Here is a 57,671-nt window from a genome sequence, read left to right on the forward strand (position 1 = left end):
GGGAGGGTGGTCGCATTCAAAACTGGGCCATGGTTATGAACCAGCTTCTTCTTCATGATGAACTGAAAGATAGGGTGTTAAAGTACCTTGAATAAATGGGAACTTACACACTTTATTTGACAAGCCCCCGAATGGAGTATAGAATCATTCCTTCATGTCTTTATAGAGTTTCTAAGAGCCTGAATGGAGTGTGGAATCATTCCTTCGTGTCTTTATAGAGTTTCTAAGAGCCCGAATGGAGTAGAGAATCATACCTTCATGTCTTTATAGAGTTTCTAAGAGCCCGAATGGAGTAGAGAATCATACCTTCATGTCTTTATAGAGTTTCTAAGAGCCCGAATGGAGTGTGGAATCATTCCTTCGTGTCTTTAAAGAGTTTCTAAGAGCCCGAATGAAGTGCAGAATCGTTCTTTCGAGTCTTTGTAGAGGTTATAAGAGCATGATCCGGATAGAAATATCTCCTTCGTGCCGTTTAAAGATCCTAGGAGCGTGAGGGAGATAAAGTTTATCTGGTTTATGTTGTTATAGAGCTTCTAATAACGTGAACGATTTGATTTCCCCATTTTTCATTTTAGAAGTTATCCATAATGGACTGTCAACGAATGATAAATTTAATATTTGGATTTTCTTCCGTTGCATCATGAAACAACTGAACAATGGCTTGGGCGTATTCACCTAAGTTTTCAAGCAGGTCATCATGATGAAGCAGCTCAATCTGCAACACTTTGTTATATGTACTTAGTACATCCCATAATGCATCCAGGTTATTTCCATAGTATTCTTTTATAGACAATTTATCTTTTAAATATGGATGTACATCTTCTTTTGTCAGCATTTCTTTTCCATTCAATGTAATATATTTCATTTTATTCATCTCCATATAATAGAGTAAAAGTTTCATAATGGTCATCCGTATAGTAAATCAGCCCATCATTCGAATATACAATCCGTTCGGGACCACGATAGCCGCCTTCATAGTTGATATCGGCTTCGTAGTATTGCCTGCCTTCTTTTTTCGGAAGTTTTCCTTCGCGATTATAAAATTTATCACCGCCGATACTTTTCTTGTCGGTAACTTCCCAAAGGTTGCCTTCACTTGCCTCCCAGCCTAATTCGCTTGCTTCACGTTTTGTTATATAGTTTGGTGGGAGTTTGTTGTATGTATGGATGTATAGTGCAACTTCTTCTTTACTTGTATAATGTCCATCTTCTGTTATAACGGTCAGATCTTCGTCCTGCAGCACATCCAACAATTCCGTTGGTGAACAACCGGCTAATAGTATGCTGAGCAGTGTTAGAAAAAATAAATAAATGATTTTCTTCGGCATTGTTTACCTCCCATGATATAGGGTATGTGAAATTTAATAGTCATTTGTATTATATCACGCTAATAGAAGAGTAGGTAAAACTTTTTTCTGTTTTTAGATAAAAAACAGCAAGAAGTTTAGGGTTTATGGTTAATGAATATAACTTATAATCATTATACAATTATATTGTGAAATAAATCACAAACTTAAAGAGGAGTGTTAAAACATGAATGATCTTAAAGGTAAAGTAGCAATCATTACAGGTGGAGCTTCTGGTATTGGTTTAGCAACGGTTGAAGCATTTCTTGATAAAGGTTCTAAAGTCGTATTAAGTGATTATAATGAGGAATTAGGTAAACAACAAGCTGAACGTCTGGCTGAAAAAGGAGAAGTAATCTTTGTGAAAGCTGATGTTTCAAAAGAGGAAGAAGTTAAGGCGCTTGTTGATAAAACGGTAGAAACTTTTGGTACAGTAGACGTTATTTTCAACAATGCTGGGATCGGCTCCCAAGGCGAAACACATGCCCTTTCTTATGAAGACTACGAAAAAGTAATAAAAATCAATCAGGATGGTGTGTTCTTTGGTGCAAAGCATGCCCTTAATGTGATGCGGGAAAATGGTGGCGGGGTCATCATCAACTGTGCCTCTATTCTAGGTCTTGTTGGTGAGCCGACTGCTTTTGCATACAACGCTGCGAAGGGTGCAGTCGTATTAATGACTAAATCGTTGGCACTTCAGTATGCGAAAGATAATGTCCGTTGTGTGGGAATTGCTCCGGGTTATGTAGAATCTGGTATGGTAAATAAAGAAGCATTAGGAGAATACTATGATGGACTAGTTGCAAAACATCCAATCGGACGTCTTGGTGTGGCAGATGAAATTGCCCACGCAGTCATCTTCGCTGCAGAGAACACATTCTTAACAGGACTCACCATTCCAGTTGATGGTGGGTATACAGCTCAATAATGGAATATTGATCAAAACTCAAAACAGATATTGTTTTGAGTTTTTTATTTTGAATGCCCCTCATTGATATAGTTAATTTTCAAAAAGCGATATATAATCAAATTGGACTTATTTTTTTATGACAGGGGATAGGATTTTGAAAGAGAAAGAGATGCATTGTTATCATTTTGCAGCAGAGATTTCTGCACCGATACATGTTGTATTTCAATGCTTAAACAAAGACGAACATGTATTGAAGTGGAATACTCAAATCATTAGAAATATATATGAAGGCAGTGAAGAGGATCTAGAGGCAGGCTCAACTTTTACAACGGTCCAAAAAATAGGTGGAAAGGTATATGAATTGAAAGGAAAGTATGTAGAGTACGATCCACCATATTTCGCTGTTGTAGAGACGGAAACAAAAGAAGGTATAAGCAAGACGGAATATAGACTAGAGGAACTAGACGGAGAAACGAGTTTTACCGTTGATGTATATTTAATCCCATCGAGCTGGATTTACAAAACGACAATGAAAATGATGAAATGGGCTGTTAAGCGGATGTATGATGAGCAGTTTGAAAGATTTGTAGATTATATCCATACGGAAATGTAATGTTCTTCCATTCCGTATAGTCGGTTTGACGATAAGCAAAACTTATTCGGAAAAATAGAGGGAGAATGTATAGTTTGAAGAACCCGGTGGTACATAATAACACAGGGTTCTTTTATTTATATACAAATCAAAGATGTGGAACGGAGGCAATCAATGAAACAAATAGCTTATCATTTACGGGGAAGCTTAAAATTGCTGCGGATGATAGCGGTTTTGTCATCCAGCATGGTTACGATTTTATCAAGTTTGCTCCCTCTATATCTCTATTCAAACCTTGATACGATTACTCTAACATTCATGTTTCTCTTTTTAACTTCTGCAGCGATCCTCTTTCATGGGGTATTGACACATGTATTTAATGATTATACCGATCATCTTTCTGGAACAGATACAAAAAGTCCTGCTATCTTGTCAGGTGGGAGCAGAGTGATTCAGGATGGTATTTTCCCACCAGAATTGCTTTGGAAGATCGGTAAAATACTTTCGGGTACTTTTCTGTTGCTTGCTGTTCTTTTCTTCTTAACGAGTCAAATTAAATTGAGTCTACTTATATTAATTGGGATATGGGCAGCGGTTTCGTATTCTCTTCCGCCTTTCCGTTTTAGTTATCGTCCATTTCTTGGTGAGTGGCTAAGTTTATTTCCTGCTTTCATATTTTTAGGGATTGCTGGTCCATGGTTGCTTCTTGATCAGATACCGGATTGGGCATACCAGAATGCAGTAGTGAATGCACTCGTCTGTATGGCTTGGGTCATGGTCCATCATATTCCAGATATGGAAGCGGACAGAGAGGCAGTGCCACCTAAAAGAACATCGGTCGTATGGTTCGCTGAGTTATTTGGCCAATCTGCCGCAAAACTGCCAGCTATAATCTACTTCTTGTTAACTGGGTTTATTGCAATTTGGATTGCATATTATCGTCCATTGGCTGCTATGATGTTGGCTGTTCTTGTCCTACTTGCAGTTTGGTTATTGATAAGGGTGAATACCCAAGATGCTTATGACGTTACGAAAGTGGAGAAATACTTATTGGCTATCGCTATGCTGATAGCTCTGGGATTAGGAGTTATTCAGTAGTCTTTCATAAAGAAACTCATGACATGTTAATGTTTTGAGTTTCTTTTTTGTTTTATAATGTTTTGAGTTTCTTTTTTGTTTTATAAAGATAGTATACGGGATGGCTCATATAGGCATAAATCCCCTTAATTCGTTCTATACATAGTAGTAACATCATTATTATTCTTCTCCTGCATCAATTTTGGCCTTGTTTTATAATACCCTCCTTGTTTGTTCATTTTTGATGAATCAAATCGATAAAATTCCTAAGTATTATGGTGATTTATTATTATATTTTAATTTCATGCTTGTTAAAAACTGCTGGGAAAGTTTGTAGGTTTTTATTGTCCTAAAACAGAGCTGTTGATATGGCAACACTTGGAGTTGCTTAAAAATATGGGAGGGAGATATGCGATGTGAGATTTTGTAAAGAGTGCTACGAGCTACTAGAAGATGATCAAAGCTTTTGTCCAGAATGCGGTAGCGAGCATCCTGATTATCAATCTAGCCAAGATGAGGAAGAGTTACGTTATAACACCAGACATCTGCTATCGAAACGGACAAAGTGGGTAGTTTGGATAGCAGGTGTGTTTGGTGTTCTTTTTATAGGATTGCACTTATTTTTAACATTTTATTTTGACCCTATGAAAGATTTCAGAGGGATGGAGCGGGCCATTATAGAAGATGATGTCACTGCTTTTATGGAGTATATTGAACAGAATGATGCAGCTCTGATGGATGAGAAGAGTTATTTTGAGTTCATAAAATATGAGGAGTGGGAGGGGATAAAAGAACAATTTCTTCATCTTACTAAGGAAAACGAAAATGCTATGAATGAGATTATATATAGTAACAATGGAGGAAGGCTGTTCCATCTGAAAAAGGAATCCATTTTATGGTTTTATCATACCTATTCTTTCCAGGCGGTCCCTACGCGGTTCATAATTTCTGCGAACATGGAGAGGACAGAAGTTTCGATTGACGGCATCACCCATACACTGGAGACGATGGAACCAACGGAACTGATGTGGGTCTATCCTGGAAAATATACGGTTCAGGCTTATGCTAATAATAATTTTGGTGAATTCACTTATGAAGAAGAAGTAAATATTTATCCGAGTGAGGAGTATGAGTATTCTATTGGTTTCCTTGGAAAAACGTATCATTTCAGCACGAATAAAAATGATGCTTATTTATATATCAATGGAGAAAATACTGGAGTGAAATTTGCGGAATTGGATGAGTTAGGACCGTTTCCAGATGGTGCAAATCCGGAATTGCATGGAGTGTGGGAAAATGCAGCGGGAGAGATGATAGAGACGGCAGTTATGACACTCGCTGATAATGAGTTGTCTGGCTTGGATTTTTACTTTGTGGAGAACAACGACTTGAATGCAGTTGAACTGACGAATGAAGAAGCTGTACATGAAAATAGTGGACAGCTAGGAGAACTGGGACAATATCTTGCAAGTATCGTTGTGAACTTCCGGAATGACTATGAGACAGCCCTGAATAATAAGGATTTCAGTCTGATTGCGGACTATTTATTAATGGACAGTATTGTTTTCCGTGAACTCCGGGATTATATCGCGGCTCTAAAGGACAGCACGTATCAATTTGATTTTAAAGAAAATAATGTATGGAGCGTTGTATCAATGGAAGATGGGAGCTATATTGTTACGACCAATGAGAAATTTACTTTTACGAATCATCTAGACCAAGAAATTGATTATGAACGGATGAAGGAATATATCCTCATCGAGTCAGGGGAAACGTATCGGATTATGGAGATTAATTATGTGGAGACGAAACGGGAGTATTGAGGTGTCTGTAATTTCAAACAATAAAAGGACAGCCAGAAAATTGTTTTCTTTCATAGGCTGTCCCTTTTCGATTACAATCTAAATTGATGAATTAATTCATTCAATTCTTCCGCTAGTATAGCAAGCTCATCGGAACTCGCAACTACTTCTTCCATGGAGCTGGTAATCTGTTGGGAAGAGGCAGAGGTTTGTTCGACACCTGCTGCAGATTCCTCGGAGATTGCGGCAATCTCTTGAATATTGACGTTCATCTTATCACTTTTTACAGAGATGGAGGAAAGATTATCCGAAATGGTTCGAATCCCCTCTACCATCTGGGTAACGGAGGCACTGATTTCTTCAAATGTATTTCTCGTAACCGTTAATTGCTCTGCTCCTTGTTCTACTTCTTTATATCCATCACGTAAAGACTCCGTAACTTGTGCAGATTCATATTGAATCGTCTCGACGATGTCTGTGATGCCTGTAATGGATGAAGCTACTTGGTCTGCTAGTTTTCCGACTTCATTTGCAACCACTGCAAAGCCCTTACCACTTTCTCCAGCCCTAGCTGCTTCAATCGAGGCATTCAATGCAAGTAAGTTTGTTTGATCAGCAATTCCCTTAATCACAGAAACGAGTTCAGATATTTTTTTGCTTTCTGTATCCAGGCTTTCGACTTTTTCTACCGATTCATAAATGATATGGTCGATCCGTTTCATTTGTTCTGTCGAGCGTTCCATTAAGTTACTGCCCTCTGCGGTATGCTCAAGAACAGCATTGGAAGACTCGTAAACTTGTGTACTATTGTTATGCGCTTCAATAGCTTCTTCCGAGAATGAAGCCATGATTGCGGATAATTCTGTTGTCGAATTTGCTTGGGATTCTGATCCGTCGGCTAAATCCTGCATCGTCGTGGCAACCTGTTCGGAACCAGCTTTCACATCGTTGGCTGATTGAGTCAGCTCTTCACTCTTGCTATTGACCGTTTCCGATACGGTGCTGATTTTACTAATCAATTCACGCATTCTTTGCTGCATCAAATTTGTGGAATTAACGAGCTGTCCTATTTCATCCTGAGATTTTGTTTCGATGTTGACAACGTTTAAGTTTCCTTGGCCAAGCTCGTTCATCACTTCAGTGACCCGTGGGATATTTCTAAGCATACGTGTCAGAACGATGGTGACGACCACCAGCAAAATCAGACAGGCTGCGATAAAGAATGAAACCATGAATAGTGTGAACGTCTTGAGCACGGATAGTGCTTCTTCTTCCGGTAAGCTTGTACCGATTGCCCATCCTGTTGTTGGTACAGGTGAATATCCAACATATTCTCTGTTGTTATTTACTACAAGAGATTGCAAACCGTTTTCCCCGGCAAGCATTTTAGTTCCAATATCACTGATTTCCCCGTCGAAAGAGAGGATATTCTTCTCATCGTTCAGTATAAACGAGTCATCTGGATGGTAAATAAATGTTCCATCATTTGTGACTAAGAAGGAATAACCATTCTCTCCAAGTTTGAAAGACTCCATCAGATTAGGTAACTCATCTAAGAATATATCAATTGCGACAATCCCGATGACATTGCCATTCTCACTAATTGGTGTCATCGCACTTAGGATGATTTCTCCAAACACCTCATCCATATACGGTTCGGTAAAATAAACGTCCTCCTCTGCAATTGCTTGTTCATACCATGGTCTAGATGCGATATCGAAGGAAGGATCGGATAATACTTCATTACTTCCGACTAAAAAGTTCGAACGATTACTTGCCACCCATGCCATAGCAATCGACTCATCGGTCTCTACAATTTCATCCAGCGCTTTAGAAACCCCTGCATAATAATCATTATCAAGAGCATCGTCTCTGGAGTCCGTAGTGTTTAAGTATTTGATTACTTCCTGGTTTGTAACGATTTGACGGACGATAGTAGCTTTTTCTTTAAACATGCTATTAACTTGATCAGCTATGGCATCACTTTGATTAGCCAGGTTCTCTTCCACACGCTCTAAAAGAATCGATTTCGTATAGGAGTGAATGAAGAAACCAGTGGCAGAGAATACCAAAAATATAGCTATGAAAAGTGCAAATGTGACTTTTCTTGAGATTTTCCTTTGAATCCAGTTGAATCTTGGTGATTTTTTGCTTTTGCTTGATGACATATTTCTACCCGCTTCCTAATAATTTTATTGGTGCTTTGAAATCTAGTATGGATTTTGTCTGCCCTTTAGTTTATCGGTTACATTAAAATATAATTAATAGATTGTTAAATTTTCGTAAAAAATAGTGGAGTCTTAAAGAGGATTTTTATCGATGGTAGATAAAGTTATGATCCAATTCATTTTTGTTAAAAAATAACCTTCTAGTTCCACTTAGAGGAACAGCAACCTTTCCTCCATCGGAAATTCAATGTAGACTGAAGAGAGATAGTCTGACTATTTAGTAATTATACGTTTGATAACGACCCTCTAAGTTTTTGCACAGACAACAAAAATCCATAAGAAAAGAGGAATGAGATTGAAAAATATAGCCGTAATTGGAGCAGGGATAATGGGGCATGGCGCCGCACAGTTATTTGCCTTAGCTGGTAAACATGTAAAAATCCAAGCACGACGGGAATCCTCTCTGGAAAAAGCACGACAACTTATTAGTAACAGCCTAGAAATAATGGTAGAGAAGAGAATGCTGGAAGAAAAAGCAGTGGAACAAACGTTAGCTCGAATCACTTTCACAACAGATTTACTGGAAGCGATACAAGGAGCAGATTTTATTCTTGAATCGATTCCGGAAGTTCTCGATCAAAAAATAGCTACTTATAGAATCATTGAGGACGCGGTTTCGAGTAGTGTAATTATTTCATCTAACACATCTACATTTCCATTGGAAGATTTGACCCAAGGGGCAAGTCATCCAGAAAGATTCATCATTACTCATTTCTTTAACCCGCCACAACTGGTGCCTATTGTAGAAATCGTTCAATTTGAAAAGACAGAAGAACATATCGTAAACAAAACGTATGACCTCATGAAAGAAATTGGTAAGTCTCCAGTAGTTCTAAAAAAAGAAATTACAGGTTTTATCGTCAATCGCATTCAAGTAGCGATGCTCCGTGAGGCGTTTCATTTGATGGAAGCTGGTGTTGCAACTGCGGAAGATATTGATATTGCGATGAAGGGGAGTCTCGGTTTTAAGTGGGCATTCTGTGGTCCAATGGAAAGTCAGGATCTGGCAGGTCTTGAAACAACAAAGGCAATGGTAGGCAACATTATGAAAGATCTATCAAACTCAAGAGAAGTTTCAACTCTTCTAACCGACATGGTAGAAAATAAACAACATGGTATTCGAACAAATCAAGGCTTTTATAAATATGATGATTTCGGTGAAAAAGCTATCGAAACAAGAGATGATCACTTCCTGGATCTATTGAAGTTGCAGCTTAGTAAAAGTAAAACTTTTTCATCCCAAAAATAAAGCTAGGCAGGGGTTTCCCTGCCTATTCTTCGCTATACTTATGTTGGATAACCGCATAAATGATCTTCTTTGCAAGCTTTTCCATTTGTGAGTTCCTTCGGTAATGGACATATACTTTATTTTGTATTTGGTCCAGCTCATCGATTCTCTTCGTTATAATCTTCGAATGATATTTAGAATCAATTCCGAGCTCTGGAATGATTCCAATCCCTAAATCATTTGCTACGGCGTTCAGCAGCATTTCATTATTCTCAACATCCACACGTGTGATGTCCCGAGCCCGGATAAGCTTTTGATCAATCGACTTCCATAGTGAAGAGTTCCTTTTATAACTGAAAATGGTCTCATGATGTAAATCTTCTATAAACAGGGGGTGTTTTTGACTAAGATGGTGATTGATAGGGAGAACGACAACAAGCTGATTGTCGAAAAGATATTCTGAAATGATATTCTGGCTGTCTGTAAGGATATCTCTCGTAAAAATTAAATCTAGTACTCCTGATCGCAACATTTCATTTAAATTGGTGGAATCATAGTGATCAACAATTTGTGCATTCGTATTTTCTGTGGATTTTACAGCTTTCAAGATTTCAATAATGAAAGAATAGGAATACCCGGGTGAGAACCCGACTTTTATCACAGGTTTTTTAACCATCTGTTTAATCTCTTTTGCGTGATTCATATAAATTAAGATATTTTTAGCATACTCCGTAAATAAGACCCCTTCTTCGGTCAAGGAAATTTCATGGCCAAGCCTCGAAAATAACGAACACTGCAAGATTTCTTCTAATGATTTGATTCTTGATGTAACTGTAGGCTGGGTGACATTAAGGACTTCCGCAGCCTTCGAATAGCTTTTGTATTCGGAAATAGTAAGGAAAGTCTCCAATTGGCACTCGTTCATATAATCCCCCCAAGAACTTACTTTTAAAAAACGATACATTTCACTATTATTTCAGACAATTCTTAAGCTTTGTTATAAATATTAGTTTATTTAACCATAAAATGTCAATGAAAACGTTATCAAAAATAAACAAAATCATAACGACTATAAAATATATTTTTGAAATTAATTGAAAAGCAAAATAAATTCAATTGGTATCTAAATAATCTGTCTATTATACTTGATTTGAGTAAAAATTTTCCAATGCAATGTAAGTGGTTACATTGTGTTGGCAATTAATCATATTGGAGGGGTTCATATGGAAATCATCCAAGATAATTTTGAAAAGAGCGAGTTTCTTGTTAACAGACGTGTGTTTTCTGACAAAGAAATTTTGGCAAGAGAGCGAGCGGAAATTTTCAGCAAATGTTGGTTATTTATTGGACATGAGACGGAAATCCCGGAAATCGGAGATTACAAGCGTAAAAAGGTAGGTGGCCGTAACTTATTATTTGTCCGCAGTCACGACGGTGAGGTTCGGGCGTTATTCAATACATGTCCGCATCGTGGAGCACTTGTTTGCAGGGAAGATTCAGGGAATTCAAGGGTCTTTCGTTGCTTCTATCACGCGTGGAGTTTTAAAAATGATGGAGAACTAGTAGGGATGCCAGGTAAGGATGGGTTCCCTGAAGATTTTAATGATGAAGGTACCAAGAATATGAAAGCGGTTAACCGACTTGAAAGCTACCGTGGTTTCATGTTCGTTAACTTTGATGACAATGCTATTTCCCTAGAAGAATACTTAGGAAATGCGAAAGAATACATTGATTTGGTTGTTGATCAATCAGAGCACGGGATGGAAGCTTTAGGCGGTGTTCAACAGTATAGTGTGAGAGCGAACTGGAAGCTGTTGGCGGAGAATAGTGTGGATCTATATCATGGCATGCCGACGCACAAAACGTACTTTGATATAAAGCAGGCCCAAGATCCTAACTTAAAGCGCGTGCGTTTAGAAGGTAGAGGAATCAGCTTAGGCAATGGTCATAGTGTCATTGAATACGAGGCACCGTGGGGAAGACCGGTTGCGCAATGGACACCGATTTGGGATGACGATTTCAAGAAAGTCATGGAAAAAATGAAGCAAAGATTAACGGAGCGTTTTGGAGAAGAACGTGCCAATCGTATAGCCAACTTCAACAGAAATATTGTTATTTTCCCGAATCTCGTCATCAATGACATTATGGCAGTAACCGCAAGAACCTTCTATCCTACATCCCCAGGATATATGGAAGTACAGGGTTATGCATTGGCTCCTAAAGGTGAAAGTGAAAAACATCGTTTAGCGAGAAATAATAACTTCCTAGAATTCTTAGGCCCAGGCGGCTTTGCAACTCCAGATGACAACGAAGCATTGGAACTATGTCAGGAAGCTTATAACAACAACGCCGAAGTCCAGTGGAACGACATTTCCAAAGGAATGGTCAGAGGAGAAGAAAACGCACTCGCGACTGATGAACTGCAAATGCGGAGTTTTTGGAGACATTATAACACGATTATTCAACAATCCCTGGAAAAGGAGGTTGCACACCAATGACAGTGAAAACAGTAGAGCGTCAGGATGTTGTCGATTTTCTATACACCGAAGCGAAGATATTGGATGAATGGAGATTGAAAGAGTGGGCGGCATTATTCACAGATGATGGGACGTATATCGTTCCGCCGATTGGCAATCCGGAGGCCGAACCAACGACATCCCTTTACTACATCCATGATAACCGGACGCGACTCCAGGACCGGGCGGAAAGGCTACTGAAGAAAGAAGCCCATGTGGAGTACCCGCATTCTACGACGACTAGAAATTATCATAATATCCTTGTTGGTGATTTGGATGCTGATGTCATTACGGTGGAATGCAATTTTACAACCCATCGTACGAAGCGGGAAGTAGTCGATACGTTTATCGGCAAATTGAAATATGAACTCGTGATCGAAAATGATAGATTAGCAATCAAACATAAAAAAGTAGTTTTAAATCTTGATAGTTTAAGACCCCAAGGCAAAATCAGTTTAATCCTTTAGCTTCATGAGAGGTGGTACATGAATGAGAGATGAAATTGAAGTAGTCGATATCGCCATAATTGGCGGAGGGCCTGTAGGTATGTTTACTGCCTTTTATGCAGGCATGCGACAAGCAAGTGTAAAAATAATCGAGAGTTTACCGCAGCTAGGTGGTCAGCTAGCTGCGTTATATCCAGATAAATATGTTTATGATGTAGCAGGTTTCCCTGAAATTAAGGCAAAAGATTTGGTGGATCGCCTGATGAAGCAGATGAGCCAATTTGAACAGGAAATCTGCCTAAATGAAGAGGTTCTCGAGGTAACGAGGGAAGAGGATGTATTTAAAATAACGACAAGCTCGGACGTTCATTATTCCAGAACGATCATTATTACGGCAGGTAATGGTGCGTTTAAACCACGAATGTTGAATTTGGATAACGAAGCAAAGTTTGAACATGCGAATCTGCATTACAGTGTACATGATATCCAGGATTTTGCAGGAAAAGACGTCTGTATTTTTGGTGGAGGAGATTCAGCTGTCGACTGGGCATTAATGCTTGAAAATATCGCATCAAGCGTTTCCATTGTCCACAGAAGAGATCGATTCCGTGCCCATGAACATAGTGTCCAACAATTGAAGGACGGTTCGGTACAAGTGGTTACCCCTTATGTTCCGAAAGAATTAATAGGGGAATCGAAAGTTGAATCCATTATTTTAAGAGAAGCAAAAACAAAAGAGGAAATCGAAATAATAGCAGATGATTATATCGTAAATTATGGTTTCATCTCCAATTTAGGTCCTATCAACAATTGGGGATTGGAAATCGACAAACAATCGATTGTCACGAACTCGCGGGCAGAGACGAACATACCTGGGATTTATGCAGTTGGAGATATTTCAACCTATCCCGGAAAAGTAGAGTTGATGGCAACTGGATTTGGAGAAGCACCAATTGCAGTTAGTAATGCAAAAATATTCATTAACCCGAATGAATCGTTACACGTTGCACATAGCACGTCGATCATGAGCAGAAAAAATAATGAACGGAAAAAAGAAAAAGTTAAAAATTAGGGAGTGGATGAGATGGCTAAGGTTCCAGAAAGTATTGCACAAGATTCTACACAGGCAAGGTTAGATGCTTACCTACGAACGGTCGCACATTTAGGTCATGTTGAAATCGGTGTGACAAAATTTGAAGAGTCTTTACGTTTTTATCGAGAAATACTTGGTCTTGAAGTAACCGAAGTGGAAGGGGATCGTGCGTATTTACGTGCATGGCAAGATTATGATCACCATACTTTAGTACTGAAAGCAGCGGATGTTTCCGAAGTGAATCGCGTAGGTTGGCGTGTCAGCTCAAAAGAATCATTGGATTTATTTGAAACACAGTTAACGAAGATGGGCATTGATTTTACTTGGGTGGAAGGTGGAACGAAGAAGGCACTGGGTGATGCGATTCATTTTACATCTCCATCAGGAATTCCCATCGAACTGTATTGGGAAAAGGAATTATTCACGACAGATGATCCGAACTTGAAATCCCTGATGCCGAGCCATCCAAGCAAATATCCTGCAAGAGGTGTCTCACCGCGTCGTTTCGACCATGTGAATTTCATGGTTAATGATGTGCAAAAAGAGCAACAATGGTGGACGGAATTACTAGGTATTCATCATCGTTATTTTGTACAAAACAAAGAAGATATCCGGTTAGGATCATGGTTAAGCCGCACAAATATTGCGCATGAAATAGCCTTTATGAGAAACGGCAATCAAAATGGAGGGATTTTCCACCACCTCGCCTATTATCTGGATTCACCAGATGAATTATTAAGAGCTTCCAATATCATGGCGGAAAATGGTATTAAAATCGAATGGGGACCAGGAAAACATGGTACGAGTGGTGCACAATTCATCTATGTATTTGAACCATCTGGTCACCGAGTAGAAATCTGGACAGGAGGATTGTTGATGTTTGCTCCTGACTGGAAGCCGATAGAATGGCCGTCAAATGTTGGGGAGCTCGGTATGGAAATGTGGGGAAGCAAACCGCCGGAGTCTTATTTTACGTACGGTACGAAATTAGGAAAATAAAAAAGAAGGGAGATCCATTCTCCCTTTTAACCATTCAATGACTAGGAGTGCCTTTACTGTGGATAAAACTTTACGAATTGATTTTCATACGCATGTCATATCAGAAGAGTTTTTAAACTTAGCAGAGAAATACAATGATGAACGCTGGCCGATTCTAGAAAAAACATGTGACTGTGGTGCCAATATCATGATCAAAGGAAAGAAATTCAGAGAAATAACCGATCAAGCATGGGATACGGAAACACGTTTGAAGGATATGGAGGAAGAAGGGATACATATCCAAGTTTTATCTCCAATTCCTGTGACGTTCAGTTATTGGTCAGATCCTGAAAAGGGATTGGAGCTGGCGAAATTTCAAAATGATTTCATCGCTTCAATTGTTCAAAAGCATCCAACGAAGTTCATCGGGTTGGCCACTGTTCCTTTACAAGATACAAAATTAGCCATCCAAGAGATGGATAGGGCGATTAATGAATTGGGATTAAAAGGAATTCAAATCGGCAGTAATGTGAACGGAAAGAATTTAGATGATGAAGCGCTCGATGAATTTTTCAGGGCTGCTCATGAAATGGATGTTCCTTTATTCGTGCATCCGTGGGAAACGATGGGAAGAGAACGGATGCCTCAGCATAATTTTATGTACATGGTGGGCATGCCTTCAGAAACGGCATTGGCAGCGGGAAGTATCATTATGAGCGGAATGTTGGATAAGTATCCGAATCTGAAAATTTGCTTCGCTCATGGCGGCGGTTCTTTGCCTTATCTATTGCCGCGAATGGACAAGGGCTGGAATGTTTGGCCGCAGATTAGAAAAACGGAACACCCGCCAAGCCACTATGCGAAACTATTATATTATGATTCTCTCGTTTACGATGAGAACAATCTACAATTTATGATTGACCGTTTCGGGGCAGACCAAATCATCGCAGGCTCCGATTATCCTTTTCTACTCCGGGAAGCACCATCCGGAAAAGTCGTGGATACATTAACTACTTTAAGCACAGAGGAGAAGCAAAAGATTCATGGTCTTAATGCTTTACGCTTCTTAGGATTGGATATTGAAAATTATCAGCCACTAGAAAAAGTACCTCATGAGGAAGGGAGAGGATAGGATGGCATTTGTCATTACAAGTCCTTGTACAAACGAGAAAGCAGGCGAATGTGTCAGCATTTGTCCGGTAGATTGTATTGTGGAAGGTGACGATCAGTTTTTTATTGATCCGAATGCTTGTATTGATTGTGGTGCATGTGTCGCTACATGCCCAGTTGAAGCCATTGTCGATGAACATGATTTGACGGAGGAGCAGGAAGTTTATTTGGAGAAGGCGGAGAGCTTTTTTGGATAATATTTCATTGGAGCATATTGTTTCATGTTAAATGAAATCAGGTGCATACAACTGAATATCGGAAGTTAAGAACTGGAAGTGATGGGAGTTTCTTTTCATCGGTTCCAGTTTTTTTGTTGAAATACTAGTCATAACCATCCTTATCCTTCTTGCACTTTACGTTAACGTCAATGGTACATTATAACAAAGATGATAGACATGAAGAGGGGAATAACCTATACGATTGAAGAGCTTGCGGAAGAGGTTGGTACTGCTGTACGTGCTACCGCTATTATGAGGAACTTGGCTTGCTGGATTCAAAGAGAACAGAAGGCGGGCGAGTAGTTTTTACGAACAAAGAACTCGACCCGATGAAGCTGATTTTTCGCGGAAAGAAGTATGGTTTTCGATTTTAAGTTCTAATACAGCGAATGTACGTTCTTATTTTAGGTAACCCATGTTATAATATATTTAAGTGTGAAAGGCGTTCATGGGTGGTGGCTTGCTCCCTCTAAGAAAGGGGGTGATGCCAAATGACAGTATATGAAGCAATAGTTATAATGATTTCCTTTGGAGCATTAATTGTAGCTATTCTGTCTAATCAAAACAAAAAATAACCACCCAAGCCTGACAAGCTAATTTGAGGTGGTTATTTTTTAGCCTTAAAATTAGTGAGTCGCCCCCTTGAAGGGCTATCTACACCAATACCGTTAGTGTGACAGCACTAGCGGTATTTTAGTTTATTACTTTCTAGATATAAGTATACCCGATTTACAATAAAAAAGAAAATCTTGTAATATTATTTGACAGAACACTTTCTCAATAACTCCTACTCATCAAATTCACTTTCAAATTCGTCTTCATCCCAACTCTCGAACTCATCCTCGTAATCAATATCCTCCCAATCCTCGAATTCCTCATCATCCTCGTAACTGTCATCCCATTCATCGTCATATTCCTCTTCTTCCCACTCATCAAAACTATCATCGTAATAATCCTCATCCGATTCGTCATACTCATACTCATCCGAATACCAGTACTCTTCATCTTCCTCGTAATCATCCCAGTACCAATATTCCTCTTCATCATAATCCTCCCAGTCTTCCCAATACCAATCATCTTCAAATTCGAACCAATAACTTTCATCAAAAGGAATCTCATAATATTCATAATAGTAATCACTATAATCCCCATCATCACTGAAGTACCCAAACGAATCAAGATAGTCATTAAAGTAGAATAAATCGTTATCATAATAAAACAGGGCATAGATGTCATCTTCAAGCATGGGTGAATTGATCCAATTATTGATCATGGAGGTTACTTGATGGACGGGTATGCTAAATCCGATATTCATTTCTGATGTATCTCTTGCAGAATTAATGGCTATGACTTTTCCAGTCTGTTTGCTTAACAGAGGTCCACCACTACTCCCGGGAGCAATTGGAGCAGACATTTGATAAACCCCTTCAAATTCAAAAGGAGGAATAACGAAAGTCCGATCAACCCCACTGATATTACCTAAAGTAGCTGTATTTTCATATCCTCTAGGACTACCAAGGGCAATAACCTCATCCCCGATATTGATGTTAGTAGATTCTTCTAATTGTAAAGCAGTTCTGCCTTCTAACGCAGGGACCTGTATAACGGCTATATCTGTCGTGTTACTATATCCTACTAATTTTCCTTCATACTCTGCGCCGTCCATTGTTCGGACGACAGGAGATACTTCTCCTTCAACTACATGTGCGTTCGTTAAGACATGGCCTTTTTCATCAATAAGAAAACCTGAGCCAAAACCGTATGTAGTGAGTATGGTGAATACTTTTGGCTGGGCCGCAGAAATAATTTCGGAGACATCTTTTGGTGGCTCCGTCAATTCACTTTTTACAGCTGTTACGGAACTTTGGGAATCAACAAACTGCTTTTTTGTTATTGTACTGTTTAATGTTTCATGTTTCCCTGAAGGAGCAGTGTATTCCAAGTTTGAAAAATAGATGATTAAAGATACACTCGCGAAGGCGATTACTAATAATGCAGTCAGGAAATAGGGAAGTTTGCTTTTGGACTTTTGAAGTGGATGACCACAACTGCCACAGTATTTGGAATGGCTTTCAATTTTATTTCCGCAGTTTTGACAAAACATGAGATCCCTCCTTAGTAATAAACATGAAACAAATACTTGTGGTTTTATAATTGAAGCACTATTTAACTAGTTCTATTTTACCACAGTATTCGTATTCCTAAAAGATAAAATGAAAACTATTCTAAATATTAAAATGCATTATTCCGTTCGACAAGCAGCACTAATTAATTATTCCTTTCAAATTTATTTATGCTAAAGCGATGGAAAAAAGTTTAGGGGATTGGGTTAAAGAAATATGCAGACGGGGTTTATAAATTCTATTCAAAGTGTGTTTAGGCAGGGTATGAAGTGAAGACATTTGATCAGGCATAGCAAATACTGAGTTGACATGGTGGGAGGAGATTGTCCAATGAAATTAAAATTTCTAACTCGGACTGGATCCCGGACTTATCCCCGGACTATTAATAGGACCATTCGCGGAACATACCTAAACTAAAACATAAACAAAAGAGAAGAAGAGGAGGCATCCGGATAAATAATTAAATTCTAAAATCCTATACGCCACAAAAACTATTTACCCTTCGATTATAGGATGAAGGGTAGCTTAAGTAATAAAATAGGCTATTCTCTATACAGTAGATTATGATAATATAAACCTAAAGTATTAGCAAATATTACCTAATTACCTAGGAGGAGAGGACATCATGTCCATACATAAATACATTAAAGAAAACATTGCGCTTTTAGGTTCAAATACATATACAGCACCGGATATTCCCGATAAAAGATTGAACGGAGCCTTAACTTCCTATGCTCCCGATGTAAACCTTGAACATGTTATCGCTATTAAGGATTCTTCCATTCTATTATCAGGTAAGGAGGGCTGCTTATTTGTAGGAGATGCTGTTTATATAAAGACAGCATTTGAAAAGCCTATCCAATTGGAATATGAAGCGATTGAAGGAATCGAGTATTATACGATTGAAAAAGAAACAAAGTTTGGGAAGATAAAAACGATCGGAAAAGTTCAAGTGATGTTAAAGAATGAAGAAACTATGGACTTGACGCCGCATCTGGTCAACGTCAACCTGGAAGGATTTGTCCAACTGATCCAAGGTATTTTAAAAGAAGGGGAGGAAGGTAAGGAATTCGTTAACACATCTCAGGTTACTCCACTTTCTGAAATGAGCGAGGATATTAAAGTGGATTACATCAAGCTCGTTGCAAATTTTACTTATTCCGACGATCAACAGATCGATGCCCGGGAATACGCTGAAATTGTTTCCTTAATTTCCCGTATTGATTTGAGCTCTCCAAAACGGATTGAGGTTCGGTCGTATATCAGCAATACGGAAAGTCTTGAATCAACGGAGGAACTGTTGAACAGAATTCAAGACAGTGTGGAAGAGGGAAGTTTTGACATTCTAAGCAAGTCGCTGTTCAAAGATATCTTATACATATTTGGCAAGAACAATCCCATAGATACCTGGGCAGATAATAAATTTTTGCAAGATATTTCCCAGACACTTGGTATGGAGGAAGAGGAAATTGAGCTCATTATTACGGCGATTAAGAACGATGAAGCGATTTTAAAGGAAAGAAAAAATGATTCGGAAATTAAGAAGTCGATGAAGGACATTGCAGCAAAAGCGGCAGCAGTAGGATTGCCGATGGCTGCGATTTACTTTTCCGGATCTGTCGTAGGACTGAGTGCTGCGGGAATCACTTCAGGACTCGCAGCAATGGGAATGGGAGGGATTCTCGGCTTCTCCAGCATGTTCACAGGTATTGGAACGATTGTGTTACTTGGGGTAGGAACGTACCAGGGATTAAAGAAAATTACTGGAATTAGTCAGTTGGAGAACAATAAGCAGCGGGAATTTATGCTGCAGGCAATTATACGCAATACCCAGAAGTCGTTGACCTATTTAATTGAGGATATTAATGAAATCACCAGACAATTGTCGCTGGAAATAAAAAAGGGCAATGAGAACTCCACTAAAATAGAAAAGCTCTCGAATATGCTGAACATGTTGAGTCAAGGAGCACATATTAACTCAGAGAAACAGCAACAGTCACAAGTCGAACAGATTCTTACAACACTTCCACTTACATTGGATGTGAATCGGTTGAATGAATTAACGAATAAACCAACCCTGGAGAAAATACGTCAATTTATCTTATCCTGCTATGTCGCATTGCCTGTAGTAGTGATGGATAATGAAAGAAGTGCAGAAAAAGAAGAGTTCCAGATAAGAGAAGATTTGACGCTAGAGGAAGCAGAGGGGCTTCAAGAATGCTTTGAAAAAATCGAGTACAACAAAGTTGCTCAGGCCGCATTTGCAACTGTTACCGGCAAAGCTAAGAATATGTTTAAAAATAGATAATGAAAAAGATTAATTCATTAGACAAGGGGCTTATCAATGAAAGCGGCCGTTCATTGATTGCACAAAAAAATACCATGAAACAAGCAGAGGGACGAATTGGAGAGCTGCAGGATGATTTGGAGCAGTTGGGAAATTTGAATGATGTACAAGGCGACAAATTGGATGCTTTGCTTTTACAGGCCGAGCAACTGATGAAAGGGGAAAACAGTTCAACACCAGTTAGTGCGACGTCAAATTTTACTAGAATTACTGAAAAAGATTATGAAAATCTAAATACTCTAACTGTTTCGGATGGTGATTCATGGCAGGTATTTATGCTGAAGATGGATGATTATTTGGTTAATCATCAGATACATGTCCCAAAGGATCCTTTTGACGAACTGTTAAGTAAAAGAGAGAAAGCAGAACTGATTCAACGGGTCAGGGAAGACTATAAGATGAAAACTGCGGAATGTGACAAATATGATTACATGATTGCGGCATTTTGTGGAGTCGCAGCAGGTTTCATTGATAGCTTTTTTGTAGGTGACCCTAATAACAGTAGATTACTTGAGTGGACGGATAAGCAAGTTGATAATGTCGTTATTAAATTTACCAAAACGGTCTGGCGGTTTGATAAGAAAAATGGTGCTCAATTGAGGAAAGAACCGGATACGATTGCAAGTGCAATTGGATTTTTGGAACGAAGATTTAAAGTGAATTATGATGCAAGGTATGCAGCAGATTTGAATCTAGGTGAAAATACATTAAATATGAGTGCAAGCAATCATCATCTGAAATCACTTGGGCATTCTCCTGATTTGATTGGACTTTTCTTTTCCATTCTTGATCAGTTTACCGATAGAGCAAGTTTTATTTCAGATGGAAAAGTTATTAGGGTAGAACCAATTGAAGGTACGAATAAATTTGAACTGCGTGGCGGGAATTTTATGGCAAAGCTATTTGCAGGTTTTGCGAATTGGTTGGGGCATTTAATGTCAGATATTGCTGGCTCAAGTGGGACAAGAGGTCATATGGATGGTCGCAGAGGTGCAGGCATTCCTCTTCCGTTTTACTCATTGTTACAGTTATTTGATTTTGGTTCAATCCCAGTACAAAAAGGAGACAAACTCGTAAGTGAAACCTTTGCGGAGTTTTCCGTCTCTGTGTTTGAATCGGGGTATGATGCTCGCTTTGGAGTGACGATGGCGATTCCAGTTGCTTTTAATGAGCTGGCAATCCGATTGCTTTGGGCTTTAAAGAGTAAGTTCTACCATCAACGAAGCTGGAAGGAATCCATTCCTATTGGTAATAAGCCAGAATTGAGGAGAATGTTGCTGGTAGGTCATGGTGCGTTATGTATGATTGATGTAGTCGATGGTGCATTGCGTTCAGGTGGAAATTTGTTGTTGTTTGCGACTAGGTTGAATGCTGTTGCTTGGTCGAGATTTTCATTTGCTGCGTTAAATGAAGTAAGGGCCATTTATAGGGAAAATAGTTTGGATTTGAATGTGTTGGAGAGGGACTTGGAAGAGGAGTGGGGGAGGTTGTTTGGGTAACAGTAGATTTAAGGTATTTTATTTGTCACGAGATACCTACTAACTTATGTGAAAATTGATAAATATATATCTACTAACAAATATTGATAGAAATATTTAACTTATTATAATCCCTGCCGATATAATAATTGAGTCACAAGGAGTGATTGTTTTAAACATAATCTTAGCCATGGTACCAACTAAGATTATGTATTCATACACAATAAGGTGACTTATTAATTTCGGTAATAACTCTACATAGAGTTGTTATAAATAAAAGGGACACAAGGACGTGACCCCAAAAACAAAACAGGGAGGTAGATTGATTATGATTATCAATCACAATATTTCTGCTCTTAACGCACATCGCCAATTAGGAGCAAACCAAGGTGCAGTACAAAATTCATTGGAGAAGCTTTCTTCAGGTCTTCGTATTAACAAAGCTGGAGATGACGCTGCAGGTTTAGCAATTTCTGAGAAAATGCGTGGACAAATTCGTGGGTTGGAAATGGCCGGAAAAAACGCTCAAGACGGTATTTCTCTAATCCAAACTGCTGAAGGTGCATTAAATGAAACACATGCAATTCTTCAAAGAATGCGAGAACTAACAGTTCAAGCTGGTAACACTGGAACACAAGAACCAGAAGATTTAAAAGCTCTTCAAGATGAAATGGAAGCATTAATAGAAGAACTAGGCGGAACAGATTCTAGTAAAGGTATCTCTGACCGCACTCAATTTAATGGTAAAAACCTTTTGGACGGTACTTTTTCAGGAACATTCCAAATTGGTGCTAATGATGAACAGCAATTAGATGTAGAAATTGGTGATATGAGTGCAGCAACTCTAGGGGTTGCTAATATTGTATTTACTTCAGGTACAGTAGAAGGTGGAGATTTAGCGGCTAATGTAACATTTGATGCTACTATTGATCTAATAGATACTGCAATCAATACAGTTTCTACAGAACGTTCAAAATTAGGTGCAGTTCAAAACCGGCTAGAGCACACAATCAACAACTTAGGTGCTTCTCAAGAAAACCTAACTGCTGCAGAATCACGTATCCGTGACGTTGATTATGACTTAGCTGCTTAATTGCAGGAATAGTCACAGTCGTCCTAACTGGTAACGGTTAGAGATTATGACCGGGTGAATTGCTGGAAACCCCTTAGAGCTTGTCTTACCACAACGCAACTGGAAACAGTAAGCGTGAAGGTTAAAAAAAGATGAGATTGGGCAATCAGCAGCCGAGCTCCTGTGAGGAAACTCTGGAGAAGGTTCAACGACTAGAATATACCACCTAATGCACACGCAATGGTGATGAAATTCGTAGGTGAATGATAGAGCCGCAAATCTATCAAAATCCAAAGCTCCCGGCCCCTACTTAAATCGGTAGGGTGAAGATATAGTCTGGTCATTTATGAAAGTAAATGTTCGCACGATGGCGAAAGAAATGATGGAGTTCACTAAGAACAACATCCTTTCACAAGCGGCACAATCTATGTTAGCTCAATCTCAAACATATACTCAAGGAGTATTACAACTCTTACAGTAATTTTTGAGCAGGGCGTCTAATCTGGTAACGGATTAGAGGATAACTGGGTGAATTGCTGGAAGTTCCTAAAGTGTTTTGTACCACAACGTAGCTGGAAACGGCAGGCGTGAAGGTTTGAAAAACAAAACAATGCTACAATGGATAATCAGCAGCCAAGCGCCCACGGTGAAAGCCTGGCGAAGGTTCAACGACTAGAATGTACTGCCTACGAGCTTAGCTCATGGCAATGAGATTCGTAGGGTGATCAGAATTAGGTCATTCGAAGTGCCCAGCCCCTTATAAATTTAAGGGTGAAGATATAGTCTATTCTACGATTGAAAGACGTAGCGGCGAAGCAAGCTAACCAAATGCCTCAAGGGGTATTACAGTTATTACAATAATAATATTAAGATAATCAATATTGAATCATCACGCTAAATTGTTTATTTATATCAGCATGTCAAATGGATGTGACATGCTAGAAACTATACATGGAGGTAAAAAACATGATTATCAATCACAACATTTCAGCTCTTAACGCACACCGCCAATTAGGAGCAAACCAAGGTGCGGTACAAAACTCTTTGGAGAAGCTTTCTTCAGGTCTCCGTATTAACAAAGCAGGAGATGACGCTGCAGGTCTTGCAATTTCTGAAAAAATGCGTGGACAAATTCGTGGATTAGAAATGGCGGGTAAAAACGCTCAAGACGGTAAACTAGAAATGCCGCTCTAAGTAGTAATACTTAGATGAAAACTCCGTGAATTCGGTGGAACCCCAAACCAGACGAGCAGTGTGGATGGTGGGCAATACCGAGCCAAGCCTAATGAATTGGTTTAAAGTAGTTAGGAAGGTGTAACGATCAGGTGGTGAGGAACCAGACCAATAAACCACCCACGAGCGCGGAGCATCCCAATGGGATGAAGATATGATCTGAACTTTATGGAAACATAAAGAAGTAATGGATTAAACGCCATTACGATAACAAATTTGATTTCTTTAATTCAAACTGCTGAAGGTGCTTTAAATGAAACTCATTCTATTCTTCAAAGAATGCGGGAATTAACTGTCCAAGCTGGTAATACTGGTACACAAGAGCCGGAAGATTTACAAGCAATACAGGACGAGCTTGATTCATTAGTTGAAGAACTGGGTGGTATCTCTGACAAAAGTCCGGGAATCTCAGATAGAACACAATTTAACGGAAAAGATCTCTTAACTGGTGATTTTGCAGAAGATGGTGGTGCAAAGTTAACATTTCAAATCGGAGCTAATGCTGAACAACAATTAGAAGTTAATATTGAAAATATGTCTGCTGGTGCTCTATTTGGAGTAGCAGGTGCTGAGGGGACAGCTACAGCTGCAGAAGTTAAAGCAGTAATAGATGTAACAGCTTTTGTGGATGGAAATGGAGCTACGGTAGAAAAAGCATTTGATAATCAATTGAAATTAATAGATGCAGCTATTACAAAAGTATCTAATCAACGCTCTGCATTAGGTGCTGTACAAAACCGTCTAGACCATACGATAAATAACTTAGGTGCTTCTCAAGAGAACCTAACTGCTGCAGAATCACGTATTCGTGACGTTGATTATGACTCAGCTGCTTAAAGCAGTGACAGTCACAGTCGTCCTAACTGGTAACGGTTAGTGATTACGATCGGGTGAATTGCTGGAAACCCCTTATAGCTTGTCTTACCACAACGCAGCTGGAAACGGCAGACGTGATGGTTTGAAAAAAGATAAGATTGGGCAATCAGCAGCCGAGCTCCTGTGAGGAAACTCTGGAGAAGGTTCAACGACTAGAATATACCACCTAATGCAAATGCGATGGTGATGAAATTCGTAGGTGTATGATAGAGCCGCAATATCTATCAGAATCCGAAGATCCCGGCCCCTACTAGAAAACTAGAGGGTGAAGATATAGTCTGGTCATTTATGAAAGTAAATGTTCGCACGATGGCGAAAGAAATGATGGAGTTCACTAAGAACAACATCCTTTCACAAGCGGCACAATCTATGTTAGCTCAATTTGAACAGATTGCAGCATAAACTGTTCACGGGCGTCCGTTGAAGTAATTTAACGGACTATGACTGGGTGAATTGCTGGGAAATCCTTAGAGCTTCATCGACCACAACGTGGCTGGAAACGGCGAGCGTGAAGGTTTGAAAACATGAAGATTGGATAATCAGCAGCGAAGCTCCTGTAGAGAAATCTTGGAGAACGTTCAACGACTAGGATATACCATCTAAGGCAAATGCTAAGATGATGAAATCCGTAGGGTGTTTAATACATTCGAAGTGCCCAGCCCCTTAAACAAAGGGTGAAGATATAGTCTATTCTGTGAATCGAAAGACACAGCGGCAAAGCAAGCCAACCAAATGCCTCAAGGGGTATTACAATTACTTCAATAATCTTATACTTAGAGAGACTCCAGTCAAATTGGAGTCTCTTTTATTAATCTTAAAGAATTAATATTTACGGAGTGAAACAAATTCTAGTCAACTCACTATAGTTTAAGCCTGTCGTTTCTTTCAGAAAGTGCAATTTAGACAGGTTGTTTTTGGATAAAGTAATCTGATAGCTTTTGGATTCCTTTCTAGTTGGGTTTATTAATGGAAAATAATTAGAGTAAAACAAACCTTTTTTGTACATATTAACCCACTCATCAAGATTTTTTAGGAAAAAGTTAATCTCTCTTGTTGGATGTGTGAGAATAATAGATGATGGCAAGTAAATGGTCGTTCTTCTTGGTTGAACATGAGTAGTATACTTATAGTATGGTACTATTTTTCTATGCATACTCTCATGGAGATAAGGTGTTACAAGATAAAGGAAATAATATATTTGAAATTGGTTATAGAGAATAAGGCGATTTTGTTTATCTAGGCGGAACTGTAATTTATATTTTTTCTTTAACAAATCAGACAGCTGTATATTTTCGCAAGGAGTAAAACTATCGGTTGAAAGAATAATTTTTTGAGGTTTGTTATGATTCAGTTTTAAATGTCCATCATCCATATACCACCAAGCAAGTGATTCTTTAGTGAACCACTCATTTAATAGTTTAAATGGAACTATTTTAGTGCCAGAAGGGTACCATTGTGATCTTAAATAAGTAATGATACTTGAAGTTCTTGATTGAACATAATATGAGAAGCTGTAACCCTCTTTAAGTCTGGAATCTTTATAAGATTTATATTTCGGAGGATTTAAAGGTAAAGAATTATTCATTTGTTCATAGGAGTAGTTCGCCCAACTATAATCTCTAGAAGTATGTGTGAACTGAAAGCGTGGTTTTCTTCCTTTTTGAATTGTAATACACCCATCTCCAAGTAACTTCCCTATTATTTTTGCTTTAAAAGAAGTATTTGTAAGAAGCCAAGATTTCTCCATAGATAATCATCCCCTCCCTGAAAGGAACGTATGTTTGTGTTTATTTTATCAAATTACTTTTTATGTTACAACATTCAGAACCTGTTTAATTAGATTTGAAGATCGTTTGGCAAGGTAGGATATTTTCTTCTATCTATTCACACTCTGCCTTCTATAAAAATAACAACTAAACCAACCAAACAAAACCCAATCTTTATCCATAGAAAAATAATAAAAGCTGGAACATGAAATCAATCAGTTCCAGCTTTATGCCATATAACATATCGTTCCAAATCAGTACCCAAATTCTTTCCTTATTTGGATCTCCTGATAGCTCCTTCAATATGCTCTTCTCTGAATAGAAGGACTGTATTTACAAATAATCTTAATAATAGCTGTCAACAAAATTTAGAACGATACATATCCTCTTCAATTCTTAAAAATTACTAAACCAAATCCCAATCGCCGATCCCGCATAGTTTCCAATAATATAACCAAGCGTCCCAACAATTAATATCGGTCCGACTAGTTTCATCCATCCACGAGAAATCGCCATCGCAGCGGCTGTCGTTGGTCCACCGATATTTGCGTTACTTGCAAGGATGATTTCCTCAAGTGAAAACTTAAAGGCTTTCCCAAGTGTAAAGGAGACAAGCATATTAATGAATACCATAATTGCTACAAACACTAGAATAAGTGGAGCGTTTTGCAGAATTAATGGTAAAGATGCCGGTACCCCAATGACAACAAAGAATATATAGATCAAATAAGTTCCAATTTCTTGTGCTCCATTGATGTTTTCGAACAAACGCGGGAAAAATGAGACGGAAAGTAAAGTTAATGTTGTAAGCATTAAGTAATTGTCACCGAAGATCCCATTTAACACGTTATAAAAGACATTGACATTTTCACCGGATGGAATGAGTCCATCAAAGAATTCTGCTAGCGTAAAGGAGATTGCTACGATAGCAAATGCAGTTCCTACAGCAAGGCCGATATCTTTTAATGAAATCTCTTTTCTGCCCCAATAAGAAGACGCCAGGTTCTCGTCTTTGTTTGTATTGCTTTCCAGCTCGTCAATATATGGCGTTCTGAACTTTCTCCTAAAGAAGTTAAGGGTAGGTATTAAAATAAGTACAAGGAAGTAAATGGCCATAAGCAGGTTATCTGCTACAACTGTAGAAGAAACCGTTTCTCCTGGGACTTCAAACTTTGCTGCCATCGCTGCAAAGTTTACACCGCCTCCGATATAGGAACCTGTCATCATCGCACTGATCATATAAAGTCCTGGAATGACATCCTTAAGTAGGAAGAATGCAATAATTACTCCAGCAACCGTTCCAATCGAGCTTAATAGGAAAATGATCAATAATCTTCCACTTTCATTCCATATTTTAAAAATATTAGATTGGAATAAAAGAAGTGGAATCGCTAGTGGTACAACATAAGTCCAAACCGTATCATAAACGGGTGATTCCGTTGGGATGATATTGAAGTTGGCAAGTAACATTGCACCAACAAGGGCGATGATTGCTCCTGAAAGTTTGGATGCCCAATCGTACTTTTGTTCCAAGTAAATACTTACTGCTGCCCAACCTGCTAAAAATGCCCATAAAATCCAGGTATCGTCTGGTTGAATAATTGAATATAGCAAAATAGTTTCTCCCTTTCTATTTTTTATTTAAGAATCAGTAACCGCTTTCAAAATTATTGCGAAATTTGTTCGTTACTCACTGCTCGATGTAGTCGAGCAAGAGAATAAATCTGACGTGGTCTGCCTCTAGCTATCGGTTGTTCCTCCCCGGTAACTTCTGCTAAATCAGCCTGTTCCAATTTGTGCAGTATCCTCCGTGCACTTCTAATCGATATCCCTAAACCAGTCGCTAAATCTGTACTTGTGAAGGACTCTCCATTGCTATTGGAAAAAGATAGAATCCGATTAATTGTCGAACCGCTTAAATTAGCTTGTTTTGATATCGCGATAAGTTGTGGTTGGTTATTTCGTGTTGAATAGCTTAAAGGATTGTCTCCACCTATTGGTCCATGCACAATACCATCAATATCCCTGACGTAAAATGCCAGTTTGTCCTTTGGTGATTTTGCCAATGCTTCTCGGGCATAAATTTCTGCCTCATTCGTTGTTTGACCAATGCCAATTCCCATTCGAGGTATGATTTCCGTTTTCCGGTAAATTTCCTTAAGCAACTTCATTTCATTGGAAGAATGATTTTTTTCGAATTGAAGGGCGCCTCGAGTTGTAATGAATTTCAGTTCCTGCTTATGATCCGTCCATTTAATGATTGCTTGTAATTTCTCTCCATAGTTGATCATGATATTTTTTAAATCCAATATTTTTCTTTGAAACTGATACTCTGTCATTTTTACGAATTTCTCTGTATGATTCCATTGAATAATGCCTGTCGCAACTTGAGATTGAAGATGGCGTAGGTTAATTCTTTCCATCAATACTTTATCCAAAGCAGTCCGGATCGATGTTCGGGTAGGGATAATCCGAGATGCCGGGACCCCTAGCTCCTTTAATCTTTCATAGACAGAACCTACACAGGTGATCGCAATGTCCGTCTGTTTGCTCTGCCAAAGCTCATAATGAAATTCTACTATTCTATCAATATCTTGGAGTAAGCTGCCTTCATAGTAAAATAGCTTTTGATACTGTATGTCTAGCTCATCGAAGCATTCCTCGATTTCGAACTTTTGAAGATTATCAATGCTTAAATTGAGATTCCCGCTTAGTAGATCCGCTTTTGATTCACGAATCAATTGAAATAGAACCCGATATAACGCAGTTCCTTTAAATTCAATATAGACCATTCGCTTCTTAAGATTTAATTGTTCTTTTGTAATAGCATAGGGAAGGGAGCCGGCGAAAAAAAGCACATCATAGTTCTGTTCATGCTTCTTTACGATGCTTGCTACGTCATCTTCCAAGCTATACGTTACATAGTCCATGTCTATTTCTTGATAATCCTTGGCTGTAGATACGATCAAATTCTCCAAATCAGCGGGTCCAATAGCAAGCACAGAAATTTGCAAGTTAATGTTCACCCCTTAAGCTTGTTCAATCGAATGGATTCCACCATAGAAAGCGATATTTCCTGTTCGCGCAGCCCAATTTTGGTTCCCGTAATCAAAATGCCACCATTCTTCTTCGTAGTTCGTAAACCCGGCGTTTTCCATGATTTCTTTTAATAGAGCTCTGTTATTTCGATACAGGATTTCACTATTTGTAGGGTTCTTTAATTTTTCGTATGTGTCTGTTTTGGAAGCTTCTGAGAAGTCGTCAAAGTCTGTTCCCATTGGGAGCAAACCACTATCTGTAGCAATCGTCAAATCGACAGCACCACCAGTTAAATGATTTGATGGTCTATTAGGATTTTTAGATGGTTTGTTCACATACTTATTAAGCGTTTCCAATAAAAGGTTTCCTGACAGTCCCTTTTCTTCAAGTTTCATTTTGAAATCATGGTATAGTGCGGACTGGACTTCAAACGGTCGCCAAGCGTCGAATATATGAAAGAAGAATCCCTCTGGCAGATTTTCCGCTGCTTGTAAAAGGCGTTCAGCTGCACTTTCCCTCAGGTAACATTCTTGAATGGCCCCTGGAATTTTCTGCAAGTAATAATAAGGTTGTACTACTATTTTTGGAGATAGTCTGGAAAGTGGTACAAGACTCTCTCCATTTTCCTTAATAGGAATTTCCTCTTTTCTTACGGTAGTGATTAGTATTCTCCTTTCATGCTGTAGTTTTGATTTGTGTAGTGAGAGATTTATCTAGATGTATAAATCACTCCTTGTCCACTAAATATAATATTTTGACTATTTTTTATTCTAGTCCAACTGCTATTTAGTGTCAATGGCCGTTAATAGTCCTTAAATAAGGTGATATATAACTATAGGAAGACAGTACCGAATAATCTAACTTGCCAAGAGAATAATATAAATGAGAAATTTTTTAGGAGGGAATATATGCCACAAAATCAACAATCTAGAAGGAGCTCAAACGCTATGAGTTCTGGCACAGACCCAAACAAAGTAAAACAAGAAATACAGAAAGATGTAAAGCGAGGACAAGGTGCGATGACTTCGAGAGAGGCAGGAGCAATGCGGGATTAAAGAGTCTATGAGAAAAGTATGTTTCACTAAAAGAACAAATGGAGTGACAACTTGTACCACTTCCTATATTAACTCATGCAGTTATCACTCCATGAACTTTTATCTCATTTTTAAAATAGATGTTGTGCTTTCCTTTTAATTAGATAGAAAAACTATATCTAATGCCCAGTCTGCCAAGGCCTCGCCGCACCAGCTGCTCTCTTCCTCGGCTTCACCGGCATATCCTCTTTCTTCACCAGTTTCGGCTCCATCCCACTTTCAATCGTCTGCTTTAATTTCCCATCCATCCGATATACAGTAGGCGGAGTAAAAACTCGTTTCGCTATATTAGAGCATGTTGGACATTCTTCTTCCAGTTTATTTCTTTTACTGCTTCTATGCCAGACTGTGAATTCTCCACAATCCTGGCACCTAAAAGAATAATACGGCATATGATCACTCCATTATTTTGGTAGAATGTCTTTTGTGAAAATGGCTTTTGGAATACCGATTGTTGCGCATGTATTCGGAATGTCAACGACACCTGCTAAATGTCCTTGTACTGGAGCGGTGGAGAGTAGCATATAAGCTTGTTCACCAGTAAAGCCTTGTGTTTTCAAGTACTCAATCGCGTTCAAACAAGCATTTTTGAAGGCAATATTTGCATCCAGGTAGGTCTGCTTACCTGACTGATCTACCGATACACCTTGGAATACAAGATATTCATTATAGTTTGGATTTACTGGTCCTGGTTGATAGGCTGGGTTCTTTTTAATTTGATATTTTTCCATGCCGCCTTTAATAACATCGACCTTCAATTCTATCCACCCAGACATTTCAATTCCACCACAGAAGGTGATTTCTCCATCTCCTTGGGAGAAATGCAAGTCCCCTACAGATAGCTTGGCTCCGTCTACAAAAACAGGGAAATATACTCGTGAACCTTTGGATAGATCCTTGATGTCACAGTTTCCACCATTCTCTCGTGGAGGTACAGTTCGGGCACCCTCTCTTGCTACACGGTCGAAGTCAGCCCCCTTCAGGCCGCCTAAAACACCATTTTCTGGATTCGGTGGATTAGCAAGTGGCGGAACACGTTCTGGGTCTGTTGCTATTAATTCGCGTTCCCGTTTGTTCCATTCGTCGAGTAATTCCTGTGAAGGAGCAACCCCCATCAATCCTGGGTGAATTAATCCTGCAAAGCGGACATTCGGCACATGTCTTGACGTGGTAAAGATTCCATCAAAGTCCCAGATCGATTTTGCAGCTTCTGGAAACTGGTCAACTAAGAAACTTCCGCCGTTTTCTTTGGCAAATATCCCGTTAAAGCCCCAAGGCTGCTCATCGAAAATCCCGATATCAAGAATATCGACGACGAGTAAGTCTCCAGGTTCTGCACCATTTACGTGTACAGGTCCACTAAGGACATGAACCCTGTCTAAATTTACATGGCGGATATCCGATGGGTCATCATTGTTTTTAACTTGTCCATCGGTCCATTCCAAACACTCCATCTTAAATGACTCCCCAGGATTTACCGAAAAGGCAGCTGGAATATCCGGATGCCAACGGTTATGCCCTGGTACTTCTTGCTGATCCATCGTCTTGTTTAAATCTACTTTAAACATTGTCTTCATAAAAACCATTCCCCCCCCTTTTAAATTGTACAGGCACATCAGTACTACTCTATTCAACATATTAGAAAAAATGCCTATATGACGGGGATTGTCCAAAATGTTAAATGAATGGACCTCCAACGGATGGATTGTGGTGCATGTACAAAATAGATTACAATAAACATATCTATTATTCTCTGTCTACTAAGTTGGAAAATAAGAGGAGTGGAACTTATGACTAAAATGATCCACCTTACTCAGCTTGAACGGGATGAGCTTTCAAAGAACCTGGATGAAAAACAGAAGCAATTCATCGATGAGTATTTGATACGTGGTAGAAAAACTGTTTTTGCAAATGTCTTGGCAAAAGGGAAAGCTGGAGGCGTGGAAGAAATAGAGATTGAAAAAGTAGCCAATCAGTGGGAATTGCAGGATTTTATCGATGCTGGTCCAGGTTGGCGGAAGAATCCTAAGCTGTTTTGTGAATGTGGTCGTGCGCTAAGGTATCAATATATTGTTCTAAACAAGGAAACGAAGGAGCTTAAAAAGTTCGGAATCAATCATTTTGAGGAGCATGTAGGAATTCCACCGCAGCTAGTGAAAGAAATAATTAAAGGGATAGAAGTAATTGATTACGAGCGGGATGAGATTCTTGTAAAAATTAATCAAAATTGGAATTTGATAGGTGAAGGCATCGCCATACCGGAAGAATTGGATATCCCGAAAGATATCGAGCAGCATTTAGAATATAGTGTGCCTTTACTTGATCGGCAGATTACACGGTTAAAAACGATCATCACAGAATATAACAAAATGAAAGAGAGCGAACGGTTGAAAAGAAATCTAGCAGAACAACAATCCCAAAAAGAGAGAAAGAAGCAACATCTTGCACAACTTAGAGAAGACTTGCTCCAACAGGGTCGTTTCCAGTTTGATTTAGAATTGGATCCAGCATTGCAAGCGGGAATCTTGATTTATTTAGAAGATCTAAATAGAACTCAGTTTTTGGCTAGTGAAGTATGTCAGTACTTGATAGATTATCATGGGGCTTCGAACGAAAAGTATTCAAGTGGAACGTTTAAGATTTTTCCACAAGTATGTCTCTTCTTAGAAAATCTTACAAAAAACGGAGAGATTGTTTTTTTGGGGAGGAAGAGGGGAATTGATCGGCTCTATCAAATTAGTGGGTAGCCGATGTTTAATTCTTACTAGTGCGGGCAAAGAAAATAACACAAGATAAATGAAAGAAGGCTCCATCCATGTCCCAATCTTATCTACAAATTTATGAAAAACTATACAACCACTACGGTCCCCAAAACTGGTGGCCTGCAGAGACTTCTTTTGAAATGATGATCGGTTCCATCCTCGTTCAAAATACGAATTGGAGAAATGTCGAAAAAGCCTTCGAACGTTTAAGGCCACACTTAGAACCGGAAAAAATCGATAAGCTGTCGATGGAAGAGCTCGCACAGCTTATTCGGTCGAGCGGATTTTATACAGTTAAAGCCAAACGGATAAAGGCATTCATATCATGGTTCAAACAATATGATTATGATATTGCTGTAATAAAGACAATGACGAAGGAAAAACTGCGGCAAGAATTATTACAGATTCATGGGATTGGCAGGGAGACAGCTGATGTTATGCTCGTTTATGCATTTGATAAACCCATCTTCGTAGTAGACGCCTATGCAAGGCGAATTTTTTATCGCCTCGGATATGATATGCCGTCAAGTTATGATGGAGTTAGAGAGTTGGTTGAAATGGAGTTGCCGTCAGATGTAACTCTATATAATGAATACCATGCATTACTTGTACAACATGCAAAAAGAACGTGCCGGGTGAAGCCGATTTGTGAAGCTTGTCCTTTACTTGATATATGTGAACAAAGAATAGAATGAAATTCATACTATGTTTGTATTCTAACCAACCATAGAAAGCCAGGGAAAGATGTACTTTTTCTCTGGTCTTTTTTGTTGCAAAAGTTGCTTAGGAATCTGCTTTGAAAAAGATTTTTCACTAAATTATGAACATTTTTCGACAAAAAGTATTGATAAATTATTGTAATATTGTATACTTGTAATACAAATTAATAAAACGCTTACATTTAGAAGGGAGAGAATATTATGAGAAAGGTGATGGCACCTATCCTCATTTTGCTTACACTGCTGCTCGCTGGATGCGGTGATACGAAGTACTTTTCTGTTGCAACCGCTTCCTCTGGAGGAACGTATTATCCGATTGGTGTAGGACTCGGCCACTTGTGGACGGAAGAGATGGAAGGTATTAAAGTGACCGGGCAGTCGTCTGCAGGTTCGATTGAAAACATTGACTTACTTAGAAAAGGCGAAGCGGATCTCGCCATTTTACAAGGATTGATTGGGGCACAGGCTATCGAAGGGTCTGGTAGCTTCGAAGGAAATCCTTATGAAGATTTGCGCTCCATCACGATGCTGTGGGGAAACGTGGAGCACTTTGTGTTGATGAATAGTAAAGTAGAAACGGGCACGTTGGAAGATATTGAGGGGAAAAGATTTTCAGTAGGTCCACAGGCAAGTGGAACAGAGGAGTCCACGTTGACGATTATGGAGGGCCTTGGACTGACAAAGGAAAATATTACTCCTGAATATCTCGGGTACGACGATACAATATCTGCGATGAGGGATGGAAGGCTGGACGGTGGTTCTTTACCGGCAGGGGTACCTGTATCATCCGTTATGGATATGTACGCTAGTGGAGTAGATGCAACAGTTCTGGAAGTCACCGATGAGCAATTGGAAGAGATAAACAGTATTTATAATACATGGTATCGCTTTGTCATACCGGCAGGAACTTACCCGGGTGTGGATGAAGAAATTCATACGATTGCCATGCCGAACTTCTTGGCAGGATCAGTTGAAATGGAAGAAGAAGACGTATATAACCTGACGAAAGCAATCTATGAAAACTTAGATACGGTTCATAGCATCCATAGTTCTGCAAAGGAAGTTTCCTTGGAAACAGCGCTGGATGGGTTACCGGCACCGCTTCATATTGGAGCATATAACTATTTTGTTGAAGTAGGATTGGAAATTCCAGAAGAACTTATTCCGCCAGAGGCAAAATAGGAAGTTTAACTTACAGTAAGAATATATTAGAGGGGTGGGAAACTCATGCTTTTTAAAAAGAAAGCAGCAGTACAAACTGAAACAGTCGACTTGGATAAAGAAGGAGGCGGGGGAGGCCGCACACTTCAGGGCAACCAGGCAATCATTGTTGCAGCTTTTGCTTTAGCCTTGTCGCTTTTCGCAATTTATTCGAACAGTTTCATGAACATCCAGGAGATATACCGCAACACGATTTTCTTGGCTTTTGTATTTGTGTTGGGATTCCTCTTGAATCCGGCAACCAAAAATGGGGATAGAACCAAGTTCTCGATGATGGATATTATCCTTGCCTTAATAGGACTATCCGGATTGTTGTATATTATTTTCAACTATTTCACCATACATAACGAGCGGATGTCACAGCCAATTGTATGGGATTATGTATTCGCTATCATTACGATCCTAGCTTTACTGGAAGTGTCCAGAAGAAGTGTTGGGCTTTTCATTCCGATGCTGACGCTGGGGGCAATCATCTACGCCTTATTCGGTCCATACTTTGGAGGGATTATAGGGCATGCCGGATTTTCTTTGGAGCGTCTATTATTCCGCTTCTACATGACGACAGAAGGTATTTTCGGAATGACTCTATCGATTGCAACGACTTTCATTGTGTTATTCATACTTTTCGGGGCATTTCTTAACGCGAGCGGAGCCACACGTCTGTTTAATGATTTGGCGGTTGCCATTGCTGGACAGCGCCGCGGGGGACCGGCTCAAGTAGCAGTCCTTTCCAGTGCGTTGACCGGTTCCTTGAGTGGAAGTGCGGTTGCAAACGTAGCAACGACCGGTCCATTTACGATTCCGTTAATGAAACGGATTGGATTGAAGGCTCGTTATGCTGCTGCGGTAGAGGCAGCTGCATCAACAGGTGGAATGATCATGCCGCCGATTATGGGTGCTGCCGCATTTATTATGGCAGGATTCCTCGGAGTCAGCTACAACATCATCATTCTGGCAGCGATTATTCCGTCCCTTCTTTACTATGCTGGTTTAATAATTGCCATTGATCTGGAAGCGAAAAAAGAAGGATTAAAAGGAATGAGCAAAGACTCGATTCCACAAGTTTGGGCAGTGTTAAAAGAAGGTGGAGTACTTCTTCTGCCGCTGATTATCGTTATTGGTACGTTACTTGCTGGAAAAACACCAATTGCAGCGGGATTTGCCGGCATTATTTCCGCAATCATTGCAAGCTGGCTGACAAAGGATAAATCGAACAGAATTACGATCAAGAAAGCAGCACAGGCACTGGTGGATGGAGCTAAAGGTACTGTCCAGGTTACCATCGCTTGTGCGTCGGTAGGAATTTTAATAGCTGTCGTAACGATGACAGGGCTGGGGGCAACCCTTTCTTACAATATCATTCAGTTATCCGGTGGGTCACTGGCTATCATCCTAATTCTGATAGCAATCACTTGTATCATACTAAGTCTTGGTCTACCATCAACTGCACTTTATATTGTCGTAGCAGTTACTGCTGCACCAGCTTTAGTTGAGGCGGGGGTTAATCCAATTGCAGCTCACTTCTTTGTATTTTGGTTTGGTGCTTTGTCTAATATCACGCCACCAGTCGCTTTGGCATCATTTACAGCTGCCGGACTTGCCGGGGCCGACGCGATGAAGACGTCATGGACAGCACTCAAATTATGTCTGCCTGGTTTCATCATTCCGTTTATGATTGCTTATAATCCAATTATGGTGATGCAGACCGAGACTGGAGAGCTTGCTTCACCAGTAAGTGCCATTATTGTCTTTGTCACGGCGGTCATCGGAGTGTACGCCCTTTCTATCTCCGTGTTTAATTACTTCAGTGCAAAGCTGAATATTTTAGAGCGTGTGATTTTCTTTGCGGTCGCTCTACTGTTGATTCAGCCAGGCCTAGTGACGGATGCAATTGGACTAGTAGTAGGTGGACTATTACTGGCATGGCATATCGTCCGTGCCAAAAAACAAAATGAATTGGAAGATAAAGTAGTCGGCATATAATTATAAGGAGGAATTTCATGCAAATACAACGGAAAAAAGTATCAGAATTGGTGCTAGATGAATTAAAAAATATGATTAAATCTGGAGAAATTCCTCCTAATAGTAAATTGCCGACAGAGAAAGAACTGACGGAGCGGTTTGGAGTGAGCCGTGTTCCTATCCGTGAGGCTTTAAGTGTATTGGAAGCGAGCGGCATCATTGAGTCAAAACAAGGCGGTGGAAATTGGGTGAGAGAAGTGAATCTTGCCAATATGTTCGAAAACGCCCAATTTGAAATGGTCGATGTCGAGCAGGTACACGATCTCTTGGAAATGCGGACGATCATTGAATCAGAGTCCGCATTTCTCGCCGCTTCCCGTCATAAAGAATCAGATATGAAGAAACTGAAGGAAAGTTTGGAAGCTTTCAAAGAAGTGATGGATGATGAGTGGTCTGTCGGCTATGAGGCGGATTTCACCTTCCACCGAATTGTAGTGGAGGCTGCTTATAACCCCTTCTTAACAAAGACAATGAATAACCTATCTGATCTTCATTTACGTGCCCTCAAGTTTTCCTTGGAGAAGAACCTGGGTTGGGCAGCGAAACGGAAGGAAGTCTATTTGGAGCACGAGGAAATATATGAAGCGATTAAGCGAAGAGATGGAGAAGCAGCAAAGCAAGCTGTCATTAATCACCTGACAAAAGCTCGCATCAAGCTGAATGACCCTCGTGTGACGGGAAAAGGGGAGAACAGTAATCATGCAAATAAATAATATCTATTGTATCGGAAGAAATTATAAGAAACACGCATTGGAATTAGGTAATGAGGTGCCTGAAGCACCGCTTGTTTTTTCCAAGCCGACGAGCGCACTTGCAAAAGCGGATGGAAGTAGGATTTCATTTCCAGGCGACCGAGGAGAAATCCATCATGAATTGGAAATTGTCCTCTATGTAGGAAATAAGGTGGATGAAGGTTTCACAGTCGACGACGTAGTGACACATATGGCGCTTGGAATTGATTTCACATTAAGGGATGTACAATCAAAGCTTAAGAAAAAAGGCCATCCTTGGCTGATTGCGAAAGGGTTTAGGAATGCTGCGATTGTTACAGATTTCTGGGATTTCCCAGGTGTGGAAAAACTGAAGGAAACAGATTTTTACCTACAGCGAAATGGTGATATCGTTCAAGAAGGTAATATTCAATCGGTCATTTTTGATTTTCAAACACTGCTTGAATATATTCATCAGGAAATTGGTTTAAACGAAGGAGATATCATTTATACAGGAACTCCAGAAGGTGTTGGACCAATTTCTGATTCTGATGAATTTGTATTGAACTGGGGAGAAGAGGTAAAAGGCAGTTTTGTGGTCGGGAAGAATTAGAGTCCAAGTGAGAGTCGGGATTTATCAGTTCCGACTTTTTTCTAACCATCACTGGACTGCCCACTAAGCCACCTGATGATGTGAGGAGGGATAAGATGGAGTTTACACCGATAAAAAAGCGGAAGAGAATCTATCAGACAATTATCCAACAAATACAAGAATCAATTGCAAACCAGAAAATTTTGCCCGGTGAGAAGCTTCCCTCGGAGCGTGCCTTAGCAGAAATGTTCGGTGTATCACGGACATCGGTGAAAGAGGCGGTGACGGTCTTGGAGTCATCGGGAATTATTACGGTTCGGCCGGGTGTCGGAATGTTTGTGAATGAAGCTCCCCGGCAAGAATTGTTGCAGAAGTTTTCCGAAGTAGTGGAGAGAAGGAATTCTGATTTTATTAATCTACTAGAATTACGACAGTCTATTGAAGGAGATGCTGCCTATTATGCAGCAAAACGCATGACACAGAGGCAGAGGGAAAAACTGACAACGATCTATAACGATCTGCTTGAAGTGGAGAGAAAAGGCAGAATTGCATTGGATGAAGATTATGCTTTTCACTTCTGTATCGTGGAATCTTCCAATAACCCAATCATGGTGGATGTGATCAACTTGGTTGCAGATAAAATCAGGAAGAACGTGAAAGAAAGCAGGGAGCATTCGACAAAGGATGATGTATTAAATCATCGGGTGATGCTGGAACATAAAAATATCTTCACCGCAATCATGGAGAAAAAGCCGGAAGAAGCGAGAGTCGCCATGTGGGAGCATCACCAGAATATAAAAGAAAGATACATACAGCGGACTGAAGTGGGGGATGAAGATGAAACAAGAGGAGTTAGCCGCATTACTTAAAGAGATAATCCGTGATGAAAAAAGGATACTGACCGATAAGGTGGATTTATACAGCTACTCGTATGATGCGTCGTTTGGAACATATCTCCCAGACATTGTCGTGCTCGTCATGTCAACAACGGAGGTAGCAGCAATCATGAAGCTTGCCAATAAACATGGTATTCCGGTTTACCCAAGAGGACAGGCGACGAGCTTAAGCGGGGGACCTCTCCCGGTGCACGGAGGAATTGTCCTCGACTTGTCGAAATGGGATGATGTGCTGAAGGTAGATGCGGAGGATATGGTCGCTGTAGTGTCTCCAGGTGTATTGACGGCGGATATTAATGATGCTGCCTTAGAAGTGGGGCTGATTTATCCACCTGATCCGAGCAGTTCGAACGTTTCCACAATCGGTGGTAATTTGGCAGAGAACTCTGGTGGTCCACGTGGCTTGAAGTATGGAGTGACGAAAGATTACGTCATTGGTCTTGAGGTTGTGACACCGGAAGGGGAAGTCATCCGAACCGGGGGCAGGACGGTGAAAAATGTGACAGGCTATGATTTGACGAAGCTGATCGTCGGTTCGGAAGGAACACTCGGAATCATAACCGAAGCGACGTTACGGCTCTATCCGAAACCACAGGCTACGAAAACGATGATGGCAGTTTTTGATGACATTGTCGATTCGGGAAAAGCGATTACGAAGATTCTTAGCTCAGGAATTTTGCCTTCCAAACTTGAAATTATGGATAATGCAACGATTCAAGCGGTGGAAGCCTATGAACCTCTCGGACTACCCGTTGATGCCGAAGCGATGCTTTTAGTTGAATTGGACGGACATCCCGCAGCGATAGATGAAGAAATTCTCCGAGTGGAGAAAGTGTGTAAAGAAACAGAAGCCCGCACTGTTAAGGTGGCCAACACGAGTGAAGAAGCCAATGAATTATGGAGAGCAAGAAAGCTGGTCTCGCCTGCGATTGTTCGTGAAAAGCCGACGAAGATTTCAGAAGATGCGACCATCCCGAGGAGTAAGATTCCTGATATGTTTCAGCGTCTAAAGGAAATCAGGGAGAAATACAATATCGATTTAGTTGTCTTTGGCCATGCTGGTGATGGAAATCTTCATCCGAACATTATCGCAGATAAGCGGGATAAGGAAGAAATGCGTCGGGTTGAACAGGCGGTGGAAGAAATTTTTAAAGCCGCAATTGAACTCGGTGGAACATTATCCGGTGAGCATGGTATCGGTACACTGAAGGCGCCATTTATGGAAATGGAGCTTGGTGAAGTGGGATTGGATATGATGAAGCGGATTAAAGAAAGCTGGGATCCGAATAATATTTTAAACCCCGGGAAAATCTTTCCACAACCCGGTCAAAGGCTGGTGCTGACGAATGGCTGAACTCGCATATGAAGAAACATTTGACTGTGTCCAATGTGGATATTGTCTTCCGGCATGTCCTACATATATAACGATGAAAAGTGAAACGCATTCACCAAGAGGCCGGATTAATTTGGTGAAGATGGCTGCTGAAGGGAAAATCACTTATTCCGAATTGGAAGGGCCGATTGATCTCTGTCTCGGCTGTAGGGCGTGTGAAGTCGTCTGCCCGACCAATGTGCAATACGGAAAGATTCTTGAATCAGCTAAGGAAGCAATTCAGCATCATAAAAAAGAAAGTAAGACGATGACAAAGCGCGCGAAATTATTCCAGGATTTTGTCTTTGATAAAGCCATTCCGAATAACAAGCTGCTTCAAACCGCAGGCAGCGGACTTGCCCTGTATCAAAAATCAGGTTTACAGACGGTTGCCAGGAAAACAAGGGCCATCAACCTCTTACCGGGAAAACTGCGTACCTTCGAGAAGATCTTGCCGAATGTGGAAGGGCCGATTGAACGGAGAAGCAGAAAAGAGCACTACCCAGCAAAATTAAGGCCAGCATTTCGAATTGGATTCTTCACCGGATGCATTATGGATACGATGTTCTCGGATATTAACACGAAGAGCATCAAACTCCTTCAGGAAGCAGGCTGTGAAGTCACCGTCATCAAGGAACAGACATGCTGCGGCGCGCTTCAGAATCACAGTGGAGAAACGGAAATTACAAAAAAGCTCGCCAAGGAAAACATCCAGGCATTTGAAAAGTATGACTTTGATTATATTGTCAACAGTATCGGCGGGTGTGGAGCTCAAATGGTGGAATATGACAAGCTGTTGGCAGACGATCCGGAATGGGCATCACGTGCAGAGGAGTTTGCTAGAAAGAGTGTGGATATTAGTGTGATCCTCGGACAAGTAAAACTTCCATTTGTCAAAGAGATTTCTAAGGTCGTAACCTATCAGCCATCCTGCCATATGACGAATGTACAAAAACGGGTGCAGGAACCGCTTGAATTATTGAAGAAGATACCTGGCATCACTTATATGGAACTGCCGCAGAAGAATATGTGCTGCGGCTCCGCTGGAATCTATAATATCGTAAACTATGAAGCTGCAATGGATATATTGGATGAAAAAATGAAACAGGTGGAAAAGGTCTCTCCGGAAGTCATTGTGACAACAAACCCAGGCTGCCACCTGCAAATGAAAGTCGGTGTGGAAAAAGAAGGACTGTCCGATCAGATTGAAGTCGTTCACATCGTTGAACTTTTGACTGAGGCTTGTGGAGTGGAATAATATGATGGCTGATGGAAGAGTGGAGGAAGCAGAAAATGATTCTGCATTTTCCATTCTTTCATATTCTCCGTTTTCTTATCTCTTAAAATGGTGACAGATAAACTTTTTTAATAGCTCGCTTAGAATCTCCAACTGTGCACCTTAGTAAGTTTTTTAGTGGTACAATAAATTAAGTAAAACTTAGATATTTTAGATTCCTTTACCAAAAACTTACGTTTATCGTATAAGTATTAGGGGGATTACCTATGAGGAAGTTTATGTGGACACTAGCAATTGTGACAGTCCTGGCATTGGCGGGAGCAGCCTGGTACATCGTTTCAGACCTGTTAGCAGTCGCAGAATCGGCAAATGAAGAATTAAAAACTGACGCAGTAGCGCAACCGGCACAAGAAGAACTAGAGTCAGAGAATACTATTGAGGCTAAAGAAGAGCTTCCGGAAGAAGAAGTCTATGAAAATCCTTTTGGTGAAAGTAAAGCCCATCGGCACCTGAGAGATGATGATTATCAAAATTACATCCATCAAATGGCACATCAGAAAGTGATCGCTGATGTAAAATGGGGATTTATTGAGATTACCGGGGAGCGGATTGATTGGCTGCTTAAAGGATTACAGGAAACTGAATTAGAACATGAGGATGTTTATCGTGACATACTTGAGAGATGGGCTACGGATAATTTTGGACAAGTTGATCAAGACCATAATACAATCTGGAGATTGCAAGGTGGTACGATTGGTGAGGCAACAGGGATTCTTAGTCCAGAAGAGGAAGAAGCTTACATAAAGAGTGCACGTTAATGAAACAGGGACTATTGGAGGCATCCAGAAGGTCCCTGTTTTATTTATAAACTATAAAAGAGCTTTTCAGAGTTTCCCTTAATCCTGCAGTATTTTCTTTGCAATGATATTTTTCATGATTTCTGTTGTTCCTGCGTAAATACTTGTTACCGGAATATCCCGATAGCGGCGAGCGATCTCGTATTCTTCCATATAGCCATAGCCACCATGGAGCTGCATTGCTTCTGCTGCCACTCGTTTGGCCATTTCACTTATCCACCACTTGGCCATGGAGACTTCCTTGACGATTTCCTTCCCTTGTAAATGCATCTCGATGAGTCGGTTAACATAGGTCCTGCCTAAATCAATCTCCGTCGCCATCTCGGCAATTTTGTATTGGGTATGTTGAAAATCGGCGATGGTTTTGCCAAACGCTGTCCGTTCTTTGACATAACTTATCGTAAGTTCGAGCATTCTTTCAGCTTCGATTTGGACCTGCAAGGCAACTACTAGTCTTTCTTGCTGAAGTTGCTCCATCAAATAATAGAATCCTTTTCCTTCCTCGCCAAGCAGATTTTCTACATGTACTTTCGCGTTGTCAAAAATCAGTTCTGCCGTATCACCACTATGCATCCCGACTTTGTTTAATTGTTTGCCGCGTTTAAATCCTTCCGTTCCATCTTCAATCACAAGCAAACTGATCCCTCTATGAGCAGGTTCTGCATCTGGGTTGGTCTTACAAACAACAATGACATAATCAGCGTTGCCGCCGTTAGTGATAAATGTCTTCTCACCATTTACGATATAGTGTTCGCCGTTTCTTTTGGCAGTTGTACGGATTCCGGCAAGATCGGAGCCGGCACCAGGTTCTGTCATTGCAATCGCAGAAATAAATTCACCAGTTACACTTTTCGGCAACCACTTTTTCTTTTGTTCCTCCGTTCCATAAATGGAGATATACGGGGTGACAATATCGGAATGGAGGCAAATTCCACTCGCGATACCAGAACCGACTTTTTCCAATTCCTCAAAGAGCACGGTCGAATAGGAAAAATCTAGTCCAAGGCCACCATATTTCTCATCTACCCATGGAAGTAAGAATCCATTTTCTCCAAGCTTATTCCACACCTCTCTAGGAATAGCACGTTCTTCCTCCCAACGTTCATAATAAGGATAAACTTCTTTCTCTAACATTTTCCTTAAAGCATCACGAAACATATCGTGTTCATCGGTTAAGAATGACGGTTTCATTGCATCTCTCCTCCTCATTTTATGGGATACCGTGAATTGGTATTTTTCTTACGCATAAAACTTGATGTAATAATTATCAGAATATTACTTATAGAGTAATATAACATAAAATGATGGAGATGAAATAATGATTTCTTTTATTGCAATAGACATTCACCCAACATCATTCAACAGAATACTATAGCAGGAGTGAACTAGAATATTTTTATGAGGTGGAATGAACAACATGTATTACTTTTATCAAAATCCATATATTCCGGTTTATCATCCATTAATGCCAAGGAATTTACCGATGGATGCATATTATCCCCCAATGGGGCAACCAGCTTATCCAATCCAGCAACAAGGCCATTGTATAAGCCAAGCGGAAGTCGATTACCGGAATGAGATGCGCAGTCTTTGGGAAGAACATGTGGCATGGACACGGATGGCAATTATCAGCTTAGTATTCGACTTGCCTGATATTGAATTTGTTTTGAAGCGATTACTGAGGAACGCAACAGATATGGGGAACATGATTCGCCGATTATATGGAGATTTAGTGGCGCAGACGTATACAGACCTCATTCAACAACATCTATTAATTGCTGCAGATCTAGTCAAAGCAGCGATAGCTGGAGATCAGCAAGCTGTTGCGGAAGCAGATAAAAAATGGCATGAAAATGCGGATGAAATTGCGGTATTTTTAAATAGTGTAAATCGCTTTTTGCCGGAAGAGGTTGTTCGAGATATGTTTTATGAACATTTAGCACTGACAAAACAAGAAGCGGTCGCGATGATAAATAAAGACTTTCAGAAAGATATTGATGTCTATGATGCTATTGAAAAGCAAGCACGGCAAATGGCAGATGCCATTTCAGATGCCATGGTCCAGGCTTATCCTAGTGTTTTTTAGAAAAGGAAAGTGGTGTCACTTTCTTTTTTTGTTGGTTGGGACAAGCCGTAGACAGGCATCATACATTTATTTTCGATATTTTATTTCTCCGCCAATAACGGTCATATCCACTTCGGTCTTCAATAAATCATCTGGATTCTCCATCTCAAACGGATGATGAGAGAAGACGGTCATGTCTGCAAATTTGCCTCTAGCAATGGTTCCTTTTTTAGTCTCCTCGTTTGTTGGATATGCTCCATACTCAGTGAATAACTGAAAAGCTTCTGTCACCGACAATTTTTCCTCTATATTATATCCTCCATGGGTGTCGCCCGGAGTTTTTCGCGTCACTGCTGCATGTATACCGAGCAATGGATTCACCGGTTCGATAGGTGCATCGGAACCGCCAGCACAGATGACACCTGCTTGAAGAAGAGATTTCCAAGCATAGGATGTTTGAATGCGTTCTGTGCCAAGTCTTTCCTGAACCCAAGGAAAATCACTCGCCAAGAAACGCGGCTGGATATCAACGATACGCGATGGATGACGAAGCCTATCAATTAATTCTTTCCTTAATACTTGTACATGGATGATGCGATCCCGATAAGAGACCGTAGGAAATTTATCTAATGCATTCAATACATTTTCCACAGCTTGATCACCAATTGTATGAACTGCGACAGGAAAATGTAATTCTCGGGCTTTTCTAATGATATTTATTAATTCATCCTCACTATACATAGCCGTCCCATAGTTATCTGGATCATCCGTATAGGCTTCAGATAATAGTGCAGTTCTTCTGCCGAATGCCCCGTCGGCAAATATTTTAATCGCACCGATTTGGAGCGTATCATTACCATAGCCTGCATACATTTTATTCGCTCGTAAATCATCCAGGAACTCATGGTTGATTAAGAGATTTGTCCGGAGACCGAGTTGCTCTTTATTCAATAATTGATCGTAGATTTGGTAGGTTTGTTCAAGGCCTCCAAGTGCAAAAGGGTCATTGGTATGAGCACTCGTGATTCCTTGTTTGATAGTGAATTGAATAGACTTTCGCAAAGCATTCTTCCAGTCCGCAAAAGAGCGCTTCGGAATATGCTGTGCAATAAGCTCTTTTGCACTCTCAAGCAGAAGTCCGGTAGGTTGCTTCGTCGTTTCATCTAAAACAATGGTTCCGCCCTTCGGTACTGCCATGTCCGGATGATAGTTGGCTATCTCTAAGGCTTTGCTGTTCGTAACAGCTGCATGCCGGCATATTCGAGTGAGAAGCAATGGGTTGTCGGGAGCTACATGGTCCAACTCGGAAATCGAAGGGATTTTACCTTCCGTAAATAGATTTTCATCCCAATTTCCGCCAATGATCCATTCTTCAGGGGGGAGGGATTTGGCCTTCTCTTCAATTTTCTCAAGCATTTCCTGTTTTGTATTAGTTCCTGTCAGGTCAAGTGTCACAAAGCTTTCTGCAATTCCGGCTAGATGGAGATGGCTATCTGTCAGGCCTGGGGTTACAGTCTTCCCTTGCAGATCAATGACCTCTGTGTCAGAATCCTTCCAGAAGTTGAGCATTTGCTTGCTCTCGCCCATATCGATAAAAATTCCATTCTCTGTGACAACAGCAGAAACGATAGGCTGGATTTTATTAAAGGTATATATCACACCATTTACGTAAATTTTTCGCATCATTTTCTCTCCTCATCATACCTATTAGCAGCAGACCATGATTTTTATTCCGAATTCTAAGAAATTACTAACATACTATCATATTAATAAAATTTGGCACAAGTATCGCTGTAAAATAGTTTGATAGGAAGTGAAAATGAAGGGAATCCAGCAGGGACTATAGAATGTAGTTAATAGCCAATTTTAGTAGGGGGAGGGTGAGAGAATGACAAGTAGACATCTTTTTCTATTCGGCGGAAGTCCTCCATTTGTTGATTTTACTGGGGAAAAATTTGCAAATCTGTCTTTAAATGAAAAGGGAAAAGTTGCAATATTATTTCTTGAGAGGGAAGGCTGGAAGGAATATATGCCTAAATATACGGCAAACCTCGAAGCACATGGTGTAAATGACTTTATTTATATTCCGCTGGCTTCTATATACGATCAATCACTATTATCCCAATTAGCATCATGTACAGGAGTAATTATTGGTGGTGGAGATACCGCGCTATATCGAGATTTTATTGTAGATACTGCAATTGGTAATGTAATAAAAGAAATGTATGAGAAAGGTGTGCCACTAGCAGGCTTCTCGGCAGGGGCTCTCATCAGCCCTAAAAATTGCGTCATTTCACCAATTGATAATACAAAGAAGAAACAGCTCTTTCTTGAGGGCTTGGGATTATTAAAAGATTTAGTGATTGCCGTACACTTTACGAAATGGAATGAGAAAGATAATTTAAAATCAGCGTTGAAAAAGACAGGTGTGTCAATTGGCTATGGAATTGACGATGAAGGATATCTATATTTTGAAAATGAAAGATTGATTGATAAAGGCTCTAGGAACTTTTATGTCTTCAATGGATTATAACGCTTGAATATGATTGGGGTTTCATAATGGGGAGAACAAAATATGTGAAAGTCTGGAACTTAGATAGTTTATTTCCAGAAGGCAGTAAATCTACACAATTTCAAGACCATGTTAATCAACTAGAAACAGATGTTTCTGCAATGGAATTATATATGGAGCAATATAATAAATCTTTAAGTGGTAATGCGAACCACGTCAAATATATTTTGGAGCAATTATCAAAGATAAGGTTAAATTTATCACAAGCCAACTCCTACATCACTTGTTTACTTGCACAAAACACTAAAGACCATGAAGCCTATAAATTAAAAGAAGTTACTTCTTCAATAACTGCTCGTTATGATTCAATCCTAAAGATTTTTCAGCATGCCATATTACGTACTACTGAACAGGCTTGGCAAAAAATATTAGGACATGAAGTCTTGAAGGATTACAGTTTTATACTTAATAATTGGCGCAGTAAGGCAGAGAGATACGAAAATGTGGAATTAGAAGGAATAATTTCCGACTTGAAGATGAATGGTTTTGATGCTTGGGAACAGTTTTATCGTTCACTTATAGGCAGCATTAAAGTAAAGGTTAAAAAGGACGACGCCTTGAAAGAGTTTTCTGTTGGACAAACGATAAATTTGCGCTCCCACGCCGATGAGAACGTACGTAAAACTGCACATGAAGCAATGGAAAATGTTTGGAGAGAAAAGCAGGACATATTTGCACAGATTTTGAATCGTGTGGCAGGATTTCGCATACAGATCAACAGGAACAGAGGAATAGATACTTTGTCAGATTCACTGTTTGACAACCGTATGACTGAAAAAACGTTGAACGCTATGTGGTCAGCGGTAAATAAATATAAACATCCTTTTACCGCCTATCTCAATGAGAAGGCAAAATTGTATGGCGATAATAAAATGAAGTCATACAATTTCTGGGCACCAATTGGCGATAACAATCAAAGTTTAACGTATGATGATGCGGTGGATTTTATATTAGAGCAATTTAGTAGTTTCGGAGATAAGTCGGAAAGTTTTTCTCAACAAGCATTTCATGAAGGCTGGATTGAGGCTGAAGATCGGACAAATAAATCTCCAATTGCATTTTGTGCAAGTTTCCCTCGTTCTGCTGAATCTAGAATTTTTATGACTTTTAATGGAAGTATGACGAACGTGCTGACACTAGCCCACGAATTAGGTCATGCTTTCCACAATGAAGCAATGAAATCCGTTCATGGATTTAATCGGCAATATCCGTTAACCATGGCTGAAACAGCTTCTACATTCTCTGAACAAATCATATTAGATGCAGCGTTAGAAAAAGCGGAGTCTGCCAAAGAAAAATTGCAGATACTTGATGAAAAACTAAAACGTAGCGTCATGAATTTCATGAACATGCATTCCAGATTCCTCTTTGAAAAGTGGTTCTATGTGGAACGTGAAAAGGGGTATGTTTCAGCGACCAAGTTAAATGAATTAATGCAAGATGCATTTGAAGTTGCATATGATGGTTCATTTGATCAACCATCTTTATATTCCTGGGTTTGGACACCACATTATTATTTGACACAATCCCCTTTCTATAATTATCCCTATACATTTGGATATTTATTTTCTATTAGTCTATATGCTAAAGCAAAGGAAGTAGGGAAGGGATTTGAAAAGAATTATATTTCCTTACTTCGTGATTCAGGGAGTATGTCTATTGAAGAATTGATGAAAGAGCACTTAGGAGAGGATATTACATCTGAAGATTTTTGGGAAAAGGGATTAAAATTATGTGTCCGAGATGCGGAGGATTTTATTGAATTAGTCCATGACATGAATCAGGAGGATAAAAAGTGAATATAAAAGGTATTAACCATTTGTTGTTTTCCGTATCTGATTTAGATGAGTCTATTGAATTTTATCGAAATGTATTTCAGGCCAAATTATTGGTGAAAGGGAGGAGTACTGCCTATTTTGATTTAAATGGACTTTGGCTTGCTCTAAATGTGGAGCACGATATTCCTCGTAACGAGATAAAAGAATCTTATACTCATATCGCGTTCACCGTTGCTGAGGAAGAGTTCGATGATATCATTACAAAGTTAAAGCAACTGAATGTAAATATTTTACCTGGTCGGGAAAGAGATGCAAGGGACAAGAGATCCATCTATTTCACCGATCCGGATGGCCATAAATTTGAGTTTCATACAGGAACATTGGAAGACCGGCTGAGTTACTATAGAGAAGAGAAAACGCATATGGAGTTCTTTGACTAAAAACATTCTATTCAATAGGGGTGAATCTATGAAACTTGCGGTTAATTATTCGAAAGAAACAGAGGAATTGATTCAGGAGGGCGCCATACAAGTAGATATGTTCAAGTGCCCGGATTTCAGTGATGAGCTGATTAAACAGGCTGAATCAACAAAAAGAAGTTATATTCATTTCGACCTGAATGCTGGAAGTGGACAAATGGGGGAAGTAAATTGGGAGCGTATCAAATACCTTAAGAAAAATACAAATACACCTTATATCAATGTCCATGCCGTCGCCTATGCAAAGGATTTTCCGAATGTAGATGTTCTTACAACAGATCAAACCGATATTAAAAAGATAATCCATGCAGTTGTACATGATATTGAAATGTTGGCTGAAAAAGTTGGTGCTGAAAATATTATTTTAGAAAATGTAATCTGCCGCGGAAAAGGTGACTATATGATGCGGCCGATTATTGAACCAGCTGTCATCAGTGGAATTATTGGTCAAACTGGTTGTGGCCTCTTGCTTGATATTGCTCATGCTCAAATGACCTCCATGTGTCTTGGTTTTGATGTGAAAGACTATATATCACAACTGCCACTTGAACATTTAAAAGAACTTCATATTACAGGAATCCAGTATCACGATGAATCTCGACGTCTGCGTGACAGCATGCCAATGACCGAAGACGATTGGAATTTGGCTTCATGGTCGTTAAAGCAAATTAAAGCCGGAAATTGGCCAGAACCATGGGTAGTTGCTTTTGAATATGGTGGAGTAGGTCCAATTTTTGAATGGCGGACGGACAAAAAGGTGCTGGCAGAACAATTGCCTGTTCTTTATAATCTAGTGAAATAGATTTTCCAGGCTATATTCTCCATTCATCGGTATAATAAAAGAGAGAATCATACATAAAAACGGCAATAGATAGGAGAATAGAAAATGAGTATTGAAAAACGTTTAGAAGAACTTGGTATTGAACTACCTGAGCCGGTTGCTCCACTGTATAGCTATGTGCCACTTACGATTCATCAAGGAGTGGCCTATGTCAGCGGACAGGTCCCGAGGATTAATGGAGAAGTTCCATACCCGGGTAAAGTTGGAACAGAAGTTACCGTTGAGCAGGCACGGGAGCTCGCTGAGTATTGTGTTTTGAAAGGTTTGAGCAGTGTAAAACAGGAGATTGGCACGCTTGATAACGTCGAACAAATATTGAAATTATCCGGTTATATCCAAGCAGCTCCAGGATTTAATGAAATGGGTAAAATAATGGATGCAGCATCAGAGTTGCTTGTTCAGATTTTCGGTGAAAATGGTCACCATGCACGTGTCGCAATTGGAGCGGCAGAACTGCCAAGCAATACACCAATTGAGCTTGACTTGATCATTGCGGTAAAACAATAACAATAAGCATACATGTACAGACACTCCAAACAGAAGGGTGTCTGTATTTATGTTATATAATGGAAAAATGCACGCTGTAATCTTCTGAATAATATGCTACCATGGATTTATATTCAGGAGGGAATAGAGGGGTATGCAATGGTATTACATGTGGGTGTTATCCTACTGACAACTATTATCATTAATATAGCGGTCAAACTGTTATTAAGAAGATTGCTTTCTATTAAAAAAGAACGACTGAAAATCTTTTCTCATAATTATTTTAACAAATTGCATAGAAATATTGATCGGGTAGTTCGATATATGTCCTTGATTACTCAAATTGTTCTTCTTTATTACGTGATATTTCATGACTCCTTTATACCTATTTTATTTGGTAGTATAATCTTCTTTTTTATTCTTCAAAGTCTCATTCAAGCTATATTTGAATGGAAGTATTCACCGACTCCAAAGAAATCCATTCTGACATTTAGTGAAATGATAATTTGGACAGTGGGATTTATTTCTATTTTCCGAGTGCTGTTATAGTCACTTTAAATTCATGAGGGGTGAATAAATTGGGCTCAAGAATTATGCATGCCATTATTGGCCATAAAATTGCTGATGAAATTAAAATGAATGATAAGCAAGTTTTTCTATTAGGTAGTATTGCACCGGATGCTGTATTCACCGTGGAAGAGAAAAATGCCTCGCATTATTTTATTGGTGATGCTGAAGATCATTCTAGAAGAGTTGATGTTGAGGGGTTTCTTAAGGAACACCATACTATGGTGGATGCCAGGAATGATTACATATTGGGATACTATACGCATTTACTAGCTGATGATATTTGGCTTAAAGGATTTTATCTTTCCTGGCTGAAAAACAGAATGAAAGAAGTTGAAGGACTATATCAGCTATACCACCAAGATTTCCGCTTACTGAATGGAAAACTATTAGAGCACTATGGGTTGGTGGATGACCTACGAAAAGCATTTACTATGATTCCAACTGTACCAGACCTGAATAACGTCAAATCCAAAGATGTGGAAGAGCTTGTCCCTTTTGTGTTAGGGGATATGGATTATGATCAAGCAGTGAAGAATGAGAAACTTCAAGTTTTTACATTGGAACAGATTATCGGCTATATCGAGACTTCTGTTGAATTGGGATTGTACAAATTGAAATCTTTCTCATCTTTAAATGAAAAAGAGAAATCTATCAAGAGTTAGTAGGCAGCATTGGAGGGGATTGGACTTGCAGAAAATAATTGATGCGCATATTCACTTGGATTTATATAGCGAATTCGAACAAAAAGAAATCCTAACCACATTGGAGCAAAACGATATTGCTGGACTAATTACAGTTTCCAATCATTTGGAATCAGCTAAAAAGAATCTGGAGTTAGCTAAGGAATATGAAAACGTCTTTCCTGCATTTGGTTTTCATCCAGAACAAGTGTTACCGAAAGAAAATGAAATGGTAAAGCTCATCAATTTTATCAAACAGCATGAAAATGAGATGGTGGCGATCGGTGAAGTTGGATTGCCGTATTACTTAAGGAAAGAAGAGAAAGATATTGAGCTTGAAGCCTATCTCGAGTTACTGGAGCAGTTTATCCTTTTAGCAAAGGAAGTGGATAAACCGATTATTCTTCATGCTATCTATGAAGATGCGCCGCTTGCTTGCTCATTATTAGAGAAGCATTCCGTCACCAATGCTCATTTCCATTGGTTTAAAGGTGATCAGAAGACGCTGGAACGTATGAAAGCAAACGGATATTATATATCCTTCACACCGGATATCACTTATAAAAAAGAAATACAGAATATCGCTGAGAATTTTCCACTCAGCAAAGTAATGGTCGAAACCGATGGACCATGGCAATTTAAAGGCCCATTCCACAATCAAATGACAAATCCCAATATGATTCACGAATCAATGAGAGTTATTGCTAGTATAAAACAAGTCAATCTGCAGGAAGCATACGGTCAAATCTATCAAAACACTAAAGATTTTTATAAAATTCGGGGTTAAACCATGTCCTTCATTCAAATTTGTCTATAAATATCCTAAAATTCTATTAAATGTGTTAAAATTAGTATAAAAATTATTGGGACAATTGATCCCGGAACAGGAGGTTTACTGAATGGACCTTAATTTAACAGGAAAGTCAGTTATTGTTGCAGCCAGCAGCAAGGGGTTAGGTAAGGCGGTTGCTCTGCAGTTTGCTGAAGAAGGAGCTCATGTCCTAATTTCCAGTCGGAATGAGGCTGAATTAAAACAAACAGCTGCCTATATTATAGAAAAGACAGGGAATGAAAATGTCCGCTATCAGGTTTGTGGCATTACAAGCCCAGATCAAATAAACAGTTTAATAGATACCGCAATCGAGTGGAACGGTAAGGTGGATGTGCTTATCAATAATGCGGGCGGACCACCGGCAGGTACATTCGATAAATTTTCTGATGAAGATTGGCAACAAGCATTTGAATTAAATCTATTAAGCTTTATCAGATTGATCAGGGGAGTATTGCCATCCATGCGTGAAACTGGCACTGGAAGAATTGTAAATATAGCATCTTCTTCCGTAAAACAATCGCTGGATAATCTAATTTTATCTAATACATATCGAGCTGGGATTGTCGGCCTATCAAAAAGTCTTTCCCAGGAATTAGCAAAAGATAATATCCTCATTAATACTGTTGGACCTGGACGGATTGCGACTGATCGAGTAACAGAATTGGATGGAATTCAAGCGAACATACAAGGAGTTACCGTCGATGAAATCCGTAGTAAAGCTGAAAGTTCCATCCCGATGGGGAGATATGGAAAACCGGAGGAATTTGCAAAAACAATTGTTTTCCTTGCTTCAGGTGCTAATACCTATCTAACTGGTCAAACAATTGTTGTAGATGGTGGTTTAGTCAAGGCTTTATAATTATAAAAAAATACTTCAAAGTGTATGCATAAAAGGGGCAGAGATGATGACAACGACAACTTTAGTTGATGAAGTTTCTACGATACTTCATAAAGCATATCAAACCAAAAAGCCGATTGAATTTATCAGTAACCAATATTCTTTAGATGAAGCCACATCCTATGCGGTACAGGATGAATTGATTAAACGTAGATGTAAATCGGAAAAATTGGAAGTTGCAGGCTACAAAATTAGTATGACTAGTGCAGAAACACAGGCGATTGCTAATACACATGAACCTGCATATGGGACATTGTTGACGAATAATATTGTGAAGAGCGGGGATGGAGTTCGTTTATCTTCACTATTTGATCCGCTGATAGAACCTGAGATTATGTTTATTTTAGAAGAAGATTTGAGTCTGGAAGCTAGCGAGGGGGAAATCATCAGCAAAAGCAGACTTGCTGCCGGGATTGAAATTCCAGATGCACGTTATATTGATTGGTTCCCTAATTTTTCATTAACTGACTTACTTTGCGATAATACAGCAACAGGCTTAATTGTCGTTTCAGAATCCATTGCACCGCTATCTATTGCGGATTTAATGGGTATCAAAATGGAGCTGTTCCATAATGGAGAGAAAATCAGTGATGGGGATTCTTCCGCTGTTCTCGGTAATCCAGTTACTGCAGTAGCCTGGCTTTCAGAAAAACTCGCAAGTAAAGGCAAGGTGTTGAAGAAGGGAATGACAATTTCATCAGGAACATTCATCTCACCGATCAGGGCAGAAAAAGGAACATATAAAGTAAGCTACTCCCAAATTGGAGAAGTTGAAATTACATTGAAATAATAAAAAAAGGTAGCGATAATGCTACCTTTTTTCAATCCAAGTATTTGTTTTTTAAACTGTCTGAACCAGCGCCACCAATAACCATTAAAACTAATGGTGCAAAATTGACCACGCCTTTAGGCAGTCCTTCTAAGATCATAATATTTGTACCAATAAAATGGTTTAATCCAAAGATAATTAGTTTGAACACTAATAGAAATGCACCTAACATAAACACACTATCAAAAAATGTTTTCCATTTTGGATATGCCAATTTTTTACTATCTTGAATCACTTGTTCCGTCAATTCTTTGTCACTCCTTAACATTTCATCTATTGTGATACCGAACAAATCACTTAATTCAATGATTATTTCGATACTCGGATAGTTCTTACCAGTTTCCCATTTTGAAACGGATTGACGACTCACATGGATTTTGTCAGCAAGCTCAGTTTGTGACCACCCCTTTTTTTCCCGTTCCTTCTTTAATCTTTCGCTAAAGATCATGTTAGTCATCACCTTTCCTTATTTCCATTATTGATGGATGATATCATCAAAGTAAAGATAGTTATACGTGCATCAAGGAGCAACTTGATGTTGCCAGTTTACAAGCTTGTCTATTTAAGTATTTTATCCTTAAAGTTTTAAAGTAACTACTGATGGATTTAATTGTATTGCAGCACTGTTTTGTAGGCAGTAAAAAGGGACAAAATCGTTAAGATTTTATCCCTCATTGTTTTTTATTTAATGACATATGGACTAGATGACCGTTATATCTTCATAATCCTTCGTCGTTATTTCCTGGGAAATAACGACAGTACGATAGTATAGCAAATTGTTTACAACTTTTTGGTTATATCCCCTTTAATAAATCCCCATAATCCATCAAATACTTTCGCATCGTATAAGGATATGATCAATACTAGAGATATCGGACCAATGATTAAACCAATCACACCAAATAACTGCAGTCCCGCAAATAAGGAGACAAGGATTGCGAGAGGGTTCAAACTTAGGCTTGTTGAAAGAACTTTTGGTTCTGCAAATTGCCGGACAGTTACAGTAGAAGCATAGAGGATCATTAATCCGATTCCCATGAACAAGTCTCCTGTGAAAAAGCTGTAAATACTCCACGGAATTAATACCAGTCCAGGGCCCAAGTAAGGTAATAAATCAAGTAGTCCAAGAATGACTGCAATGGTTAAAGCATTTTCCACCCGTAAAATGAATAAACCAATGAGACTGACTACAAAGGTGAGGATCATCAAAATAATTTGTGATTTCAAAAAGCCGAAGATTTTTCTTTGCAAGTCACGAAATACATCCCATGTTTTTTCCCTAATAATAGAAGGCAGTTTACGATAGAATCTAGCGTACTTGTCAGAATCTTTGCTGATAAAATAAATGGCCAAAATGGAAAAGATTATCACTGTAAACGTAATCGGAAGAGCTCCGATGATGGAGGTGATGGCATTGGCAATACCTTGTCCAAGACTGCCAAGCATCGATGCAATATTGTTTCCAACTATTAGAAACCCTTCTTGCAGTGCTTCTTGTTGGGCAGGATCCATTTCATCAAGCCAGCCTATACTTTGATCCCATAGAGGTAATATAAATTCATTAAAGTAATTTTGTAGATTACTGGCGACGATTTTGATTTGATTAGGCACATACTCAGATAAATATAAAATCCCATCAATCGTCAATTTGATGAGGGCCGTAAGAAAACCGCCAACAATTGCTATTAGAAAGAGGATTCCGGTTAAAACCGCAAGTGGCCTAGGAAAGCGTAGGTACTTTTCGAATACACTGACGATGGGTTGAATCAAAAAGGCGAGAAGTGCTGCTATAAGAAATGGATAGGTCAACCTTAGAAAGTGAAACAGTAAAAACAGCCCAATAACGGTGAGTAGAAGAATAAGCAATATTCTAAAAATCAATTGTACGACTGGGTGCTTCATCAAACGACACTCCTCTTACCATCAAGGGAAACCTGTTTAATAAACGTTCATTCCCTATATTCTTAAATAATGTTATCACAGATTTGAAAGTTGCACTAGATTGGGCTCGTTCACTAGATAGTTGTCCTCTTGTAAGAAAAATAGACGTAAAGGTTTTACCCTAAACGCCTAATATCTAATCTGCTAAATAGTTTTCTGTATAGTAAGGCTGGGAGTTTTTATCAAATGCGACACCGACAGATAACGATTCATATCCGTTTCGAAGTTTGTTCTCACGATGACCTAAAGAATTCATCAATCCTTCATGTGCAAATATACTGCTAGGCTGACCAGTTGCCAAATTTTCCCCAGCGATTCGATATGAAATGGCATCTTCCGTTAAACGGTCGAAGGGGGATTGACCTTGTAAGTTGGTATGACTAAAATAACTTTGTTCAGCCATATCCTCACTATGTGCCCGAACCGTTTCTCTTGCTGATTCGTTCCACTCCAAAGCAGGTAATCCGAATTTGACTCTAGTTGAGTTCGTCAAATCAAATAAGACATATTCAAGACCTTCCCGTAACTGTTGGTCAGGTTCTGCAAAATACTTTCTCTTTTGTTCTTCCAATTCCTCATCTATTATTAAAATCGATGTTACTTTTGATCCTTGGTGTTTATCATAGAAAAACGTCACATAGCTATCATCGAGTTTAAACATGTTAAATTCTCCATTATCT

Annotated in this window: 55 protein-coding genes and 4 pseudogenes (1 of these 59 running past the window's edge); 43 read left to right on the forward strand and 16 right to left on the reverse strand. The window is 39.4% G+C overall.

The genetic code is table 11. From position 1 onward, the window contains the following. Window positions 1-595 precede the first annotated feature (595 nt). Together M3210_RS11760 and M3210_RS11765 are read right to left on the reverse strand one after the other, a co-directional pair. Window positions 596-865 carry a barstar family protein gene (locus M3210_RS11760; RefSeq protein ID WP_251514578.1) on the reverse strand — a complete coding sequence of 90 codons (270 nt, stop codon included), beginning with the start codon at window positions 863-865 and terminating at the stop codon, window positions 596-598. Window position 866: 1 nt separating this feature from the next. Continuing rightward, window positions 867-1,328 carry a ribonuclease domain-containing protein gene (locus tag M3210_RS11765; protein ID WP_251514581.1) on the reverse strand — a complete coding sequence of 154 codons (462 nt, stop codon included), beginning with the start codon at window positions 1,326-1,328 and terminating at the stop codon, window positions 867-869. Between the two features lie 205 nt (window positions 1,329-1,533). Between M3210_RS11765 and M3210_RS11770 the strand changes: the two genes are divergently transcribed. The 4 genes from M3210_RS11770 (at window position 1,534) to M3210_RS11785 (ending at window position 5,748) form a co-directional block, all read left to right on the forward strand. Then, entirely contained in the window at window positions 1,534-2,274 is a 741-nt protein-coding gene (locus M3210_RS11770; RefSeq protein ID WP_251514583.1) for an SDR family NAD(P)-dependent oxidoreductase, read from the forward strand. A 136-nt stretch (window positions 2,275-2,410) separates the two neighbouring features. Continuing rightward, on the forward strand, window positions 2,411-2,869 hold the full coding sequence (locus M3210_RS11775) for an SRPBCC family protein (protein WP_251514585.1): 459 nt from the start codon (window positions 2,411-2,413) through the stop codon (window positions 2,867-2,869). Between the two features lie 153 nt (window positions 2,870-3,022). Beyond that, window positions 3,023-3,946, forward strand: a complete 924-nt coding sequence (locus tag M3210_RS11780; RefSeq protein WP_251514587.1) for a prenyltransferase — start codon at window positions 3,023-3,025, stop codon at window positions 3,944-3,946. 395 nt (window positions 3,947-4,341) lie between these two features. Continuing rightward, entirely contained in the window at window positions 4,342-5,748 is a 1,407-nt protein-coding gene (locus M3210_RS11785) for a TcaA NTF2-like domain-containing protein (RefSeq protein WP_251514589.1), read from the forward strand. Between the two features lie 71 nt (window positions 5,749-5,819). On the opposite strand, the gene M3210_RS11790 is transcribed toward M3210_RS11785, so the two are convergent. Beyond that, window positions 5,820-7,895 carry a methyl-accepting chemotaxis protein gene (locus M3210_RS11790; protein ID WP_251514591.1) on the reverse strand — a complete coding sequence of 692 codons (2,076 nt, stop codon included), beginning with the start codon at window positions 7,893-7,895 and terminating at the stop codon, window positions 5,820-5,822. 355 nt (window positions 7,896-8,250) lie between these two features. Here M3210_RS11790 and M3210_RS11795 point away from each other — a divergent pair, with 355 nt between their 5' ends. Then, a complete protein-coding gene (locus tag M3210_RS11795; protein WP_251514594.1) occupies window positions 8,251-9,204 on the forward strand; it encodes a 3-hydroxyacyl-CoA dehydrogenase family protein in 954 nt (317 codons plus the stop codon). Window positions 9,205-9,226: 22 nt separating this feature from the next. On the opposite strand, the gene M3210_RS11800 is transcribed toward M3210_RS11795, so the two are convergent. After that, window positions 9,227-10,108 carry a LysR family transcriptional regulator gene (locus M3210_RS11800; RefSeq protein ID WP_251514596.1) on the reverse strand — a complete coding sequence of 294 codons (882 nt, stop codon included), beginning with the start codon at window positions 10,106-10,108 and terminating at the stop codon, window positions 9,227-9,229. A 298-nt stretch (window positions 10,109-10,406) separates the two neighbouring features. Here M3210_RS11800 and M3210_RS11805 point away from each other — a divergent pair, with 298 nt between their 5' ends. The 9 genes from M3210_RS11805 to M3210_RS20725 all read left to right on the forward strand — a co-directional run bounded on the left by M3210_RS11805 (window position 10,407) and on the right by M3210_RS20725 (window position 16,179). Further along, window positions 10,407-11,681: an aromatic ring-hydroxylating oxygenase subunit alpha gene (locus M3210_RS11805; protein ID WP_251514599.1), complete on the forward strand. Its 1,275-nt coding sequence runs from the start codon at window positions 10,407-10,409 to the stop codon at window positions 11,679-11,681. Next, entirely contained in the window at window positions 11,678-12,166 is a 489-nt protein-coding gene (locus M3210_RS11810) for an aromatic-ring-hydroxylating dioxygenase subunit beta (protein WP_251514601.1), read from the forward strand. The genes M3210_RS11805 and M3210_RS11810 overlap by 4 nt, the downstream gene beginning before the upstream one ends. 22 nt (window positions 12,167-12,188) lie before the next feature. After that, on the forward strand, window positions 12,189-13,217 hold the full coding sequence (locus M3210_RS11815) for an NAD(P)/FAD-dependent oxidoreductase (protein ID WP_251514603.1): 1,029 nt from the start codon (window positions 12,189-12,191) through the stop codon (window positions 13,215-13,217). 12 nt (window positions 13,218-13,229) lie between these two features. Beyond that, entirely contained in the window at window positions 13,230-14,237 is a 1,008-nt protein-coding gene (locus tag M3210_RS11820; RefSeq protein WP_251514605.1) for a VOC family protein, read from the forward strand. Between the two features lie 58 nt (window positions 14,238-14,295). After that, on the forward strand, window positions 14,296-15,348 hold the full coding sequence (locus M3210_RS11825) for an amidohydrolase family protein (protein ID WP_251514607.1): 1,053 nt from the start codon (window positions 14,296-14,298) through the stop codon (window positions 15,346-15,348). 1 nt (window position 15,349) lies between these two features. After that, window positions 15,350-15,583 carry a 4Fe-4S ferredoxin gene (fdxA, locus tag M3210_RS11830; RefSeq protein ID WP_251514610.1) on the forward strand — a complete coding sequence of 78 codons (234 nt, stop codon included), beginning with the start codon at window positions 15,350-15,352 and terminating at the stop codon, window positions 15,581-15,583. A 198-nt stretch (window positions 15,584-15,781) separates the two neighbouring features. Beyond that, window positions 15,782-15,907: a hypothetical protein gene (locus M3210_RS20455; RefSeq protein WP_285853743.1), complete on the forward strand. Its 126-nt coding sequence runs from the start codon at window positions 15,782-15,784 to the stop codon at window positions 15,905-15,907. Further along, window positions 15,871-15,978 carry a hypothetical protein gene (locus tag M3210_RS20720; RefSeq protein ID WP_432806986.1) on the forward strand — a complete coding sequence of 36 codons (108 nt, stop codon included), beginning with the start codon at window positions 15,871-15,873 and terminating at the stop codon, window positions 15,976-15,978. Before M3210_RS20455 ends, M3210_RS20720 begins: the two co-directional genes overlap by 37 nt. A 117-nt stretch (window positions 15,979-16,095) precedes the next feature. Next, window positions 16,096-16,179, forward strand: a complete 84-nt coding sequence (locus M3210_RS20725; protein WP_432806988.1) for a putative holin-like toxin — start codon at window positions 16,096-16,098, stop codon at window positions 16,177-16,179. Between the two features lie 212 nt (window positions 16,180-16,391). On the opposite strand, the gene M3210_RS11835 is transcribed toward M3210_RS20725, so the two are convergent. Further along, the gene (locus tag M3210_RS11835) at window positions 16,392-17,708 is read right to left on the reverse strand and encodes a trypsin-like peptidase domain-containing protein (RefSeq protein ID WP_251514612.1); all 1,317 of its coding nucleotides are present in this window, start codon (window positions 17,706-17,708) and stop codon (window positions 16,392-16,394) included. 644 nt (window positions 17,709-18,352) lie between these two features. Between M3210_RS11835 and M3210_RS11840 the strand changes: the two genes are divergently transcribed. The 7 genes and pseudogenes from M3210_RS11840 to M3210_RS11870 all read left to right on the forward strand — a co-directional run bounded on the left by M3210_RS11840 (window position 18,353) and on the right by M3210_RS11870 (window position 25,135). After that, window positions 18,353-20,035 carry a hypothetical protein gene (locus M3210_RS11840; RefSeq protein WP_251514614.1) on the forward strand — a complete coding sequence of 561 codons (1,683 nt, stop codon included), beginning with the start codon at window positions 18,353-18,355 and terminating at the stop codon, window positions 20,033-20,035. Then, window positions 20,035-21,573, forward strand: coding sequence for a hypothetical protein (locus tag M3210_RS11845; RefSeq protein ID WP_251514616.1), 1,539 nt, complete (start codon window positions 20,035-20,037; stop codon window positions 21,571-21,573). Before M3210_RS11840 ends, M3210_RS11845 begins: the two co-directional genes overlap by 1 nt. A gap of 307 nt (window positions 21,574-21,880) precedes the next feature. Further along, window positions 21,881-22,627 (forward strand): annotated as a pseudogene (gene hag, locus M3210_RS11850) (flagellin Hag); the annotation flags it as partial. 364 nt (window positions 22,628-22,991) lie between these two features. Then, window positions 22,992-23,105 (forward strand): annotated as a pseudogene (locus M3210_RS11855) (flagellin); the annotation flags it as partial. A 485-nt stretch (window positions 23,106-23,590) separates the two neighbouring features. Then, window positions 23,591-23,797: pseudogene (locus M3210_RS11860) on the forward strand (flagellin N-terminal helical domain-containing protein); the annotation flags it as partial. A 279-nt stretch (window positions 23,798-24,076) separates the two neighbouring features. Further along, window positions 24,077-24,676: pseudogene (locus M3210_RS11865) on the forward strand (flagellin N-terminal helical domain-containing protein); the annotation flags it as partial. A gap of 345 nt (window positions 24,677-25,021) precedes the next feature. Next, window positions 25,022-25,135, forward strand: coding sequence for a flagellin (locus M3210_RS11870; protein ID WP_432806987.1), 114 nt, complete (start codon window positions 25,022-25,024; stop codon window positions 25,133-25,135). A 427-nt stretch (window positions 25,136-25,562) separates the two neighbouring features. On the opposite strand, the gene M3210_RS11875 is transcribed toward M3210_RS11870, so the two are convergent. From M3210_RS11875 to M3210_RS11890, 4 genes are all read right to left on the reverse strand, one after another. After that, window positions 25,563-26,480: an endonuclease gene (locus M3210_RS11875; protein WP_251514618.1), complete on the reverse strand. Its 918-nt coding sequence runs from the start codon at window positions 26,478-26,480 to the stop codon at window positions 25,563-25,565. Between the two features lie 415 nt (window positions 26,481-26,895). Beyond that, the gene (locus M3210_RS11880) at window positions 26,896-28,116 is read right to left on the reverse strand and encodes a DUF819 family protein (protein ID WP_432806989.1); all 1,221 of its coding nucleotides are present in this window, start codon (window positions 28,114-28,116) and stop codon (window positions 26,896-26,898) included. A gap of 50 nt (window positions 28,117-28,166) precedes the next feature. Then, window positions 28,167-29,513 (reverse strand): helix-turn-helix domain-containing protein, encoded by a 1,347-nt coding sequence (locus M3210_RS11885; RefSeq protein WP_251514622.1) that lies wholly within the window; start codon window positions 29,511-29,513, stop codon window positions 28,167-28,169. A gap of 15 nt (window positions 29,514-29,528) precedes the next feature. After that, the gene (locus M3210_RS11890; RefSeq protein ID WP_251514624.1) at window positions 29,529-30,095 is read right to left on the reverse strand and encodes a M15 family metallopeptidase; all 567 of its coding nucleotides are present in this window, start codon (window positions 30,093-30,095) and stop codon (window positions 29,529-29,531) included. 351 nt (window positions 30,096-30,446) lie between these two features. Here M3210_RS11890 and M3210_RS11895 point away from each other — a divergent pair, with 351 nt between their 5' ends. Next, window positions 30,447-30,593: a hypothetical protein gene (locus M3210_RS11895; RefSeq protein ID WP_251514626.1), complete on the forward strand. Its 147-nt coding sequence runs from the start codon at window positions 30,447-30,449 to the stop codon at window positions 30,591-30,593. Window positions 30,594-30,751: 158 nt separating this feature from the next. Here the strand turns inward: M3210_RS11895 and M3210_RS11900 are convergent, their stop codons facing one another. Continuing rightward, the gene (locus M3210_RS11900; protein ID WP_251514628.1) at window positions 30,752-31,024 is read right to left on the reverse strand and encodes an FmdB family zinc ribbon protein; all 273 of its coding nucleotides are present in this window, start codon (window positions 31,022-31,024) and stop codon (window positions 30,752-30,754) included. Window positions 31,025-31,036: 12 nt separating this feature from the next. Continuing rightward, complete coding sequence (gene fmdA / locus M3210_RS11905) at window positions 31,037-32,209, reverse strand: formamidase (RefSeq protein ID WP_251514630.1); 1,173 nt, start codon at window positions 32,207-32,209, stop codon at window positions 31,037-31,039. Between the two features lie 213 nt (window positions 32,210-32,422). Between fmdA and M3210_RS11910 the strand changes: the two genes are divergently transcribed. The 10 genes from M3210_RS11910 (at window position 32,423) to M3210_RS11955 (ending at window position 42,981) form a co-directional block, all read left to right on the forward strand. Continuing rightward, window positions 32,423-33,379 carry a DUF3895 domain-containing protein gene (locus tag M3210_RS11910; RefSeq protein WP_251514632.1) on the forward strand — a complete coding sequence of 319 codons (957 nt, stop codon included), beginning with the start codon at window positions 32,423-32,425 and terminating at the stop codon, window positions 33,377-33,379. A 68-nt stretch (window positions 33,380-33,447) separates the two neighbouring features. Then, window positions 33,448-34,089 carry an endonuclease III domain-containing protein gene (locus M3210_RS11915; RefSeq protein ID WP_251514634.1) on the forward strand — a complete coding sequence of 214 codons (642 nt, stop codon included), beginning with the start codon at window positions 33,448-33,450 and terminating at the stop codon, window positions 34,087-34,089. A gap of 225 nt (window positions 34,090-34,314) precedes the next feature. Next, the gene (locus tag M3210_RS11920) at window positions 34,315-35,295 is read left to right on the forward strand and encodes a TAXI family TRAP transporter solute-binding subunit (RefSeq protein WP_251514636.1); all 981 of its coding nucleotides are present in this window, start codon (window positions 34,315-34,317) and stop codon (window positions 35,293-35,295) included. A gap of 45 nt (window positions 35,296-35,340) precedes the next feature. Continuing rightward, window positions 35,341-37,317 carry a TRAP transporter permease gene (locus M3210_RS11925; RefSeq protein ID WP_251514638.1) on the forward strand — a complete coding sequence of 659 codons (1,977 nt, stop codon included), beginning with the start codon at window positions 35,341-35,343 and terminating at the stop codon, window positions 37,315-37,317. A gap of 17 nt (window positions 37,318-37,334) precedes the next feature. Beyond that, window positions 37,335-38,069 carry a FadR/GntR family transcriptional regulator gene (locus M3210_RS11930; RefSeq protein WP_251514640.1) on the forward strand — a complete coding sequence of 245 codons (735 nt, stop codon included), beginning with the start codon at window positions 37,335-37,337 and terminating at the stop codon, window positions 38,067-38,069. Then, window positions 38,056-38,679 carry a fumarylacetoacetate hydrolase family protein gene (locus M3210_RS11935; protein WP_285853745.1) on the forward strand — a complete coding sequence of 208 codons (624 nt, stop codon included), beginning with the start codon at window positions 38,056-38,058 and terminating at the stop codon, window positions 38,677-38,679. The genes M3210_RS11930 and M3210_RS11935 overlap by 14 nt, the downstream gene beginning before the upstream one ends. 95 nt (window positions 38,680-38,774) lie before the next feature. Continuing rightward, a complete protein-coding gene (locus M3210_RS11940; protein ID WP_251514642.1) occupies window positions 38,775-39,527 on the forward strand; it encodes a FadR/GntR family transcriptional regulator in 753 nt (250 codons plus the stop codon). Then, window positions 39,496-40,908 (forward strand): FAD-binding oxidoreductase, encoded by a 1,413-nt coding sequence (locus tag M3210_RS11945; protein WP_251514645.1) that lies wholly within the window; start codon window positions 39,496-39,498, stop codon window positions 40,906-40,908. The genes M3210_RS11940 and M3210_RS11945 overlap by 32 nt, the downstream gene beginning before the upstream one ends. Then, window positions 40,901-42,184: a (Fe-S)-binding protein gene (locus M3210_RS11950; protein ID WP_251514654.1), complete on the forward strand. Its 1,284-nt coding sequence runs from the start codon at window positions 40,901-40,903 to the stop codon at window positions 42,182-42,184. Before M3210_RS11945 ends, M3210_RS11950 begins: the two co-directional genes overlap by 8 nt. A 245-nt stretch (window positions 42,185-42,429) precedes the next feature. Then, window positions 42,430-42,981, forward strand: coding sequence for a DUF6241 domain-containing protein (locus M3210_RS11955; protein ID WP_251514656.1), 552 nt, complete (start codon window positions 42,430-42,432; stop codon window positions 42,979-42,981). Between the two features lie 78 nt (window positions 42,982-43,059). Here M3210_RS11955 and M3210_RS11960 read toward each other — a convergent pair whose 3' ends face one another. After that, window positions 43,060-44,211, reverse strand: a complete 1,152-nt coding sequence (locus M3210_RS11960; RefSeq protein WP_251514658.1) for an acyl-CoA dehydrogenase family protein — start codon at window positions 44,209-44,211, stop codon at window positions 43,060-43,062. A 226-nt stretch (window positions 44,212-44,437) separates the two neighbouring features. On the opposite strand from M3210_RS11960, the gene M3210_RS11965 reads away from it, so the two are divergent. Beyond that, a complete protein-coding gene (locus M3210_RS11965; protein ID WP_251514660.1) occupies window positions 44,438-45,106 on the forward strand; it encodes a hypothetical protein in 669 nt (222 codons plus the stop codon). 66 nt (window positions 45,107-45,172) lie between these two features. Here M3210_RS11965 and M3210_RS11970 read toward each other — a convergent pair whose 3' ends face one another. Beyond that, window positions 45,173-46,771, reverse strand: coding sequence for an amidohydrolase (locus M3210_RS11970; RefSeq protein ID WP_251514663.1), 1,599 nt, complete (start codon window positions 46,769-46,771; stop codon window positions 45,173-45,175). Window positions 46,772-46,973: 202 nt separating this feature from the next. Between M3210_RS11970 and M3210_RS11975 the strand changes: the two genes are divergently transcribed. From M3210_RS11975 to M3210_RS12015, 10 genes are all read left to right on the forward strand, one after another. Continuing rightward, window positions 46,974-47,618 carry a Type 1 glutamine amidotransferase-like domain-containing protein gene (locus tag M3210_RS11975; protein WP_251514665.1) on the forward strand — a complete coding sequence of 215 codons (645 nt, stop codon included), beginning with the start codon at window positions 46,974-46,976 and terminating at the stop codon, window positions 47,616-47,618. Window positions 47,619-47,644: 26 nt separating this feature from the next. Next, window positions 47,645-49,456, forward strand: a complete 1,812-nt coding sequence (locus tag M3210_RS11980) for a M3 family oligoendopeptidase (protein ID WP_251514667.1) — start codon at window positions 47,645-47,647, stop codon at window positions 49,454-49,456. Continuing rightward, window positions 49,453-49,875 carry a FosM family fosfomycin resistance protein gene (gene fosM, locus M3210_RS11985; protein ID WP_251514669.1) on the forward strand — a complete coding sequence of 141 codons (423 nt, stop codon included), beginning with the start codon at window positions 49,453-49,455 and terminating at the stop codon, window positions 49,873-49,875. The genes M3210_RS11980 and fosM overlap by 4 nt, the downstream gene beginning before the upstream one ends. Before the next feature lie 28 nt (window positions 49,876-49,903). Next, the gene (locus tag M3210_RS11990; RefSeq protein WP_251514672.1) at window positions 49,904-50,716 is read left to right on the forward strand and encodes a multinuclear nonheme iron-dependent oxidase; all 813 of its coding nucleotides are present in this window, start codon (window positions 49,904-49,906) and stop codon (window positions 50,714-50,716) included. A gap of 84 nt (window positions 50,717-50,800) precedes the next feature. Beyond that, window positions 50,801-51,262, forward strand: coding sequence for a RidA family protein (locus tag M3210_RS11995; protein WP_251514681.1), 462 nt, complete (start codon window positions 50,801-50,803; stop codon window positions 51,260-51,262). 138 nt (window positions 51,263-51,400) lie between these two features. Next, entirely contained in the window at window positions 51,401-51,790 is a 390-nt protein-coding gene (locus tag M3210_RS20730) for a DUF4181 domain-containing protein (protein WP_379598705.1), read from the forward strand. Window positions 51,791-51,819: 29 nt separating this feature from the next. Then, entirely contained in the window at window positions 51,820-52,473 is a 654-nt protein-coding gene (locus M3210_RS12000) for a zinc dependent phospholipase C family protein (RefSeq protein WP_251514683.1), read from the forward strand. Window positions 52,474-52,498: 25 nt separating this feature from the next. Next, the gene (locus M3210_RS12005; RefSeq protein WP_251514685.1) at window positions 52,499-53,278 is read left to right on the forward strand and encodes a TatD family hydrolase; all 780 of its coding nucleotides are present in this window, start codon (window positions 52,499-52,501) and stop codon (window positions 53,276-53,278) included. Between the two features lie 112 nt (window positions 53,279-53,390). Next, window positions 53,391-54,182 carry an SDR family oxidoreductase gene (locus M3210_RS12010; protein WP_251514688.1) on the forward strand — a complete coding sequence of 264 codons (792 nt, stop codon included), beginning with the start codon at window positions 53,391-53,393 and terminating at the stop codon, window positions 54,180-54,182. 46 nt (window positions 54,183-54,228) lie between these two features. After that, entirely contained in the window at window positions 54,229-55,011 is a 783-nt protein-coding gene (locus M3210_RS12015) for a 2-keto-4-pentenoate hydratase (protein ID WP_251514690.1), read from the forward strand. A 31-nt stretch (window positions 55,012-55,042) separates the two neighbouring features. Here M3210_RS12015 and M3210_RS12020 read toward each other — a convergent pair whose 3' ends face one another. The 3 genes from M3210_RS12020 to M3210_RS12030 all read right to left on the reverse strand — a co-directional run. Then, window positions 55,043-55,498, reverse strand: a complete 456-nt coding sequence (locus M3210_RS12020) for a helix-turn-helix domain-containing protein (RefSeq protein ID WP_251514692.1) — start codon at window positions 55,496-55,498, stop codon at window positions 55,043-55,045. A 332-nt stretch (window positions 55,499-55,830) separates the two neighbouring features. Beyond that, the gene (ytvI, locus tag M3210_RS12025; RefSeq protein WP_251514694.1) at window positions 55,831-56,952 is read right to left on the reverse strand and encodes a sporulation integral membrane protein YtvI; all 1,122 of its coding nucleotides are present in this window, start codon (window positions 56,950-56,952) and stop codon (window positions 55,831-55,833) included. A 175-nt stretch (window positions 56,953-57,127) separates the two neighbouring features. Next, window positions 57,128-57,671 carry the 3' end of a CAP domain-containing protein gene (locus tag M3210_RS12030; RefSeq protein ID WP_251514697.1) on the reverse strand. The gene runs 581 nt beyond the window's last position, so 544 of the gene's 1,125 nt are visible here — the last part of the coding sequence; its start codon lies off the right edge, out of view; it ends in the stop codon at window positions 57,128-57,130.

The organism is Oceanobacillus luteolus (assembly GCF_023715655.1).
Classification (GTDB): domain Bacteria; phylum Bacillota; class Bacilli; order Bacillales; family Amphibacillaceae; genus Oceanobacillus; species Oceanobacillus luteolus.

What these genes read in the sequence shown, in the direction of transcription:
- M3210_RS11760 (WP_251514578.1), bottom strand. Translation starts at nt 865, where the DNA reads ATGAAATATATTACATTGAATGGAAAAGAAATGCTGACAAAAGAAGAT.
- M3210_RS11765 (WP_251514581.1), bottom strand. Translation starts at nt 1,328, where the DNA reads ATGCCGAAGAAAATCATTTATTTATTTTTTCTAACACTGCTCAGCATA.
- M3210_RS11770 (WP_251514583.1), top strand. Translation starts at nt 1,534, where the DNA reads ATGAATGATCTTAAAGGTAAAGTAGCAATCATTACAGGTGGAGCTTCT.
- M3210_RS11780 (WP_251514587.1), top strand. Translation starts at nt 3,023, where the DNA reads ATGAAACAAATAGCTTATCATTTACGGGGAAGCTTAAAATTGCTGCGG.
- M3210_RS11790 (WP_251514591.1), bottom strand. Translation starts at nt 7,895, where the DNA reads ATGTCATCAAGCAAAAGCAAAAAATCACCAAGATTCAACTGGATTCAA.
- M3210_RS11800 (WP_251514596.1), bottom strand. Translation starts at nt 10,108, where the DNA reads ATGAACGAGTGCCAATTGGAGACTTTCCTTACTATTTCCGAATACAAA.
- M3210_RS11805 (WP_251514599.1), top strand. Translation starts at nt 10,407, where the DNA reads ATGGAAATCATCCAAGATAATTTTGAAAAGAGCGAGTTTCTTGTTAAC.
- M3210_RS11810 (WP_251514601.1), top strand. Translation starts at nt 11,678, where the DNA reads ATGACAGTGAAAACAGTAGAGCGTCAGGATGTTGTCGATTTTCTATAC.
- M3210_RS11815 (WP_251514603.1), top strand. Translation starts at nt 12,189, where the DNA reads ATGAGAGATGAAATTGAAGTAGTCGATATCGCCATAATTGGCGGAGGG.
- M3210_RS11820 (WP_251514605.1), top strand. Translation starts at nt 13,230, where the DNA reads ATGGCTAAGGTTCCAGAAAGTATTGCACAAGATTCTACACAGGCAAGG.
- fdxA (WP_251514610.1), top strand. Translation starts at nt 15,350, where the DNA reads ATGGCATTTGTCATTACAAGTCCTTGTACAAACGAGAAAGCAGGCGAA.
- M3210_RS20455 (WP_285853743.1), top strand. Translation starts at nt 15,782, where the DNA reads ATGAAGAGGGGAATAACCTATACGATTGAAGAGCTTGCGGAAGAGGTT.
- M3210_RS20725 (WP_432806988.1), top strand. Translation starts at nt 16,096, where the DNA reads ATGACAGTATATGAAGCAATAGTTATAATGATTTCCTTTGGAGCATTA.
- M3210_RS11835 (WP_251514612.1), bottom strand. Translation starts at nt 17,708, where the DNA reads ATGTTTTGTCAAAACTGCGGAAATAAAATTGAAAGCCATTCCAAATAC.
- M3210_RS11840 (WP_251514614.1), top strand. Translation starts at nt 18,353, where the DNA reads ATGTCCATACATAAATACATTAAAGAAAACATTGCGCTTTTAGGTTCA.
- M3210_RS11845 (WP_251514616.1), top strand. Translation starts at nt 20,035, where the DNA reads ATGAAAAAGATTAATTCATTAGACAAGGGGCTTATCAATGAAAGCGGC.
- M3210_RS11870 (WP_432806987.1), top strand. Translation starts at nt 25,022, where the DNA reads ATGAAAGTAAATGTTCGCACGATGGCGAAAGAAATGATGGAGTTCACT.
- M3210_RS11875 (WP_251514618.1), bottom strand. Translation starts at nt 26,480, where the DNA reads ATGGAGAAATCTTGGCTTCTTACAAATACTTCTTTTAAAGCAAAAATA.
- M3210_RS11895 (WP_251514626.1), top strand. Translation starts at nt 30,447, where the DNA reads ATGCCACAAAATCAACAATCTAGAAGGAGCTCAAACGCTATGAGTTCT.
- M3210_RS11900 (WP_251514628.1), bottom strand. Translation starts at nt 31,024, where the DNA reads ATGCCGTATTATTCTTTTAGGTGCCAGGATTGTGGAGAATTCACAGTC.
- fmdA (WP_251514630.1), bottom strand. Translation starts at nt 32,209, where the DNA reads ATGAAGACAATGTTTAAAGTAGATTTAAACAAGACGATGGATCAGCAA.
- M3210_RS11910 (WP_251514632.1), top strand. Translation starts at nt 32,423, where the DNA reads ATGACTAAAATGATCCACCTTACTCAGCTTGAACGGGATGAGCTTTCA.
- M3210_RS11915 (WP_251514634.1), top strand. Translation starts at nt 33,448, where the DNA reads ATGTCCCAATCTTATCTACAAATTTATGAAAAACTATACAACCACTAC.
- M3210_RS11920 (WP_251514636.1), top strand. Translation starts at nt 34,315, where the DNA reads ATGAGAAAGGTGATGGCACCTATCCTCATTTTGCTTACACTGCTGCTC.
- M3210_RS11925 (WP_251514638.1), top strand. Translation starts at nt 35,341, where the DNA reads ATGCTTTTTAAAAAGAAAGCAGCAGTACAAACTGAAACAGTCGACTTG.
- M3210_RS11930 (WP_251514640.1), top strand. Translation starts at nt 37,335, where the DNA reads ATGCAAATACAACGGAAAAAAGTATCAGAATTGGTGCTAGATGAATTA.
- M3210_RS11935 (WP_285853745.1), top strand. Translation starts at nt 38,056, where the DNA reads ATGCAAATAAATAATATCTATTGTATCGGAAGAAATTATAAGAAACAC.
- M3210_RS11940 (WP_251514642.1), top strand. Translation starts at nt 38,775, where the DNA reads ATGGAGTTTACACCGATAAAAAAGCGGAAGAGAATCTATCAGACAATT.
- M3210_RS11945 (WP_251514645.1), top strand. Translation starts at nt 39,496, where the DNA reads ATGAAACAAGAGGAGTTAGCCGCATTACTTAAAGAGATAATCCGTGAT.
- M3210_RS11950 (WP_251514654.1), top strand. Translation starts at nt 40,901, where the DNA reads ATGGCTGAACTCGCATATGAAGAAACATTTGACTGTGTCCAATGTGGA.
- M3210_RS11955 (WP_251514656.1), top strand. Translation starts at nt 42,430, where the DNA reads ATGAGGAAGTTTATGTGGACACTAGCAATTGTGACAGTCCTGGCATTG.
- M3210_RS11960 (WP_251514658.1), bottom strand. Translation starts at nt 44,211, where the DNA reads ATGAAACCGTCATTCTTAACCGATGAACACGATATGTTTCGTGATGCT.
- M3210_RS11965 (WP_251514660.1), top strand. Translation starts at nt 44,438, where the DNA reads ATGTATTACTTTTATCAAAATCCATATATTCCGGTTTATCATCCATTA.
- M3210_RS11970 (WP_251514663.1), bottom strand. Translation starts at nt 46,771, where the DNA reads ATGATGCGAAAAATTTACGTAAATGGTGTGATATATACCTTTAATAAA.
- M3210_RS11975 (WP_251514665.1), top strand. Translation starts at nt 46,974, where the DNA reads ATGACAAGTAGACATCTTTTTCTATTCGGCGGAAGTCCTCCATTTGTT.
- M3210_RS11980 (WP_251514667.1), top strand. Translation starts at nt 47,645, where the DNA reads ATGGGGAGAACAAAATATGTGAAAGTCTGGAACTTAGATAGTTTATTT.
- M3210_RS11990 (WP_251514672.1), top strand. Translation starts at nt 49,904, where the DNA reads ATGAAACTTGCGGTTAATTATTCGAAAGAAACAGAGGAATTGATTCAG.
- M3210_RS11995 (WP_251514681.1), top strand. Translation starts at nt 50,801, where the DNA reads ATGAGTATTGAAAAACGTTTAGAAGAACTTGGTATTGAACTACCTGAG.
- M3210_RS20730 (WP_379598705.1), top strand. Translation starts at nt 51,401, where the DNA reads ATGGTATTACATGTGGGTGTTATCCTACTGACAACTATTATCATTAAT.
- M3210_RS12010 (WP_251514688.1), top strand. Translation starts at nt 53,391, where the DNA reads ATGGACCTTAATTTAACAGGAAAGTCAGTTATTGTTGCAGCCAGCAGC.
- M3210_RS12015 (WP_251514690.1), top strand. Translation starts at nt 54,229, where the DNA reads ATGACAACGACAACTTTAGTTGATGAAGTTTCTACGATACTTCATAAA.
- M3210_RS12020 (WP_251514692.1), bottom strand. Translation starts at nt 55,498, where the DNA reads ATGATCTTTAGCGAAAGATTAAAGAAGGAACGGGAAAAAAAGGGGTGG.
- ytvI (WP_251514694.1), bottom strand. Translation starts at nt 56,952, where the DNA reads ATGAAGCACCCAGTCGTACAATTGATTTTTAGAATATTGCTTATTCTT.